The sequence below is a fragment of the Streptomyces sp. BF23-19 genome, from assembly GCF_041106355.1.
Classification (GTDB): domain Bacteria; phylum Actinomycetota; class Actinomycetes; order Streptomycetales; family Streptomycetaceae; genus Streptomyces; species Streptomyces virginiae_A.
Genome location: NZ_JBGBPT010000020.1, coordinates 1 through 56691, shown reverse-complemented (window position 1 = coordinate 56691; position 56691 = coordinate 1). Strand labels below are relative to the sequence as shown.

Genomic DNA, 56691 nt, shown 5'->3' with positions numbered 1-56691 from the left:
ATGATCACCTGCGCCAAGGGCATGACCTCGGGCTACTCCCCGATCGGCGCCTGCATCATCTCGGACCGCCTCGCGGAGCCGTTCTACAAGGGTGACAACACCTTCCTGCACGGCTACACCTTCGGCGGCCACCCGGTCTCCTCCGCCGTCGCGCTGGCCAACCTCGACATCTTCGACAAGGAAGGCCTCAACCAGCACGTGCTGGACAACGAGGGCGCCTTCTTCTCGACGCTGAAGAAGCTGCACGACCTGCCGATCGTCGGCGACGTCCGCGGCAACGGCTACTTCTACGGCATCGAGCTCGTCAAGGACAAGGTCACCAAGGAGTCCTTCACGGACGAGGAGACGGAGCGCGTGCTCTACGGCTTCCTCTCCAAGGCGCTCTTCGAGAACGGCCTCTACTGCCGGGCCGACGACCGCGGTGACCCGGTCATCCAGCTCGCGCCGCCGCTGATCGCCGACCAGGGCACCTTCGACGAGATCGAAGGCATCCTGCGCTCGGTGCTCACCGAGGCGTGGACCAAGCTGTAACCGGGACTTAGACCGCCCCGGCTCCAATGGTCCGACCACGCGGCCCGGATCCTCCGTTCGAGTGAGAACGTGGGGGTCCGGGCCGTGTGCTGTCACCATCCAAGACGTTCATCTCTTTACATCTCAGTGCGGCGCCAGTGACTTCGACCGGTTCCGCTTCGTTCCCTCGGACGGAGGTGTACGCCATGGTGGCTCCACCGGACAATGCCCCGCCTGACAATGACGTCCTGTGGGCTCGGTCCCTTCACTACTCCCACGACGGCTCCCCCGCCCTCGTCGACGTCTCCGTCGGTGTCCGCCAGGGCGAGATCCTCGCCCTGACCGGCCCCCGCGGCTGCGGCAAGACCACCCTGCTCCGCTGCCTGTCCGGGCAGCTGCGGCCCCAGCAGGGCGAGGTCTGGTTCAACAGCGTCCCCGTGCACACCATGGGCGCGCTCATCCGCGAACGGCTGCGCCGCGACCGGTTCGGCTGGATCGGCCACGAGCCCCAACTGCTGCCCGAGCTGAAGGCCTGGGAGAACGCGGCCCTGCCCCTGTTGCTCGCCGGGGCCTCCCACCGCAGCGCCCGCAAGGCCGCCTGCGAATGGCTGGACCGGCTCGACATCGCGGGTCTCGCCCGCAAGCGCCCCGGCGCGCTGACCCGTGCCGAATCGCAGAGGGTCGCGCTCGCCCGGGCCCTGGTCAACGAGCCCGCGGTGATCTTCGCCGACGAGCCCACCGCCCCGCTGCACCGCACCGAGCGGGCCCTGCTGCTGCGTACGCTGACCACCGCGGCCCGCTCCCACGACATCACCGTGCTGCTGGCCACCCACGACGAGGCCACCGCGGCCGTCGCGGACCGTCGGATCGCCCTGCTCGACGGCCGCCTCGCGGGGGCCGCGGCCGCCGCCTCCCCCGTCGCCGACACCACGGAGGACCAAGCCGCGTGCTCGCTCTCCGCCTAGCCCGCGGTTCCCGGCCGTTCGTCCAGCTGCGGCGGCTCCTCGTCGCCGCGGCCTCGGCCGGAACCGGTTTCCTGCTCCTCTATGTACTCGCCGGGGCCGTGGCCCGGCCCGCCGGATCGTTCCCTCGCCTGCTGTGGGCCCTGATCCCGCTGGCCGTCACCGTCCACTTCGCCGTCGTCGTGGCTCGGGCCGACCCCGCGACCCAGCCCCGCGAGGGACTCGACGCCGCCGGGCTGGGACCCGTTCGGCTCATGCTGGCCGCCGCGATCTCCACCGCCGTCGCCTGCGCCCTGGGCAGCGCCCTGGCCCTGGCCGTCTTCCTCCACCTGCGCGGGGAACTGGCGGGACTGCCGTTCGACGGAACCGGGGCCGCGCTGCTCCACGCGGACCAGCCGCTGCCGGTGGCCGCCGCCCTCACCCTGCTGGCCCTGATCCCGCTGGCCGCCTCGGCCGCCACCGCCCTCGCGCTGCGCCCGCACCCGCCGCTGGCCCCCCAGACCGGGCTGCCCTGGGGCATCGCGCTGACCGCCTGCGGGCTCGCGGCCTCGGCCTACGCCGGCCGGGGCGACGCCGGGATGCTCATCGGCTGGTCGCTGACCGCGGTCGGGCTCGCCCTCGCCGGACCGGGGCTCGCCTACGCCTGCGGGAGCCTCGTCCAGGCCGTGCGCCCGGGAGCGCTGCGGCTGCTGGCCGGGCGGACCCTCCAGGAGGAGGCCCCCCGGATCGGCCCTCCGCTGGGCGTGCTCTGCTCGGTAGCCGCGGGCACCCTGACCGCGTTCGCCCTGCGCGACCGGGGTGGTCTGCCCGTCCCGCTGGGCCCGCTGACCTGGCCGGCCGTCGGCCTGGTGGCCCTGTGCGCCGCCGCGACCCTTCTCACATCCGTGGTGGAGGCCCGCCGCGGCCGGGAGCCCGGACGCAGGGCCCTGCTCGACCTGGGCGCCCCGTCCAACGTGCTGCGCACCGCCGCGAGTCTGCGGGCCACCGCGCTCCTGGCCGTGTGCGTACCGCTCAGCTGGGGTGTGGCGCAGCTGACGTCGCTGGCATTGACCCGCTGACGCGAGCAGCCCTTAGGGTGGGCCGAATGGTCAACCCAGACATCGAGATCGAGACGCTCGCCGAATTCGACCAGGTCGTGGCGCGCGGCTCGCTCAGCGGCTACCGGATCCAGTCGGTCAACCTGCTGGATCGGACCTTCGCGCTGCTCGCAGCCGACACCTCGACGGCCGTGTTCCTGGGCTGCGCCATGGAGCCCGACGCGGCGGCGAAGGTCCGCGCCGACGGCGCGCTGGTCTTCCCTCCCGTACCGGACCTGCCGTTCAACCCGTACCGGGGTCTGCTCTACACGCCGGAGGAGCTCTTCACCGGGCTGCCCGACGGGTACGAGGCCACCCCGGACGCCGAGGCGTACGCCTGGTTCCAGGAGACCAAGTCCGACGGCGACGTCTTCGCCTCGATGCTCCGCTCCGTCCATGACGACGCCATCTCCGACGCCCTCGACGAGCACCTCGCCGGTGCCCGGGTCGTGGGCGTGATGGGCGGCCACGCGATGGCCCGCGGCGGTACGCACTACTGCGGCGCCGCCGAGCTGGGCAGGGCGCTGACCCGGTCCGGGTTGACGGTGGCCACCGGCGGCGGCCCCGGCGCGATGGAGGCCGCCAACCTCGGTGCCTACCTGGCGCCGGCCCCGGACGAGGCGCTCGCGGAGGCCCTGGAGGTGCTGGCCAAGGCCCCCTCCTTCGCGCCGTCGGTGTCCGAGTGGGCGGGCGCGGCCTTCGCCGTACGCGAGCGCTTCCCCGCCGGCGGGGACTCGGTGGGCATCCCGACCTGGTTCTACGGGCACGAGCCGCCGAACGCCTTCGCGGGACACATCGCGAAGTATTTCGCGAACGCCACCCGTGAGGACGGACTGCTGGCTCGCTCCGACGCGGGCGTGGTCTTCCTGCCCGGCGCGGCGGGCACGGTCCAGGAGATCTTCGACAACGCCACTCCGAACTACTACGAATCCCGGGGAGAGCCGGCCCCGATGATCCTGGTCGGCCGCACCCACTGGACCGAGCACCTCCCGGCCTGGCCGCTGCTCCAGGCACTGGCGCGCGGCCGGGCGATGGAGTCCCGGATCGCGCTCGTCGACTCGGTGGACGAGGTCCCGGACGTCCTCGCGTCGATGAGCTGAGCTCCGGAAGCAACTTTCCGGGCCGTTCTCACGTCTGGCAGAGGTACCGCAAAACCTGCCAGACGTGAACGGAGCCCTTGGTGCTCATAGGCCTGCTGACCGCTGTCGCGGCGTCCATCTGCTACGGCACGGGATCCGTGCTGCAAGCCGTCGGCTCCCGCCGCGCCGCACGCATGTCCCCGACCGCCGCCGGGGTGACCGCCCACGGCGGACCCAACCTGTCGTCCACCGCAAAAGCGGCGATGACCTGGGAATTCATCGTCGGCACCATCCTGGACTTCGTGGGCTTCGGACTCGGGGCCCTGGCCGCCCGGCTGCTGCCCCTCTTCCTCTCCCAGACGGTCATCAGCGCCAACCTGGTGATCACGGCCGTGCTGAGCGTGAAGATGCTCGGCATCCGGCTGAGCCGCAAGGAGTGGACCTCGATCGGGGTCGTCTGCACCGCGCTGGTGCTGCTGGCCACGGCCGCTGGCCACGAGGGCGGCCACCACGCGCCGATGTCCACCCACTGGTGGCTGCTGGGGATCACCCTGCTGCTGATGGTGGGCGGCACCGTGGCCGTACGCCTCCTCGGCGGCGGCGCCGCGATCCTGGCGGGCCTGCTGTCGGGTCTCGGCTTCGGCGCGCTCGGCGTCGGCGTCCGGATCCTGAACGGCGTGGACCCGTTCGACCTCACCACCCTCCTCACCGACCCGGCCCTCTACGCCATCCTGGTGGCCGGCATCGGCGGCATGTACCTGCACACGGTCGCCCTCCAGATCGGCTCGGTGAACGGCGCCACGGCGGCCCTGGTCGTCGGCGAGACGGTCCTGCCGGGCGCCATCGGCGTCCTGTGGCTCGGCGACGCCTCCCGCCCCGGCCTGGCCTGGCTCGCGGTACTCGGCTTCGTCATGGCCGTCGCCGGAGCGGTGGCGGTCGCCTGGTACGGCAAGCACGAGGGGGCCGACGAGGGAGCCGTCACCCCGGTGCCGGAGCCGGTCGGCTGACCCACCGGCCGGCCGGGTCCCCTCACCCGGTCGGCCGCCCCCGGTGGTGGCGCGGCGGTGTCTGCCGCTTGCTGGACCGGGGGAGAGAGTGAGGGTCCGTGAGTTCCACGACCGATCGGCTCGACACACCACGCGCGGCCGGGATGGCCGGAATCGCCTTCGCCCTGCTGCTCGGGGCCGCGATCGTCCTCATGCGGATCGCCATCCCGTCGGGCAACGTCGCCGACGCGCCCGTCGACCCGGACAAGCGTTGGGCGGTCCAAGTGGCACTGGAGATCGTGCCCTTCGCGGGCATCTTCTTCCTCTGGTTCATGGGCGCACTGCGCGCACACACGGGTCCGGCCGAGGACCGGTTCGTCGCCACCGTGTTCCTCGGCAGCGGATTCGTCTTCGTGGCCACCCTGTTCGCCTCCGCCGCGGCGGCGGGCACGGTGCTGGCCGAGGGCACGCCCTCCGAATTCGGCCGCCACTACGCCTACACGCTCCTCGCGACGTACGCCATGCGGATGGCGGCCGTCTTCGTCCTCGCGACCTCGACCATCGGGCGGATGCTCGGCGTCTTCCCGCGGCCACTGGCCCTGCTGGGCACCGTCGTCGGCCTGGTCCTGCTCGTGGTCGGTTCCGGAGTGCCCTGGTCCGAGCTGGTGTTCCCGGCCTGGGCGCTGATCCTCAGCCTGTACATCCTGTCCGTGGGGCGCGGCACCGCCCGCCGGCCTCCGACCCCCACGGAACCGCCCTGACCTGGGGGTCCTTACTCCGGCAGGCGGCCCGTGGGCGCCGCGTGCATGCTGGTGGGAAGGGGAGGACCCGGGGGCTCCGGGGGGTGACGGGGAGGAACGGCCGAGGGAAAGGCAGAACCGTCATGAGGCTTGTCGTCGACCTCAACCGCTGCCAGGGATACGCCCAGTGCGCTTTCCTCGCTCCCGATGTCTTCGCCATGCACGGCGACGAGTCGCTGCTCTACAACCCGGAGGCGGATCCGGCGCAGCGCGAGGACGTCCTGCGTGCCGTGGCCGCCTGCCCGGTGCAGGCCATCCTCCTGGAGATCACGGACGAGGACATGGCGAGCATGGTGACCCCGGATGCCGTGGCGGGCGCCGGATCCCGTTCCGGAGGCGCCCGGTGACCGGTGCAGGAACACACGACGGATCCCTGGAGCGGCTCAAGCGCGAGGGCCGCATCGTCGTCGTCGGCGCCTCTCTGGCCGGTCTGCGGGCCGCCGAGACCATGCGCGAGAAGGGCTTCGCCGGTTCGCTCACGATGATCGGCGACGAACCGTACGAGCCGTACGACCGGCCCCCGCTGTCCAAGCAGGTCCTGCTGGGCAACGCGGTCGCCGACCACACGGCCCTCCCCCGCCGCCGGGCGATCGACGCCGAATGGCGCCTCGGCGTCGCGGCCACCGGCCTGGACATGGCCGCCCATCGGGTCAAGCTCGGCAACGGCGACGAGGTCGAGTACGACCGGCTGCTGATCGCCACCGGCGTACGCGCCCGGCCGTGGCCCAACCCGGAGGAGGGCGCCCTCAAGGGTGTCTTCGTCCTGCGCACCCGCGACGACGCCGAAGGGCTGCAACGGGCCCTGGCCGCCGGTCCCCGCCGGGTGCTGGTCATCGGAGCCGGGTTCACCGGGTCCGAGATCGCCTCCGCGTGCCGGGAGCGCGGCCTGGAGGTCACCGTCGCCGAACGGGGCGACGCGCCGCTGGTCGGTGCGCTGGGCGGGGTGATCGGCGCGGTGGCCGCCGAGATGCACCGCGAGAACGGCGTCGACCTGCGGACCGGGGTCATGGTGACCTCGCTGGAGGGCGACCCCTCCGGGCGGGTCCGCGCCGCGCACCTCTCCGACGGGGCGACCATCGAGGCGGACGTGGTGGTCGTCTCGCTGGGCGCACAGCGCAACACCGAGTGGCTCGCCGGCTCGGGGCTGGGCGCGGGTCCGCGGGGCATCGCCTGCGACGCGGGCTGCCGGGCCTTCGACATCCGGGGCATCGTCACCGATGACATCTACGTGGCGGGTGACGTGGCACGTTCCCCGCACGCCCTGTTCGGCTACCAGTTCCTGTCGCTGGAGCACTGGGGCAACGCCGTCGCCCAGGCCGACACCGCCGCGCACAACATGCTCAGCGAGAGCGCCGACCGCCGCCCCCACCTGTGGGTTCCGGCGTTCTGGTCCTCCCAGTTCGGCGTGAACATCAAGTCGGTCGGGGTACCGCCGATGGGGACCGAGATCCTCATCACCCAGGGCTCGCTCGCCGAACGCCGGTTCGCGGCCGCCTACGGGTACCAGGGGCGTCTGATCGCCGCCGTCACCTTCGACAACTGCCGGTGGCTGCCGTTCTACGAGCAGCAGATCGAGGCCACCGCCCCGTTCCCGCCGCCGTTCTCCACGGTGGACCGCAGGCCCGACGGGGCCAAGCCGCTGCCGGCCGACTTCCCGGACCCGTCCGTCCCCACCCACGGGCCGACCATCACGCTGAGCGGCTATTCACCGGCCGACCGGAAGATGACCTTCACTCCCGGAAGATGACCTTCACCCCCGCCCCGCGCCACCGGCCGTGCCGCACCGCGCCCTCCCCCGAGGATCACGAGGACCTGTCATGACCCAAGCCCTGCTGCGGGAGATCATCGACTACGCGAACCGCGCGAATCCGTACCCGCTGTACGAGGAGCTCCGCAAGACCCCGGTGTCCCACGACGGGGACGGCCCGTACGTGGTCAGCACGTACTACGAGATCCACAGCCTGTTGCACGACCCTCGGATCAGCTCCGACGCCAAGAACCTGAAGGCGACCGGGGACGATCTGCTGGGCGACCAGTCCGACGAGGAGGGGGCGACGCTGCCCCCGTCCTTCCTCAAGCTCGACCCGCCCGACCACGACCGGCTGCGGCGGATGACGAACCGGCCGTTCGGCCCGCCGCACGCCCCCCACCGGGTGCACGACATGCGCGACGAACTCGGCGGCCTCGTCACCGGGCTGATCGACGGCATCGTGGAGACAGGGCAACTGGACCGGATCGACCTGGTCGACCAGTTCGCGTACCCCTTCCCGGTCACGGTCATCTGCCGGCTGCTCGGCGTGCCCCACGAGGACGAACCCCGCTTCCACGTCTGGGCGGAGACCCTGGCCGCCAGCCTGGACCCCGACCCGGACGCGGACCCCACCCAGCGCGGCAACGGCTCGACGGACGCCCGCATGGAGCTGGGCATGTACCTGGCCGGGCTGATCGAGGAACGCCGCAAGAAGCCCGGCGACGACATGCTGTCCCAGCTCGCGACGGCGGACGGCCCGGACGGCGCGATGACCACCATGGAGGCGCTCAGCACCTCCGCGCTGCTGCTGATCGCGGGTCACGAGACCACGGTCAACCTCATCACCAACGGGATGCTGACGCTGCTGCGCCACCCGGAGGCCCTGGAGCGGTTGCGCAACGACCCCGAACTGGCGGTCCCGATCGTCGAGGAACTGCTGCGCTACGAGCCGCCCGTACAGCTGCTGCCCCAGCGGACCACCCTCTCCGACGTCGAGGTCGCCGGAGTCACGATCCCCAAGGGCGCGTCGGTGTGGCTGATGCTGGCCTCCGGGAACCGGGACCCGAAGCGGTTCGAGAACCCGGACCGCTTCGACCCCGACCGCAAGGACATCCAGCACCTCGGCCTCGGCAGTGGCATCCACAGCTGCTTCGGGGCGCCGCTGGCCCGGCAGGAGGCCCAGCTGGCGCTGAGCGAGCTGGCCCGCCGACTGGAGAACCCCCGGCTGCTGGAGGACCCGCCGCAGTACCGTCAGAACTCGGTCCTGCGCGGCCCGCGCCACCTGCCGATCGCCTGCGACGGCATCCGTCCCTGACGGACGCCCCCGCTAGGGGGTGTCCGGCGGAAGGACGACCACCTCGGCGGAGGTGAAGGTCACCTCGACCCGGTCGCCCACGGCCGGCGCCCCCGCCAGGCCGCACTCGGCCTCCAGCACCGGCCCCGCCTCCGGCCGCAGCCGCAGGGCGACGTGCGTGCCGCGGAAGGTGCGGGACACCACCTCGCACCGCAGGCCCGCCGCGCGGAGCACGACCCCGGCCGGGCGGATCAGCAGCCGCTGCTCCCCCTCCGGGGAGCCGGCCGGTACCGGAACCTTGCCCCACGCGGTGGCGGCCGCGTCGCCCGAGACCACGGCCGGGACCACGTTCTCGAAGCCGAGGAAGCGCGCCACGAACTCCGACGCGGGCCGCTGCCACACCTCCAGGGGGGTGCCGGCCTGCGCGATCCGGCCGTCCCGCATGACCACCACCCGGTCGGCCAGGGCGAAGGCCTCGCCCTGGTCGTGCGTGACGGCCAGTACGGTCGTGCCCAGCCGGGAGAACAGCCCGCGCAGCTCCACCACCAGCCGCTCGCGCAGCCCCCGGTCCAGCTGCCCCAGCGGTTCGTCGAGCATCAGCAGCCTCGGTGACGGGGCCAGTGCCCGGGCCAGCGCGACGCGCTGCTGCTCGCCGCCGGACAGGGAGGCCACCGCCCGGGCCTGGGCCCCGGGGAGCCCGACCAGTTCCAGCAGTTGCGCGACCCGGTCCGCGGACGAGGCCCGTCCGGCTCCGCGCACCTTCAGCCCGAAGGAGACGTTCGCGCCGACGTCACGGTGCGGGAAGAGCTGGTGGTCCTGGAACATCAGGCCCACGCCCCGCCGGTGCACGGGGACGCCGGCCTGGTCGGCCCCGCCCAACAGCACCCGCCCGGCGGACATCTGCTGCAGTCCGGCGACGACCCGCAGCAGCGTGGACTTGCCGCTGCCGCTCGGTCCCAACACGCACACGACCTCGTGCTCGGCGACCGTGAGGTCCACGCCGTCCAGGGCGTACTGCGCCGCGCGCTCACCGAAGCGGACCGACACCCCCTCCAGCTGAAGCAGTGTCATCAGAATTCTCCGGAGGTCTTGTCGGGGCGCAGTCGCTCCAGTAGCAGCAGGGACACCGCGCACACCAGCATCAGAATCGTGCTCAGGGCCATCGCCTGCCCGTAGTTCAGCTCTCCGGCCCGCCCCAGCAGCCGCGCCACGGCCACCGGCAGCGTCGGCCGGTCCGCCCGCGCGATGAACACGGTCGCGCCGAACTCCCCCAGGGATACCGCGAAGGCGAACCCGGCCGCGATCAGCAGCGCCCGCCGCACCAGCGGAAGGTCCACCTCCCGCCAGGCCCGCAGCGGCGACGCGCCGAGCACCGCGGCGGCCTCGCGCAACCGCCCGTCCACCGCGCGCAGCACCGGCAGCATGGTGCGTACGACGAAGGGCACGCCCACCAGGGCCTGCGCCAGCGGCACCAGGATCCATGAGGTCCGCAGATCCAGCGGTGGCTCGTCCAGGGTGATCAGGAAGCCGAAGCCCACGGTCACGGCGGACACCCCGAGCGGCAGCATCAGCAGCGCGTCGAAGCCGCGTACGAAGCGGCCCTCGCGCCGGGTCAGCGCCGCGGCCGCGAGCCCCCCGATGACCAGGGCGATCGCGGTGGCGGCGAGCGCGTACTGCAGGGAGTTCCAGATCGCCTCCAGCGGGGCCACCAGGAAGGTCCCGCCGCCGGCGCCCGCGTCCTGCAGCGCCCGGTAGTAGCCGAGGCCGTAGCCGCCGGGGGTGTCGAAGGACCGCTCGACCAGCACGCCCAGCGGCGCCGCGATCAGCAGCGCGACGGTCAGCAGCACCCCTCCCAGCAGCGTGCGCTGCGCCCAGCCGCGCGGCCGGTGGGTGGTGCGTCCCGGGTCCACCAAGCTCAGGGCGGTCTCGCGCTTGCGCACGGTCCAGGCGTGCACGGCGAGGATCGCGCCGATCGCGGCGAACTGCACCATCGTCAGGACGGCCGCCGTCGGCAGGTCCAGGAGCTGCGCGGTCTGCCGGTAGACCTCCACCTCCAGGGTGGAGTACGCGGGTCCGCCGAGGATCAGTACGACGCCGAAGGAGCTGAAGGTGAACAGGAACACCATCAGGGAGGCGGCGGCCACCGCCGGGGCCAGCGCGGGCAGCGTCACCCGCCGCCAGGCGGTGAACCGGCCGGCGCCCAGCACGCGGGCGGCCTCCTCCTGGCGCGGATCGAGCTGGGCCCACAGCCCGCCGACCGTGCGGACGACGACGGCGTAGTTGAAGAAGACGTGCGCGAGCAGGATCGCCCAGACGGTGGTGTCGAGCCGGACTCCGACCAGGTCGTCCAACAGCCCGCCCCGCCCCAGCAGCGCGAGAAAAGCGGTGCCGACCACCACGGTCGGCAGCACGAAGGGCACGGTCACCACGGCGCGCAGCAGCTGCTTGCCCGGGAACTCGAAGCGCGCGAAGACGTACGCGGCGGGGAGGGCGATCAGCAGGGTGAGCAGGGTGGAGGCGAACGCCTGCCAGGTGGTGAACCACAGCACGTCGGCGATGTCGGGGCGGCCCAGCACCTCCGCGAACCGGCCGAACTGCCATCCCTCGTCGGTCTTCAGGCCGCGCCCGACGATCGCGGCGACGGGGTAGGCGAAGAACAGCCCGAAGAAGGCGAGGGGGACGGCCATCAGGGCGAACCGCACGGCGGTCGCCCGTGCCCCCTCGCGGGGGCCGGAGCCCGGCGTGGCGCCCCCCGACGCCACGCCCGGCTCCTTGGTACCGCTTACTTCACGACGAGCGCGGTCCATGCCTTGACCCACTGCTCACGGTTCTTGGCGATGGTCTCGGGAGCCACGTTCTCGGGCTTCTCGACCACCACACCGTGCTTGGTGAACAGCTCCGGCAGGGCGGCGTCCTTCGTCACCGGGTTCACGAACATCTGGAGCGGCATGTCCTCCTGGAACTTCTTGCTGACCAGGAAGTCCACGAGGGCCTTTCCGCCCTCCTCGTTCTTGGCGCCCTTGAGCAGACCCGCGAACTCGATCTGGCGGAAGCAGGTGCCGGTGGAGACGCCCGTGGGGGCCTCGGTCGGCTGGGGCTCGCCGTACAGGACCTCGACCGGCGGGCTGGAGGCGTACGAGACGACCAGCGGGCGGTCGCCCTTGGCCTTCTTGCCGCCCGCGGAGCCGGAGAAGCGCTCGTTGTAGGCCTGCTCCCAGCCGTCGACGACCTCGACGCCGTTGGCCTTGAGCTTGCTCCAGTAGTCCTTCCAGCCGTCCTCGCCGTACTTGCCGACGGAGGCGAGCAGGAAGCCGAGGCCGGGCGAGGAGGTCGCGGCGTTCTCGGTGACCAGCAGGTTCTTGTACTCCGGCTTGGTCAGGTCGTCCAGCGTCTGCGGCGGGGCGATCTTCTTCTCGGTGAAGTACGCCTTGTCGTAGTTGACGCAGATGTCGCCGGAGTCGATCGGGGTGACCCGGTGCTCCTTGTCGAGCACGTACTCGGGCTTGACCTCGGCGAGGCCCTTGGCCTCGTAGGGGGTGAAGATGCCGTTGTCGAGGGCGCGCGAGAGGAGGGTGTTGTCGACGCCGAAGAAGACGTCACCGCGCGGGGAGCCCTTGGTGAGGATCTCCTGGTTCAGGGCCGCGCCGGCGTCCCCGGACTTCAGGACCTTGACCGTGTAGCCGCTCTGCTGCTCGAACTCCTTGAGGACCGATTCGGTCACGTTGAAGGAGTCGTGGGAGACGAGCGTGACGGTCTTGGACTTCGGGGCGTCGCTCGCGCCGGCGGGCTTGTCCTTGGTGTCGCCGCCGCCGCAGGCGCTGAGCGTGGTGACGCCCAGCGCGGCCGCGAGCGCGACGCCCGCGATCTTCTTGGTGGTGCTCATCGGTGAATTCCTCCTGGGATGTCCAGGAGAAGACGCGGCCCTGCCCGGCGCTCTGCGAGAGCGGACGCCGGGCAGGGCGCAACAGCAAGAGTGGTGACCGAACTTCCTACCCCGAATGACCGGGGCGAGGTTCAGAGGGTCTGCGGATGACGGATACCGCACTCTCAGCGCTGTGGCGCTCCCCTGTCGGAATATGAAATTGGTTCGGCCACAGGGTACCCCGTGGCCGAATAGCGTCGAACAGAGGCGGAATCTAGCGTTCCGAGGCGGCCAGCTGGCCGCACGCTCCGTCGATCTCCTGGCCCCGGGTGTCCCGTACGGTCACCGGCACACCGTGGCGGGCGATGGCCTCCACGAAGGCCTTCTCGTCCTCGGGCCGCGAGGCGGTCCACTTGGAGCCCGGCGTCGGGTTGAGCGGGATCAGGTTGACGTGTACGCGCTTGCCCTTGAGCAGCTTGCCCAGGAGGTCACCGCGCCAGGCCTGGTCGTTGATGTCGCGGATCAGGGCGTACTCGATGGAGATCCGGCGGCCGGACTTCTCGGCGTACTCCCAGGCGGCGCCGAGCACCTCGCGAACGTTCCAGCGGGTGTTCACGGGGACGAGGGTGTCGCGCAGCTCGTCGTCGGGCGCGTGCAGCGAGACGGCGAGGCGGCACTTGAAGCCCTCGTCGGCGAAGCGCAGCATGGCCGGAACCAGGCCGACGGTGGAGACGGTGATGCCGCGCTGCGACAGACCGAGGCCGTCGGGCTCCGGGTCGGTGAGCCGGCGGATGGCGCCGACCACGCGGTTGTAGTTGGCGAGCGGCTCGCCCATGCCCATGAAGACGATGTTCGACAGCCGGGCCGGGCCACCGGGGACCTCGCCGTCGCGCAGTGCGCGCATGCCGTCGACGATCTGGTGCACGATCTCGGCGGTGGACAGGTTGCGGTCCAGGCCCGCCTGGCCGGTGGCGCAGAACGGACAGTTCATACCGCAGCCGGCCTGAGAGGAGATGCACATGGTGACCCGGTCGGGGTAGCGCATGAGCACGGACTCGACGAGCGTGCCGTCGTGCAGCTTCCACAGGGTCTTGCGGGTGGTGTCGTCGTCGCACGAGATGTGCCGGATGACGCTCATCAGGTCCGGCAGCAGCTCCTGCTGGAGCTTCTCCCGCGAGCCCGCCGGGATGTCGGTCCACTCGGCCGGGTCGTGCGCGTACCGGGCGAAGTAGTGCTGCGAGAGCTGCTTGGCCCGGAACGGCTTCTCGCCGATCGCGGCGACCGCCTCGCGGCGCTCGGCCGGGGTCAGGTCGGCAAGGTGCCGGGGCGGCTTCTTGACCCCGCGAGGGGCGACGAAGGTGAGCTCTCCCGGAACGGGGCGGGCCATGGCAGGTACTCCTTGTAAGACGAAAGGCGCGCCGCAGAAGCAGCGCGCCTTCCAAGAGTAACCGCCCGGCGTCCTGCGACGCCTTTTCGCAGGTCAGCCAGTACCTACGAAGGCTGCCAGCAGCAGCCACACCACGGGGGCCGTCGGAAGCAGGGAGTCCAGGCGGTCCATGATGCCGCCGTGTCCCGGCAGCAGGGTGCCCATGTCCTTGATGCCGAGGTCCCGCTTGATCATCGACTCGCCCAGGTCGCCCAGGGTGGCGCTGACCGCGACCGCGAGGCCCAGCAGCAGACCCTGCCACCAGGAGCCGCCGTCGATCAGGAACTCCATGCACAGCGCGCCGGCCACCATCGCGAAGGCCACCGCGCCGAACAGTCCCTCGCGGGTCTTGCCGGGGCTGATGCGCGGCGCGAGCTTCGTCTTGCCGAAGCGCCAGCCGACCGCGTAGGCCCCGGTGTCGCTGACCACGGTCAGGAGCAGGAAGGTGATCACGCGCTGGGGACCGTCGTCGGCGGTGAGCAGCATCGCGACGAAGGTGGCCAGGAAGGGCACGTAGAAGGCCGCGAAGGCGCCCGCCGTGACGTCCTTGAGGTAGTCCTCGGGCGGTTCGGTCATCCGCCACACCAGGACCGCCAGCACGGTCAGGGCCATCGCGACCCAGGCGCCCTCGGCCCCCCGGACGTATCCGGCGATGACCATGGCGGCGCCACCGACCGCGAGCGGGACCAGCGGGGCCTTGATGCCCTTCTGCTCCTGCAGTCGGGAGGTGAGCTCCCACAGGCCGACGACGACCGCGACGACGATGACGCCGACGAAGACGGCCTTGACGATCAGCAGCGAGGCGAAGATCACCGCGCCGAGACCCACGCCCACACCTATGGCGGCACGCAGATCCCGGCCCGCGCGCTTCTTCGGCGGCGGGGGCGAGGCGTCCTGCGGCTGCTGGGCGTGCGGAGGCGGGGGGCTGGGCATGGGCTCCTGCGACGGCGTATCGGCGCGGAAGAGGGGGCCGCTGTCGGCGGCGACCCCCCGATCGCGTGCTTCCCGGTCGTCGAAGTCACGGCCGGCGGCATCGGGCACGATGGGCATGGGCCGAGTGTGCGGGCCCACCTGCGCATCGTATGCGGGACCCGCCGGAACCGGCTCCGGCTGCCAGGAAGAGTCGTTCATCAGACTTCGAGGAGCTCGGCTTCCTTGTGCTTCAGGAGCTCGTCCACCTGCGCGACGTACTTCGCGGTGGTGTCGTCGAGCTCCTTCTCCGCGCGGCGCACCTCGTCCTCGCCGGCCTCCTTGTCCTTGACCAGCTTGTCAAGGGCGTCCTTGGCCTTGCGACGGACGGCGCGGAGCGAGATCTTCGAGTCCTCGGCCTTGGTGCGCGCGACCTTGATGTACTCCTTGCGGCGGTCCTGCGTCAGCTCGGGGAAGGTCACCCGGATGATGCTGCCGTCGTTGCTCGGGTTGACACCGAGGTCGGAGTCGCGGATGGCCTGCTCGATGTTACGCAGGGCGCTCTTGTCGAACGGGGTCACGATCGCCATGCGCGGCTCGGGCACCGAGAAGGAGGCGAGCTGGTTGATGGGCGTGATGGCGCCGTAGTACTCCGCCACGATCTTGTTGAACATCGCCGGGTGCGCACGGCCGGTGCGAATCGCGGCGAAGTCTTCCTTGGCGACGACGACGGCCTTTTCCATCTTCTCCTCGGCCTCGAGGAGGATCTCTTCGGTCACCACGTGCTCCTGCATGTCAGATATGGATGGTTCAGGCGGGCGGGCGGGGCCGGCGAGCCGCCCTGCGACTCGCTCGGTCCGGCAGCGGACTGCTAGGCCCGGGTTTCCTGGTCGCTCACGAGCGTGCCGATCTTCTCACCCTTGACGGCGCGGGCGATATTGCCCTCGGCCAGAAGCTCGAAAACGAGGATCGGAAGCTTGTTGTCGCGGCAGAGCGTGATCGCGGTGGCGTCGGCGACCTTGAGGTCGCGGGAGAGGACCTCGCTGTACTCCAGCGCGTCGAACTTCACCGCGTCCGGGTTCTTCTTCGGGTCGGAGTCGTAGACCCCGTCGACACCGTTCTTGCCCATGAGCAGGGCCTCGGCGTCGATCTCCAGGGCGCGCTGGGCGGCCGTGGTGTCGGTGGAGAAGTAGGGCATGCCCATGCCGGCGCCGAAGATGACGACGCGGCCCTTCTCCAGGTGCCGCACGGCACGCAGCGGGATGTACGGCTCCGCGACCTGGCCCATCGTGATGGCGGTCTGCACGCGGGAGTCGATGCCCTCCTTCTCCAGGAAGTCCTGGAGCGCGAGGCAGTTCATGACGGTACCGAGCATGCCCATGTAGTCGGACCGGGCCCGGTCCATGCCGCGCTGCTGGAGTTCGGCGCCGCGGAAGAAGTTGCCGCCGCCGATCACGACGGCGATCTCCGCGCCGTCGCGGACCACCGCGGCGATCTCGCGCGCGATGGCGTGGACGACGTCGGGATCGACGCCCAGTCCTCCGCCACCGGAGAAGGCCTCGCCCGACAGCTTCAGCATGAAGCGGCGGCCCTTCTGGTCCTGGTCGCTCTTGTCGTCGGATGCGGTGTGGGGGTCCACGCCCTGATTCATGGAGATCTCCTCGTGCACATACGAAGAAGGCCATTGCCGGTGGGTCCTTGCGGTTCCCTCTACGGCAATGGCCTCCTCGTCAGATCTGCGGTCGCCTCGCGCGAGCGCGGACGACTGCTTCAGACCCTACCGGGGTCCGGTGTCCGTCGCGTACGGACGGACTCAGATGCCGACCTTGATGCGGGTGAAGCGCTTCAGGGTGACACCGGCCTCGTCCAGAACCTTCTGGACGGACTTCTTGTTGTCCAGGGCGTAGGCCTGGCCGAGCAGCGTGGCGTCCTTGAAGAAGCCGTTGACGCGACCCTCGACGATCTTCGCGATGGCAGCCTCGGGCTTGCCCTCCGCGCGGGTGACCTCTTCGGCGATGCGGCGCTCGGACTCGACCTTCTCGGCCGGAACGTCCTCGGCGGACAGCCACTGCGGGGCGAACGCGGCGATGTGCTGCGCGACGCCGCGGGCGACCTCGGCGTTCTCCTTGTCGAGCTCGACCAGGACGCCGATCTGGAACGGCAGGTCGGGCATCGTGCGGTGCATGTACGCGGCCACGTAACCGCCGGTGAACTGCGCGAAGCGGTCCAGGACGATCTTCTCGCCGAGGTTGGCGTTGGCCTCGTCGACGAAAGCGGTGACGGTCTTGCCGGGCTCGATCTCGGACGCGAGCAGCGCCTCGATGTCGGCCGGGGAGGTGGCGGCCACGTGGGCGGCCAGCTGGTTGGCGACGGCCAGGAACTTCTCGCCCTTGGCGACGAAGTCGGTCTCGCACTTCAGCTCGACGATGACACCGGAGGTGTTGTCGTCGGCGATGAGGGAGACGACCGCACCGTTCTCGGCAGAACGGCCCTCGCGCTTGGCGACGCCCTTCTGACCCTTGATGCGGAGCGCTTCCTGGGCCTTCTCGACGTCACCGTCGGCGTCCACGAGCGCGTTCTTGCAGTCCAGCATGCCGGCGCCGGTGAGCTCGCGGAGCTTCTTGACGTCAGCGGCGGTGTAGTTCGCCATGAGTCTGTGATTCTCTCTCGAAGTCGTAGATCTACGGGTGAACGGCGGAGGCGCCGCGCCCTGGGCGCGGCTCCCCCGCCGTCATCGTCCGTGCTGCGAGTGCCCGGCGTGTGAACGCCGGGCACTCTCAGTGGGTCAGGCCTGCTCGGCGTCGGCGGCCGGGGCCTCGACAGCCTCGACAGCCTCGGCGGCCGGGGCGTCGGCGGCGGGGGCCTCGGCGGCGGGGGCCTCGGCAGCCGGAGCGGCCTCGGTCTCGTCGGCCTTCTTCTCGCCCTCGAGCAGGTCGCGCTCCCACTCGGCGAGCGGCTCGGCGGCGGCCTTCTCGCCCGGCTTCGAGTCGCCGGTCGCAGCGCCGGAGCGGGCGATGAGGCCCTCGGCGACGGCGTCGGCGATCACGCGGGTGAGCAGGGTGACGGAACGGATCGCGTCGTCGTTGCCCGGGATCTTGTAGTCGACCTCGTCGGGGTCGCAGTTGGTGTCGAGGATCGCGACGACCGGGATGTGGAGCTTGCGCGCCTCACCGACGGCGATGTGCTCCTTCTTGGTGTCGACGATCCAGACGGCGCTGGGAACCTTCGACATCTCGCGGATACCACCGAGGGTCTTCTCCAGCTTGATCTTCTCGCGGGAGAGGACCAGGAGCTCCTTCTTGGTGAGACCCGAGGCGGCGACGTCCTCGAAGTCGATCGCCTCAAGCTCCTTCAGACGCTGAAGGCGCTTGTAGACGGTGGAGAAGTTGGTGAGCATGCCACCCAGCCACCGCTGGTTGACGTACGGCATACCAACGCGCGTCGCCTGCTCGGCGATGGCCTCCTGGGCCTGCTTCTTGGTACCGACGAACATGATGGAGCCACCGTGCGCGACGGTCTCCTTCACGAACTCGTAGGCGCGGTCGATGTACGACAGCGACTGCAGCAGGTCGATGATGTAGATGCCGTTGCGCTCCGTGAAGATGAAGCGCTTCATCTTCGGGTTCCAACGGCGGGTCTGGTGACCGAAGTGGACGCCGCTTTCCAGCAGCTCCCGCATCGTGACGACGGCCATGGCCATCTCCTTGGTTTCTCGGTTTGGTTCCTGACGCCCCACCGCGCCCTGCCCCCATGAGGGACCGAGAGACGCTGCCACCTGGCTGTTTCAGCCTGGTGTTGGGGCGTGCGAAGTCGACCCGGTGACCCGGATCGCCACAAGAAGTGTACGGGACCCGGCGGTATGCCGGGTGACGGCGCTGTCCACAGTGCCCCGGCCGTCCACAGGCCCGGGCGGCGGTCCGAGTGCGCGCGGGACGCTGGGGCCCATGACGACCTTGCTGCTCAGCCTGCTCCTGGCCCTGGCCCAGTCGGCCCTTCCCGGGGTCCGCCCGCTGCCCGCCCCGCTGTCGGTGGCCCGCTGGTGGGACCCGCCGCCGACCCCCTACGCGGCCGGTCACCGCGGTGTGGACCTGTCCGCGCCGGTGGGCACGCGGCTCCGGGCGGTCGCGGCCGGCCGGGTCCACCACGCCGGGCCCGTCGCCGGGCGCGGAGTGCTCTCGCTGGCCCTGCCGAACGGGCTGCGCACCACCTACGAGCCGGTCCGGCCCCTGGTCACGGAGGGCGAGCAGGTCACGGCCGGCCAGGTGGTGGCGGTGCTGACGGAGGGCTCGCACTGCCCGGCGCCCTGCCTGCACTGGGGCCTGCTGGCGGGCGAGGTGTACCTCAATCCGCTCACGCTGCTCCCCGGCCCGACCCCGAGGCTGCTCCCGGCGGACCCCACCGGGGTGTGAGACGCGGGCGTGTCCCAGGGCGCGGCGGCCGGGGGCCTCAGCCCCGGACGCCCCGCAGGGCCATGGCGACGGCGGCCTCCGTCACGACGGTCGGGTCCTCCGCCGCGCCGAGCTCGATCCGCCGCACGGCCGCGTCCACGACGCCCTGGAGCAGCATCGCGGCCAGCCTCGGCTCCGCGTGCCCCAGGGCGCTCAGCGCCTCGACGATCATCGCGATGAGCCCGCCGTGCGCCGCACGGATCTTCTCCCGCGCGCCCGCGTCGAGCTCGCTGGCCGAGATGGCCACCACCGCGCGGTGGCGCCGGTCGCCCACGAGCCCCAACTGGCTGCGCACGTAGGCCTCGATCTTCGCCTCCGGCGACTCGGCCTGCTCCATCGCCGCTTCGATCTCGGCGGCCCACACGGGGAAGTCCACCGCGCACAGCTCTTCGACCACGGCGGCGCGGGAGCGGAAGTACTCGTACACGGAGGACCGGGCGAGCCCGGTCCGCTCCGCGAGGGCGGGGAAGGTCAGCGCCTCCGTCCCGCCTTCGGACAGCAGGGATCGCGCAGCGTCCAAGAGGGCGCCGCGCTGCATCGACCGGTGCTCGGCCACGGAGGCCGCTCGAATCCTGGGCACACGTCCACTGTACGGAGGTAGCGCAAGCTCACCTCCCTACATCTGCCAACTTCGCGCGCAGTTGCAGGACGGACTTGGTGTGGATCTGGCTGACCCGGCTCTCGGTGACGCCGAGGACGTTGCCGATCTCGGCCAGCGTGAGTCCCTCGTAGTAGTAGAGGGTCACCACGGTCTTCTCCCGCTCGGGCAGCGTGTTGATGGCCCGCGCCAGCAGGCGTCGCAGCTCGCGGTCCTCGGCCACCGCCACCGGGTTGTCGGCGGCGGTGTCCTCCAGGGTGTCCATCAGCGAGAGGCGGTCGCCGCCCTCCCCGCCGACGTGCAGCAGTTCCTCCAGGGCGACCACGTTGGCCAGCGACAACTGACTGAAGACGGTGTGGAGATCCTCCACACCGATCCCCATCTCCCCGGCGACCTCGATCTCCGTCGGGGTGCGCCGCAGCTGGGCCTCCAGCGTGGCGTAGGCCCGTTCCACGGCGCGTGCCTTCTGCCGGACCGAGCGCGGGATCCAGTCCAGGGCCCGTAGCTCGTCGATCATCGCGCCCCGGATCCGGGTGATCGCGTACGTCTCGAACTTGATCGACCGCTCGATGTCGAACTTCTCGATGGCGTCGATCAGCCCGAAGACCCCGGAGGAGACGAAGTCGGCCTGCTCCACGTTGGGCGGCAGACCCACACTGACGCGGCCGGCCACGTACTTCACCAGGGGCGAGTAGTGCAGGATCAGCTGCTCCCGCAACCGCTCGTCACCCGACTCCTTGTACGAGCGCCACAGCACCTCCAGGGACGAGGGCGCGGTGGACCGCACGCTGCCGCGGGCAGCGGGGGGCACCGCAGCGCGGTCGGACCCTGAGGTGTGCTGGGGCATGCTTCGCCTTTGCCGGAGCCGGATTCCTTGGGAGCGTAGCGTGACGAGATTGTCGCGGTGCGCGAAGAGTACGGGATGGCGCGAGGGCCGGGAGGCGCCCGGACTCGCGCGGGCGACCCGGGACCGGCGCCTGGCGCTCGGTCCCGGCGACCGCCACCGGGAAGACCGCGTCTCTCATCGGTTTCACTCTTTCACCGGAACGCCCCAGGTCAACGACCGCCTCGCCGGGCGGCGCCGGTTTGTGTGCCTCCTCCAGCCGTTTGTCTGCTCAACTGCCAGCCGTCGCCCTGCCGTTCGACGAACCCCAGAGAGTGAAGTTCGTACAGTCTGCCGATGACTTCATCGGCGCCGGTGCCGGAGGCAAGTGCCAGCTCGGCCACGTCCGCCGGGCGGCCGGCGGGCATCGCTTCGAGCACCCGCGCGGTGTCCGGGTCCAGCAGGTCCCGGGCGAGCACCGGGCCGCGCCGCTCGGGCGCCAGCTCGCCCATGGCCCCGACCAGCTCGATCACCTCGGCCGCGTCGGTGACGAGCGCCGCCTCGCCGCGCAGCAGTTCGTGCACGCCGGCGGAGAGCCCGCTGGTGGCAGGGCCGGGGACGCCCATGGTGAACCGCCCCAGGCGCTGCGCGCGTCGGGCCGTGACCAGGGAGCCGCTGCGGTGCGCGGCCTCCACGACGACCGTGCCCCGGGTGAGGGCGGCGATGACCCGGTTGCGCAGGACGAACCGGCTGGGGGTCGGGTGGCTGCCCGGGGGCAGCTCCCCGAGGATCAGCCCCTGCCCGGCGATCCAGCCGAGCAGCCCGGCGTGTCCGCGCGGGTAGGCGACGTCCACTCCGCAGGCGAGCACCGCGGCGGTCGCGCCGCCCGAGGCGAGGGCCCCTCGGTGCGCGGCTCCGTCGATCCCGAACGCGGCGCCGGACACCACGACCCAGCCCCGCTCGGCGAGTCCGGCGGCCAGGGTCTGGGCCATGTGCGCGCCGTACGGGGTGCAGGCGCGGGCCCCGACCACGGAGACCGAACGCAGCGCCCAGGTACGGAGGTTCGGCCTGCCCCGCAGCCACAGTCCGACGGGTCTCTCGTCGCCGAGGTCGTCGAGCTGGGTCGGCCACTCCGCCGATCCCGGGAAGACGAACCGGCCGCCCGCCTCGGCGGCGTCCGCGAGGTCCCGCCGGGGGTCGGCCAGCGCGGCCCGTCTGCGGTACCCGGCGAGCCGCTCGGGCCCCACCCCGGACGGAGCGTCCGGCTCCGCCCCGGGGGTGGTCAGCAGTCGTATCAGCCGCACCGCGCCGAACTCCCGCAGCCATCGCCCGCCGTGCGCGTCCCCGGGCTCCAGCACCCGGGTGAGCGCAGCCCGCGCCAGCAGTTCCGCGCCCTCGGAGCCGGTCATGTCCCGGCTCCCGGCAGCGACATCGCCCCGCGGGCGATCCCGGTCCGCAGCTCCAGCGCCACGGCCACGTCCAGCGCCTCAGGCCGATCCCGTTCCCGCAGGTCGGCCACGGTCCAGGCGACGCGTAGCACCCGGTCCAGCCCGCGGGCGGTGAGCAGGCCCCGTTCCAGATCGCGCTCGGCCGGGGCCAGCGCGCCGGGTCCCGCCCGCCAACGGCTACGCAGTTCCTGCCCGGGCACTTCGGAGTTGAGCCGCCACGGCGTGTCGGCGAGCCGGGCCGCGGCGCGCTCCCGGGCCTGCCGCACCCGCTCGGCGACGGCCGCGGTGGATTCCCCGCGGCCGCCCTGCCCCATCAGGTCACCACGGGTCACGGGCTCGACCTCCACCCGCAGGTCCACCCGGTCGAGCAACGGCCCGGACAGCCGCGCCTGGTAACGCCGGATCACCGAGGGCGGGCACTCGCACCCGGCACCGTGCAAGGTGTGGCGCCCGCACGGGCACGGGTTGGCGGCGAGCACCATCAGGAACCTGGCGGGCAGCCTTACCACTCCCGCGGCGCGGGCGATGACCACGTGCCCCGATTCCAGGGGTTGCCGCAGCGCGTCCAGCGCCCGGCTGTGGAACTCCGCGGCCTCGTCCAGGAAGAGCACGCCCCGGTGGGCGAGGGAGACCGCCCCGGGCCTGGGGATCCCGGTCCCCCCGCCCACCAGGGACTGCATGGTCGCCGAATGGTGCGGTGCGCAGTACGGCGGCCTGGCGACCAGGGGTTCGCCCGGCGGGAGGATTCCCGCGACCGAGTGGACGGCCGTGACCTCCAGGGAGTCCTGACGGGTGAGCGGCGGCAGCAGCCAGGGCAGCCGTTCGGCCAGCATGGTCTTGCCCGCTCCGGGCGGTCCGCTGAGGAAGAGGTGGTGTCCTCCGGCGGCGGCCACCTCCAGGGCGCGGCGCGCCGTGTGCTGCCCGGCGACGTCCGCGAGGTCGGGGAAGTCCGAGCCGTCCTCCCGGCCGGGCCGCCCCCGGGCGAGGCCGGTGCCCAGTCCCGCCCCTGGGACGAGGAGTCCGGCCAGCATCGGGTCCGGCCTGCCGGGGGGCTCGCACGGTTCCTCCTCGGGGACCTCACCACCGGTCAGGACGGCGATCAGCTGGCGGAGGCTGCGTACGCCGAGGACCGAGACGTCGGGGACGAGCGCGGCCTCGGCCGCGCACTGCCGCGGCACCACCACCTGTCGGTAGCCGGCGTCGGCCGCGGCGAGGACCGCGGGCAGGATCCCGCGGACCGGGCGTACCCGGCCGTCCAGCCCCAGCTCGCCGATCAGGACGAGGTCGGCGATCGCACCCGGGTCGACCACCTCGGCCGCGCCGAGCACCGCCGCCGCGACCGCCAGGTCGAAGCCGGCGCCGGATTTCGGTACGGAGGCCGGGCTCAGCCCGACCGTGAGTTTCTTCTGCGGCCAGGCCGCCCCCGAGTTGACCACGGCGGCCCGCACCCGGTCCCGGCTCTCGACCAGGGTCTTGTCCGGCAGCCCCACCAGGGTGAAGGCGGCCACGCCGGGCTCCAGGTCGGCCTGTACCTCGACCACCACGCCGTCGACGCCGACCAGGGCTACCGAGCAGGCTCGCGCGAAGCCCATCAGGCCACCCCCCGCACGTGTTCCACCGAGGGGGCGCCGCGCCGGGGCAGCAGCACCCCGACGAGGTCGATGCGTACTCCGCCCGGGGGTGGTCCGCCGTGGTCGGCGAGCCAGCGCCCGGCGAGCGTGCGTAAGCGCTCGGCCTTGGCGGGCCGCACGGCGGCCATGGGATGCTCGAACTCACCCGCCCGGCGGGTCTTGACCTCGCAGACGACGAGGGCGTCCCCGTCCCGGGCGACGATGTCGATCTCGCCGCCGCGGCACCGCCAGTTCCGTGCGATCACGGTCATCCCGGCTTCGGTCAGCCGCCGGGCCGCGAGGTCCTCGCCGTACCGCCCCAATGCCTGCTGTGCCACGCCCTTCGCGTTCATCCGGCACCACCTCCGGCACCGACGGTCCCGCACCTGCGCCCACCTTGTGGATCTTGGTGGACGGTCCGGCCGTTGTGGAGAACCGCCTCACCCGTGCGGGTGAGACGGTCCGGCCGGCGGCGGTCCTCAGCTGCCGGGCAGTTCGAGGTCGGTCTTGTTGAGCTCCTCGATGTTCACGTCCTTGAAGGTCAGTACGCGTACCTGCTTCACGAAGCGGGCCGGCCGGTACATGTCCCAGACCCAGGCGTCGGCCATGGAGACCTCGAAGAACACCTCTCCCTGAACCGAATGCACCTGCATCTCGTAGTCGTTCGTGAGGTAGAAACGGCGTTCCGTCTCGATCACATACTTGAACAGCCCGACGACGTCGCGGTACTCCCGATAGAGCTTCAGCTCCATCTCGGTCTCGTACTTTTCGAGGTCCTCGGCACTCATGGCATGTTCCCCTTCAGCCGTGCGTCCCCCTATTGTGCGCCAGGCCCCCGCGCCCCTAAACGATTTCCGGGGCCAGGACCACCGGCTCACCCGGAGGACCGTCGTCGAGCAGCGTACGGAGCAGCTCGGCGAGTCTGGTCGGGTACACCGTCTCATGGGCCGCCAGAAGTTCCTCGGAGGTCCACCACCTCGCTCCGGTGACGCTGCGCCGTTCCAACTCGGTGAGGCCGCTCATCTCGGTCTCGGTCCGGGTGGTCCGGGCGAGGAAGTACCACTCGTCCTGTTCCCAACGGCGCCCGTCGAACGGGAAGGAGCAGTGGCGGTGCCACAGCACCGGACCCAGCTCGACCTCGGTGATCCCGGTCTCCTCGGCCAGCTCGCGCAGCGCTGCCTGCTCCCGGCTCTCGGTCCCCTCCAGTCCGCCGCCGGGGGTGAACCACCAGTCGTCGCTCGGGTCGGCCGGTTCGAATCCGTGCAGCAGCAGGATCCGGTCCGCCGGGTCCAGCAGGATCACCCGTGACACCTTCCGGCGGCCGTGCCCGGCGGCCGGGTCAGCGGACACCGGCCGGCTCCCGCCGTCGGCCGCGCGCCAGGACCCGGGCGACCGGCCCGTACGCGCCCCCCGCAGCCACCAGGACGGCTCCGGCCAGCACCACCACCACCTGGAGCCGCAGCGGACCGGGCCGCGAGATCCCGCCGGGCAGGGCCCTGTACGTCGCCGGCCGCTCCAGCATCTTCATCTCGGGCCAGGCCAGGGCGTCGACACGGGCACTGACGGCCGACCGGGACACGGTCCCCTGCCCGGTCTCCTGCAGATGGGCCCGGGAGTCCAGGGAGGAGGCCCGCCGGTCGCCCAGCAGGAAGAGGTTGCCCTCGGGGACCGCCACCTCGAAGGGGGTCCCCGACGGCGCGGTCTGTCCGGGGGGCATCTCCAGGCCCGATTCCGGCTTGCTGGTGTCGGCGTAGGGCTCGTCCAGCGGGACGCCGTTGACGGTCACCTCGCCTGCCGCGCCGCAGCACTTGACGACGTCGCCGCCGATGCCGACGACCCGCTTGACCATGGGGGAGTCGCTCCACAGGGAGTCGGTGAAGATGACCACGTCCCCGCGGCGCACGTCGGCGCCGTCGATGCGCTCCGCCATCACCCGGTCCCCGGGCCGCACCGTGGGCATCATCGAATCGGTGGGGACCGTGTAGGGCCGGTAGACGACCGCGCCCCACACGAAGCCGCCCAGGAAGAGCGCAAAGCCGATGGCCACGGCGATACCCGACAGCACAGTGCCGAGACCGCCGCGGCCATCCTTGCCACCACGTATTGCTTCTGTACCGCCCATTGCAGCGCCCCCACACACTTCGGGATCGTCGACCTGGGCGGCACCCTACCCGTCGGTACGGCCGCTGGTCAGCTTCCGCCTGCGCCACATGACCAGCGGGACGGCTCCCGCGAGCCCCAGCGCGGTCGGGCCGAGCCCGACCGGGGCCAGCCCGGCGGCCCCGAGACCGAGCGCGGTCGCCGCGGCCTGGTTGCCGATGCCCGGCTGGTCGAAGGTGTCCGGGACCGGCAGGGTGGCCCAGCGGGTGACCGGCCACGCGACCACCACGGCCCGCCCGACGACCTTGTCCACGGGGACGAAGCCCTTGGTGGAGTCCTGCTGGTGGTACCGGGAGTCCTCGGAGTTCTGCCGGTGGTCACCCATGACCCAGATTTTGCCCTTGGGTACGGTGATCGGGCCGAACGGGAGGTCGTCGCACGGGGTGTTGCCGGGGTAGATGTACGGCTCGTCCAGCTCCTTGCCGTTGACGACGACCGGTCCCCCCTTCTTGCACTCGACCGTGTCCCCGCCGACCGCGATGACCCGCTTGATCAGGTCCTTCTCGGAGGCGTCCGGCATCAGGCCGATCTTGCTGAGCACCTGCTGGAAGATGTTCGGCTCGGGAGTGGGCTGCCCGGACAGCCAGTCCGCGGGGTCGTGGAAGACGACGACCTCGCCGCGCTCCGGCTCGGAGCCGAACCACGGGGTCAGCTTGTCCACCAGCACCCGGTCGCCCATCTGCAGGGTGTTCTGCATCGAGGCGGACGGGATCGAGAACGCCTGGAGCAGGAACGTCTTGATCAGCAGGGCCAGCAGCAGGGCGATACCGATGAGGAGCGGGAGCTCCTTCCAGAAGGACCGCTGCGCGTGCTCCTTGGCATCGCCGTCCTCCTCGGTCTCGCGCTCGACGGCGTCGTCCGGCCGCTCCTCGCCTTCGTCGCGTCCGGACCGTGCGCCTACCGCCACGTCCCCCACATCCACTCCTCACTCGCGATTGCCGCCCGCGCCGAATCCGGCACAGGCCCTCCCCTCCCTTAACGAGCGGGAGTTCCCTAAGGCGCGGGAGACCGAGGACACACTATGCGAACGGCGCGCCCCGACGACGCCGCCGTCGGCCGCGTCCCTCGCGCCGCGCCTGATCGGGCACCATCCGGAAGGTCGCCGGCTGCTCCAGCCGGGTCCAGTGCCCCTGGGGCCAGGCGATCACGACGGCCTCCCCGACCACCCCACTCATGGGGATCGTGCCCTGGAAGCCCTCGTCGAGATGGAACCGGGAATCGGACGAGTTCGCCCGGTGATCACCCATCACGAAGAGCCGACCCTCCGGCACCTGTACCTCGAACGGGATGTCCGAAGGGGTGTTGCCCGGGTTCACGTACGGCTCATCGAGGGGCGATCCGTTGACGGTGACCCGGCCCCGGCTGTCACAGCACTTGACGGTGTCCCCGCCGACCCCGATGACCCGCTTGATCAGGTCCTGCTCGTCGGCCGAGGGCAGCAGGCCGATGAAGGTCAGCGCCTGCTTGATCTGCTTGACCACGATCGGGTCCTCGGGCGCACGGGCCGCCTCGCCCTTGAGCCAGCCGCCGGGGTCCTTGAACACGACGATGTCGCCGCGCTCGATCTCGGAGCCGAACCACGGCGTCAGCTTGTCCACCAGGACCCGGTCGCCGATCCGGATCGTCTGCTCCATCGAGCCCGAAGGGATGAAGAAGGCCTGCACCAGGAAGGTCTTGAGGAGCAGGGCGATGCACAACGCCACGACCACCAGCAGCGGCACCTCGCCGGCCCGGCGCGTACGGCGGCGTCGGCGCACCTTGCGGGCCGTCCGGCGCCGTTCGGCCCGGCCGCCCTCCACCCTGCCGAGGGAGATCCGGGGTGGTGCGGGCTCCGGCTCGGGTTCGGGTTCGGGGTCGAAATCCCAGTCCCGTCCGCCCCTCGAACGCCCGCGGCTACCCATGGCCGCCACCTACGGAATCCCAGCGCGAGAGCGGCCAACCGATCCAGTCGGCCCGCCCGATCACCTTCTCCACCGGCACCATCCCCCCGCCCGGTTCCCCCAGGTGGTCCCGGGAGTCCCGGGACTGGGAACGATGATCACCCATGACCCAAAGGGTCCCAAGGGGTACGACGATCCGGAAGGGCACCGCCGAGGGCGCGTCTCCGGGATGGAGGTACGGCTCCGCCAGCGGCACGCCGTTGACCGCGACCCGCCCGCCGGCGTCGCAGCACACCACGTCGTCACCCCCGACCCCCACGACCCGCTTCACGAAGTCGGTGTCGGACGGCTCGGCCAGCCCGAGCGCCGAGGCCGCGCCGTGCAGCACCGTGCCGATCGGATTGCCCTCGGGGCGTTCGCGTACGAAGGAGCCCGTGCCGTCGAAGACCACCACGTCCCCGCGGCCCGGCTGTTCGCCGAACCGGTACGCCAGCTTGTTGACCAGCACCCGGTCCCCGACCTGGAGCGTCGGCTCCATCGAGCGGCTCGGGATCAGGAAGGGCTGGACCACGAAATTGCTGAACAGCAGCAGGAAGACGGTGCAGATCACCCCGAGCACCCCGACGCGGCGCCAGGTCAGAGGTCGCCCACCGGCCGTTCGCCCGCCACTTCGCCCCCGCCGGGAGAACGCAGAACGCGGCCGCCCGTCCCCCTCTACGGGGGACGAGTGGCCGCGCTGCGTGTGAGGTGCTTCGGTGTCCATCAAGGGCGAGCCTATCCGGCCGCCTCCGGACTCCGGGAGTTACCTCAGCGGTCGCGCTTCTCCTTGATCTTCGCGGCCTTGCCGCGGAGCTCACGGAGGTAGTACAGCTTGGCACGGCGAACGTCACCGCGGGTGACGAGCTCGATCTTCTCGAAGATCGGGGAGTGGACCGGGAAGGTACGCTCCACGCCGACGCTGAAGGAGACCTTGCGCACGGTGAAGGTCTCGGAGACACCGGCACCCTGGCGGCGGATGACGACGCCCTTGAACTGCTGGATACGGGAGCGGTTGCCCTCGATCACGCGGACGTGCACGTTGATCGTGTCACCCGGGCGGAAGGCCGGGACGTCCGAGCGGAGCGTGGCGGCGTTGACGCCGTCGAGCAGGTGAGACATGTTCTTCGTCTGCTTTCTTCGCATGACGCCACAGGTCGCCAGTGCGGGTTTCCGTAGAGAATTCGGGAGCTGCGGGACCCGGCGGACGACGGTCCCCCTGTGGCAGGGGCGCCCGCGAGCACACAGCAGCCGCCTATTCTTCCACGGCCTCGGCCCTGCGCCAAAATCGGCCGTCGGCGGACGGCCGCCAGCCCAGGACGGAGAGGATCTCCCGGTCCTTCTTGTCGAAGCCGGCGGCCTCGCAGCGCTCGATCAGGTCGGGGCGGTTCTGCGCGGTCCGGCGGAAGGCCTCGTCCCGGCGCCAGCGGGCGATCTTCCCGTGGTGCCCGCTGAGCAGCACCTCGGGGATGTCACGGCCGCGCCACACCGGGGGCTTGGTGTAGACGGGCCCCTCCAGCAGGTTCGCCATCTCGCCGGGCGCGAAAGAGTCGTCGCGGTGCGACTCGGCGTTGCCGAGGACCCCGGGCAGCAGCCGGGCCACGGCCTCGGTGACCACCAGTACGGCGGCCTCGCCGCCCGCCAGCACGTAGTCTCCGATGGAGACCTCGTACACCGGCATGCGCGTGGCGTACTCGTCCATGACCCGGCGGTCGATGCCCTCGTACCGGGCCGGCGTGAAGATGAGCCAGGGCCGCTCGGAGAGCTCGACGGCCAGTTCCTGGGTGAAGGGCCGGCCGCTGGGGGTGGGGACGACCATGACGGGGCCGTGCGCGCCCGCCTCGTAGCCGTCGGCCAGCGCGGAGTCCAGGGCCTCGCCCCACGGCTCGGTCTTCATGACCATGCCGGGACCGCCGCCGTACGGGGTGTCGTCCACCGTGTTGTGCCGGTCGTACGTCCACTCCCGCAGGTCGTGCACGTGTACGTCGAGCTGCCCGCGGGCGCGCGCCTTGCCGACGAGGGAGACGTTCAGCGGCTCCAGGTACTCGGGGAAGATCGTGACGACGTCGAGACGCATCAGGCGTCGTCCTCGGAGTCCGTGCTGTCCGCGGCGTCCTCGTCCCGGCTGGAGACGACGACGGCGTCACGCTCGTCGATCAGTCCCGGCGGCGGGGTGATGACGCACCGCTGCTCCTCCAGGTCGATCTCGGCGACGATCTCCTCCACGAAGGGGATCATCACCTCGGTGCCGTCCGGCCGCTCGACGATGAAGAGGTCCTGCGAGGGCAGGTGGGAGATCTCGGTGATCCGGCCGATCTCGGTGCCGTCCTCCAGCACCACGTCCAGGTCCATCAGCTGGTGGTCGTAGTACTCGTCGGGCTCCTCCGGGAGCTCCGTCGGGTCCACCTCGGCGATCAGGAGGATGTTGCGCAGCGCCTCGGCTCCGGTGCGGTCCTTGACGCCCGCGAAACGGAGCAGCAGCCGCCCGCTGTGCACGCGGCCCGTCTCGATCGTCAGCGGTCCCGCCGTCGCGGGCTCCGTCTTGAGCACGGCGCCGGGACTCAGTCGCAGCTCCGGCTCGTCGGTGCGCACCTCGACGGTGACCTCACCCTTGATGCCGTGGGCGCGGCCGATCCGCGCGACTACCAACTCCACTGTGCTCTTCCCTTACTGCGGCGTGGTTGCTCACATCAATGGTCGCTCCTGCCCGGGGGCAGAAACGACACGGGCCGGGGCGGGCAACCAACGCCCTCCCCGGCCCGTGCCGGTGAATCAACTGCTCAGCGGACCTGGTCCACGTCGACGAGGTCGACGCGGATCCCCCGGCCGCCGATGGCGCCCACGACGGTACGCAGGGCACGTGCGGTGCGGCCGTTGCGGCCGATCACCTTGCCGAGGTCATCCGGGTGAACCCGGACCTCGAGCACCTGCCCGCGGCGCAGGTCGCGCGAGGCGACCTGCACTTCGTCGGGGTTGTCCACAATGCCCTTCACGAGGTGCTCAAGAGCCTCCTCGAGCATGCTCAGGCCTCGGTCGACTCGGCGGTGGCCTCAGCCTCGTCCGCCTTCTTGTCGGCCTTCTTGGCCTTCTGCGTGATGGCCTCGCCCTTGCCCTCGCCGATGCCCTCGAGGGCCTTGGCGAACTCGTCGAAGGAGCGACGCTTACTCTCCTTCGTCGCCGGCTGCAGGAGCGGCGCGGGGGCGGGGAGACCCTTGTGGGCCTGCCAGTCACCGGTCAGCTTCAGGATGGCGAGCACAGCCTCGGTGGGCTGGGCGCCGACGGACAGCCAGTACTGCGCACGCTCGGCGTTGACCTCGATGCGCGACGGGTTGTAGGTCGGGTGGTAGATACCGATCTCTTCGATCGCGCGACCGTCCCGACGGGTACGGGCGTCGGCGACGACGATGCGGTAGTGCGGCTGGCGAATCTTGCCGAGGCGCTTGAGCTTGATCTTGACTGCCACTGGAGTGGTGTCTCCTGAACTTGACGTGGTTGGGCACATGAGATGCCACGTGGGGTTGCGGTACTCGGGTGCCCGATGGACGCGTCAGCCGGAGGAGAGAGGGGTCCTATGCGACTGTCGAGTACAGCTAGCCATTGTGCCATACGCCTGCGGCGCGCTCGGCCGGGCGGGCAGGACCGCTACCCGCCGGGGGTACGGCGGTACGGGTCGCCCACGCGCGCCGGCGGCGGCCGCCCCGGTGGGGGCGTCGGCCCGGCGCCCGGTTCGCCGTGGGGCGGTGGCCCCGGCGGCGACGGGGAAGGCGGTCAGGAGGCCGCCGCGATGGCCACGTCGGGGATCCGGAAGGGCTTCATGCAGCCGCCGCACACGATCGGCGCCTGGGCCAGCACGGAGGGGACGACCCGTACGTTGCGCCCGCAGTCGCAGACCGCCTTGACGCGCACGCCGCCGCCGGAGGAACCGTGCCGGGCGGCCGGTCCGCGGAAGCTGCGCTTGGTGTCGGCCGCGGTCGCGGCCGTGTGCGCCTTCAGCGCGCGCTGCAGCCGCTCCATGGTGGGCCGGTAGCGCCGCTTCGCCTCCGGATTGAGCGTGACCAAGGAGAAGCCGCTGCTCGCGTGTGGCTCCTCGGAGTGGTCCAGCCCCATTTCCTCGGCGATCGCGAGGAATCTGCGGTTGTGGTAGCGGCCGGCGCGCGAGGTGTCACGGACACCGCGGGCGGCGGCGATGCCGTGGACTGCCTCGTGCAGCAGTCGCTCGAAGGAGAGTTCGGCGCCGCAGGCGGACGAGGACTCTCCGATCAGGGACTCGGGCGCGGCAAGGTCAGGCAGCTCGGGGTGGTACCGCTGAATATCGGCCCACGCCTGCGCCAGCTCTGCGGCGAGAACAGGTGGTGTCGTGCTCACGTCGTGACAACGAGCCGAGGTGCCCGGGTGTTCCGATTCCGGGCCATTCCAAATTTTTTGCACGTACCAGTCAGTTCACACTCATGCGTCCTGACGAGGACGGGTGCGCCGATCTCAGGAGGAGTCGGTACGTAACGTCGACCAAGTCGACCAGGTGGACCCGGTCGGCCGACATGAACCGGCCCCGGCGCGCGGCACGAGCCGCACGCCGGGGCACACGAGCCGGTCGGCCCGATCAGTACGAGCGCGCGACGATCGCGAGCGTACCGGGGGCGTCGTCCGCCTCCGGGACCGACCCGTCCTCGGCGATCAGGCAGCGTACGGAGACGGCCTGCTCGGCCAGCTTCGCCTCGCCCTCGGGACCGAGGTCCGCCCACGGGATCCGCGCCCAGCCACCGGCGACGGCGGCCTCCGCGGCTTCCCCGATGGTCGCGACGTCGGACGTACGGGCCAGCCGGCGCTCGCGGGACTCGCGCAGCAGCTGCGCCTGGTCCTCGTCCAGCACCTTGGGCAGCAGGTCGGCCAGGGCGTCGATCTGCACGGGGGTCTTGCCGCCGGGGATCCGGCGGGCCAGCATCGCGGTGCCGGCCTCCAGGTCGCGGGGGCCGATCTCGATGCGGACCGGTACGCCCTTGAGCTCCCAGTCCACGGCGCGGCGGCCGAAGGGGGTGTCGACGCGGTCGTCGACCTGCACCCGCAGGCCGGCGGCCTTCAGCTGGGCACCCAGCTCGCGGACCTTGGCCACGGCCTCGTCGCCCTTGATCGCCATGACGACGACCTGGACGTGGGCGAGGCGCGGCGGGACCCGCAGGCCGTTGTCGTCGCCGTGGGACATGATCAGGCCGCCGACCATGCGGGTCGAGACGCCCCACGAGGTCTGCCAGACGAGCTCCTGCTTGCCTTCCTTCGACAGGTACTGGGTGTTGAAGGCCTTGGCGAAGTTGGTGCCGAGCTCGTGGCTCGTACCCAGCTGCAGGGCCTTGCCGTCGCCCATCATGCCCTCGAGGGTGAGGGTGTTGATGGCGCCGGCGAAGCGCTCCTTGGCGGTCTTGCGGCCGAGCACGACGTCGATGCCGAGCACGTTCGTCATGAAGTCGCCGTAGACGTCCGTGTGGATGCGGGCGGCGTAGTCGCGGGCTTCCTCGTAGGTGGCGTGGGCGGTGTGGCCCTCCTGCCAGAGGAACTCGCTCGTACGGAGGAACACGCGCGGGCGCATCTCCCAGCGGACCACGTTGGCCCACTGGTTGATCAGCAGGGGCAGGTCGCGGTAGCTCTGGACCCACTTGGAGAAGTAGTCGTTGATGATCGTCTCGGAGGTGGGCCGGACGACGACCGGCTCTTCCAGCTCCTTGCCGCCGCCGTGCGTGACGACCGCGAGCTCGGGGGCGAAGCCCTCGACGTGCTCGGCTTCCTTCGTCAGGTACGACTGCGGGATGAACAGCGGGAAGTACGCGTTCTGGGCGCCCGCGTCCTTGATGCGCGCGTCCATCTCCTGCTGCATCCGCTCCCACAGGCCGTAGCCGTACGGTCGGATGACCATGGTGCCTCGGACCGGACCGTTGTCGGCCAGCTCGGCCTTGTTGATCAGATCCTGGTACCAGCGGGGGAAATCCTCCGCCTGCGGGGTGAGAACGGGTGCCTTTGCCATGCCGCGAATCGTACGGCGCCCGGCACACGATGCGTGAATCGGGTGGCGCGCTCCTCTGGACGCGGGGGCGAATGGGGAGTTCTCTGGCAACGGGGGCAAGGGGGCGAGACGGAATCAGGAGCGCTCTTTCGATGACACCGACGCCGACGGCGACGCTCGCAGCCCGGGACTGGGCGGAGATCCAGGAACGGATGCTCGTACCGCTGTACGAAGCGGTCTACGACCGGTTGGAGGTCGGGCCGGGAGACCGGCTGCTCGGCCTGGACTGCGGGGCCGGCCTGGCCCTGCTGCTCGCGGCCGGGCGGGGAGCCGTGGCCACGGGCGTGGAGGCGGATCCGGCCCGGCGGGCCCTGGCCCGTGAGCGGCTGCTGGAGGTCCTGGCGGCCCCGCCGGGGCCGCAGTCCCCGCCGCGCCCCTACGACGCCCTGCTCGCCTTCTCCCCCACCCCGGCGGCTCTGTCGGCGGCCCTGCGCGCGGTCCGCCGCGGCGGGGCGGTGGTGCTGGCCGACTGGGGCCCCGCGGAGCGCTGCACGGTGCCCTCGGTCCTGGGCGGCGGGCCCGCGCCGCGGGACCTGGACGCGCTGGTGGAGGGGGCCGGGCTCCGGCCGGACGGTTCCGGGCGGGTGTTCTGCCCGTTCGGGTACGCGGATGTGGACAGCGCGGTACGCGGGCTGCTGTCGACCGGGCTCTACCCCGCTGCGGGCACCGGCCCCACCGGAGCGGCGTGCGCCGCACCCTTCGAGCCGGCCGATTCCGTGTTGGCGGAGAAGGAGCTGGCCGAGGCGCTTCACCCGTTCGAGCGATCGGACGGCGCCGTGTGGCTGCCGAACATCTTCCGGTACGTGATCGCCCGGGTGATCTGACGGCCGCCGCCGCTCCTCAGTCGGTGCCGGGCCCCTTCGTCAGTCGCGCGATGCCCGCGGCGGCGTAGGCGGCCGGTTCGTCCAGGGTCTCGTTGGCGAGGAGGGCCTCCGCCAGGGCGTCCAGCTGCGGCCGGTGGTCGCGCAGCAGACGGCAGGCCTCCAGGTAGCACTCGTCCACGATGCGCCGCATCTCGTGGTCGACCGCGTCGAGGGTGGCGGGGGCGGCGGAGAGTCCGTAGGGGCCCTGTCCGTCGGAGGGGATCGCGGTGAGGCGGCCGATCCGTTCGCTCATGCCCCAGCGGCCGACCATGCCGCGGACGATGTTGGTCACCTGCTCCAGGTCGTTCTCGGCGCCGGTGGTGATGACGTCGTAGACGACGTGCTCGGCCGCCATGCCGCCGAGCGCGCCGATGATGCGGCCGCGCAGGTACGGCTCGGTGTAGGCGTACCGGTCCGCGTCCGGGGTCGAGAGGGTGACGCCCAGCGCGCGGCCGCGGGGCACGATCGTGATCTTGCGGACCGGGTCGGCGCCCGGCTGGAGCATGCCCAGCAGGGCGTGGCCGCTCTCGTGGTAGGCGGTGCGGCGGCGCTCCTCCTCCGGCATGACCAGGGGGCGCTCGGCGCCCAGTTGGACCTTCTCCAGGGCGTCGGACAGGTCCGCCCCGGTCACCTGCGTCTGCCGGCGTTTGACCGCCAGCAGTGCGGCCTCGTTCGCCAGGTTGGCCAGGTCCGCTCCGGTCATCCCGGGGGTGGTGCGGGCCACGTGTCCCAGGTCGACGCCCTCGGCGAGCGGGATGTCGCGGGTGTGGATGCGCAGGATGGCCTCGCGGCCGACCCGGTCGGGCGGGGAGACGACCACCATGCGGTCGAAGCGGCCGGGGCGGGTGAGCGCCGGGTCCAGCACGTCCGCGCGGTTGGTGGCCGCGAGGACGATCACCCCCTCCGAGCCGGAGAAGCCGTCCATCTCGGTGAGGATCTGGTTGAGGGTCTGTTCGCGTTCGTCGTGGCCGCCCATGGCGTTGCCGCCGCCGCGGGCCCGCCCGATGGTGTCGATCTCGTCGATGAAGATGATGGCGGGGGCCACCTTGCGCGCCTCGGTGAACAGTTCGCGCACGCGGGAGGCGCCGACCCCGACGATCATCTCGATGAACTCGGAGGCGGAGGCGGAGAAGAAGGGCACCCCCGCCTCGCCCGCGACCGCCCGCGCCAGCAGGGTCTTGCCGGTGCCGGGCGGACCGGAGAGCAGGACTCCGCCGGGCATCCGGGCACCCATCTTCCGGTACTCCTGCGGGTTCTTGAGGAAGTCGACGACGTCGTTGAGCTCCCCCTCGACCTCGTCGATCCCCGCCACGTCCTCGAAGGTGGTGCGGCGGGCGCCGCTCTGGAGCTCCACCGGCTTGGGTGGGGCCTTGCGACCCAGTGCGCCCATGCCGCCGGCCCCGGATCCCATCCGGCGGGCGATGACCACCCACAGGAGGACCAGCAGCAGCATCGGGGCGAGGGAGAGCAGCAGGTTGGCGAGGAAGCTGCGCTGCACGACGACCGGGGAGGCGGTGACGGTGACGTTCTGCTTGGTGAGGTCGGCCCACAGCGCGTCGTCGGCGAAGGCCGGGCGCTGGGTGACGAACTTGGTGTAGTCGCCCTTGTCGCCGTCGGGCAGCGGCTGCTTCGCCTTGAGCTCGCCCTGGATGGCGTCGCCCTTGGAGTAGATCTTCGAGACGTTGCCGGCGGCGACCTGCCTGCTGAACTCGGTGTACGAGATCGTCGGCTCGTCCCCCTCGTTGAAGAAGGAGAGCACCAGGTTGGCCAGCAGGTAGACGATCAGCGCGGTGAGGATCAGCCCCCGCCAGCCGCCGGGCATCCGCCGCTTCGGCGGAGCGGCGGGCGGTGCGCCTTCCGAGCGCCACGGCGTGTCGGCCCTGTCGCGGGGAGGTACGGGGGTGGGGCTGGGCACGGGGCGCCTCCTTCTGCCATCCTCCCGGCCGACCATAAGGGATAAATCGGGTCGTCGCGCCGGCGGAGAACAGCAGGGCCCCGACCGTGCGAACACGGCCGGGGCCCTGATCACCCACGTGCGCGGGTGCTACTTCATGAACTTCTTGAACTCGTCCGGCAGGTCGAAGTCCCCGCCGTTCTGGCCGCCGGTCGGAAGGCCGAAGGGGTTGCCGCCGGCCGCGGGCTCGATCGCCTGCGGGCCCTGCTCCCGGCGGGCCGCGGCTGCGGCCTCCTCTTCCTTGCGCTTCATCGGGTTGCCGCTCTTGCGCTTGCCCTTGGCCTGCTTGACCTGCTTCTTCTGCCGGCCGGGGCCGCCGCCCATCCCGGGGATGCCGGGCATGCCCGGCATGCCGCCGCCCTGGGCCATGCGGGACATCATCTTGCGGGCGTCGAAGAACCGCTCGACCAGCGACTTGACCGCGCTGACCTCGGCACCGGAACCCTTGGCGATACGGGCACGGCGCGAGCCGTTGATGATCGTCGGGTCCTGGCGCTCGCCCGGGGTCATCGACTTGATGATCGCGGCCATGCGGTCGACGTCACGCTCGTCGATGTTGTTGATCTGGTCCTTGATCTGCCCCATGCCGGGCAGCATGCCGAGCAGCTTGGAGATGGAGCCCATCTTGCGGACCTGCTCCATCTGGGCCAGGAAGTCGTCGAGCGTGAACTCCTTGGGACCCTTGGCGAGCTTGGCCGCCATCTTCTCGGCCTCGGCCTGCGAGAAGGTCTTCTCGGCCTGCTCGATGAGGGTGAGCATGTCACCCATGTCGAGGATCCGGCCCGCCATGCGGTCGGGGTGGAACGCGTCGAACTCGTCGAGCTTCTCGCCGTTCGAGGCGAACATGATCTGCTTGCCGGTGACGTGCGCGATGGAGAGCGCGGCACCGCCTCGGGCGTCACCGTCGAGCTTGGAGAGCACGACGCCGTCGAAGCCGACGCCGTCGCGGAAGGCCTCCGCGGTGTTGACCGCGTCCTGGCCGATCATGGCGTCGACGACGAAGAGGATCTCGTCGGGGCTGACGGCGTCACGGATGTCCGCGGCCTGCTGCATCAGCTCGGAGTCGATGCCGAGGCGGCCGGCGGTGTCGACGATGACGATGTCGAACTGCTTGGTCCGCGCGTACTCGACGGAGTCCTTCGCGACCTGGACCGGGTCGCCCACGCCGTTGCCGGGCTGGGGCGCGTACACGGCCACGCCGGCGCGCTCGGCGACGACGCTGAGCTGGTTGACGGCGTTGGGGCGCTGGAGGTCGCACGCGACCAGCAGCGGGGCGTGGCCCTGCCCCTTCAGCCAGAGGCCGAGCTTTCCGGCGAGAGTGGTCTTACCGGCACCCTGGAGACCGGCCAGCATGATCACGGTGGGGGCGGTCTTGGCGAACCGCAGCCGCCGGGTCTCGCCGCCGAGGATCGTCACGAGCTCGTCGTTGACGATCTTCAGGACCTGCTGGCCCGGGTTCAGGGCCTTGCTGACCTCTTCACCGCGCGCGCGTTCCTTGACGTTCGCGATGAAGGAGCGGACGACCGGGAGGGCGACGTCGGCCTCGAGGAGCGCGATACGGATTTCCCGGGCCGCGGAGTCGATGTCAGCCTCGGACAGCCGGCCTTTGCCGCGCAGGCCCTTGAAGGTATTCGCCAAGCGGTCGGAGAGCGTATCGAACACGGTGGTCGCGATTCCTCGGGTCGGGGGCGTTGTGGTCGTCCCCCAGGGTATCGGGCCCTTCCCCCATCCGGGGACCTGCCTGCTCCTGGTGCGGGTCTGCCGCTGCGCGGAGCCTCTCCCCGCATGGCCCTTTCGCCGTTTCCCGGGGCCCCGCCCCGGACCCCGCGCCTCAAACGCCTGCGAGGCCGGAAGATACGGCCTGGCAGGCGCCCGCGCTACGACAGGGCCGCTGCCACCAGGCCGGCCAGGGATACCGCCTCCGCGGGGTCCAGGGGCTTGCCCTCGGGGGTGGTCACGTACAGCGTGTCCACCGCGTTCGCGCCCAGCGTGGAGACGTGCGCGCTGCGGACCCGGACGCCCCGGGACTCCAGCGCCCGGCCGATCCGGTGCAGCAGGCCCACGGCGTCCGGTGCGCGCACCTCCAGGACCGTGGCCAGGGCGGAGACGTCCGGGACCACGGTGACCCGGGGCGGCGGTGGGACCACCCCGCGCCGGCGCGGGTAGGCCGCCTCGCGGTCGGCCAGCTTCGCCGGGACGTCCAGCGAGCCGTCCAGGGCGCGGACCAGGTCGGTACGGAGCTGGGCGGCCTGCGGCAGCGCGCCGTACTCCGCGGCCACCCGCCAGCTCAGCACCAGGACCTCGCCGAGTCGGTCCGGGAGCTCCATGGAGCGCAGGTCGGCGGCCCGTACGGTGAGCCGGTGCAGGGCCAGCACCCCGGCCACCGCCGGGAGGACCCCCGGCTGGTCGGGGACGGCGACGACGAGGTCCACGCCGACCGCGTCCTCCTCCTGACGGGCCTGGAGCGCCAGGACCGGTTCCCCGGTGCGCAGGGCCTCCACGGCCAGGCGTTCCTGTTCGGTGGTCGGGATCTCCGGTTCACCGGCCGCCGGGGCCGTGCCGCGCAGTACGGCGGCGACCCGCGCGACGAGGTCCGCCACGAGGGATCCGCGCCAGGTGCTCCACGCGGCCGGCCCGGTGGCCAGGGCGTCCGCCTCGGTCAGCGCGTGCAGTATCTCCAGCGTGCCCACCGAGCCCACGGCCTCGGCGACCGCGCGGACCGTGGCCGGGTCGTCCAGGTCGCGCCGGGTGGCGGTGTCGATCAGCAGCAGGTGGTGCCGTACGAGCGCCCCCAGGACGGCGACGTCGTGCGGATCGAAACCGACACGGGCGGCGACGTCGCGGGCGATGGTCTCGCCGGCGACCGAGTGGTCGCCCGGCCAGCCCTTGCCGATGTCGTGCAGGAGCGCGGCCATCAGCAGCAGGTCGGGGCGACCGACCCGGCGGGTGAGGGCGGAGGCCCGTACCGCCGTCTCGATCAGGTGCCGGTCCACGGTCCAGGTGTGGACGGGATTGCGCTGGGGGCGGCAGCGCACCCGCTCCCAGTCCGGGAGCAGCCGGGTGATCAGGCCCTCCGCCTCCAGGGCCTCCCAGACGGCCACCGTCGGCTCCCCCGCTCCCAGCAGGGTCAGCAGCTGCTCGCGGGCCTCGGCCGGCCAGGGCACCGGCAGCGGTTTGCCCTGCGCCGCGAGTCTGCGTACGGCGTGCAGGGAGACGGGCAGACCCGCCTGCGCGGCGGCCGCGCCGAACCGCAGGGCGAGGACGGGGTCGCGGTCGGGGCGTGCTGCCAGGGCCAGGACGGCCTCGCCGTCGGACTCCACCACGCCCTCGGCCAGGGGTGCCCGCGCGGGCACCCGGTCGCCGCGGCTGCCCAGCAGCCCGCGGAGCCTGGGCCGGGCGGCGCGGGCCCGTAGGACGCGGCCCACCTCCCGCCAGGTCACGTCGCCGGCGTAGGCGATGACGCGTGCGGCCTCGTACACCTCGCGCAGCAGCGCGTCCGCGTCGAGGAGTCCGAGCTGGGCGGCGACCTGGTCCTGTTCCTGGAGGGAGAGCCGGTCGGTGGCCCGGCCGGTGACCAGGTGCAGGGCGTCCCGGGCGTCGAGGAGCCGCCGCCGGGCCTCGGCGAGGCCCTCGCGCGGGGCGTCGGCCAGCCAGGACGCGGCGACCGCCCGCAGCGCGGTGGCGTCGCGCAGTCCCCCGCGGGCCTCCTTGAGGTCGGGTTCGAGCAGGAAGCGCAGTTCCCCGGCCCGGTCGGCCCGCTCGCGGCACAGGGAGTGCAGTTCCGGGAGTCGTTCGGCCGCCTGGTTGCGCCAGTCGGCCAGGACGGAGGTGCGCAGGCCGGCGAGAAGTCCGGCGTCCCCGGCGACGGTGCGGGCGTCCAGCAGGCCGAGGTGCACCTTGAGGTCCTCGGCGGCGGTCCGGCGGGCCTCGCCGGGGGTCCGTACCGAGTGGTCCAGGGCGAGGCCGAGGTCCCACACCGGGTACCAGACGCGGTCGGCGAGCGCGCTCAGTGCCCGCGGCTCGGCCTTGCCGTCGTGCAGCAGCACCAGGTCGAGGTCGCTGCGCGGGGAGAGTTCGGCGCGCCCGTAGCCGCCGACGGCCACCAGCGTGGCACCGCGGACGCCCGTCTCCCGTACGGCGGCGGTGAACAGGGCGTTCAGCCATTGGTCGGTCAGCCCGGCCAGGGCGGAACGGCGCGAAGGCCCGGACCGCGACTCCTCCTGGAGGAGTCGCAGCCGGGCCGCGGCGTATCCGCTGGGTCCCGAGTCGGCCGTGTGGTCCGTGTTCTCTTCGACGCTCGTCACCCAGGGGCTCCTGTCAGCTAGAGCGCGTCAGCGCCGCGCTCGCCGGTGCGGACCCGTACGACCGAGTCCACGGGGACGCTCCACACCTTGCCGTCGCCGATCTTGCCGGTGGCCGCCGCGCTCACGATCACCCGGATCAGTTCCTCGGCGTCGGAGTCGTCGACCAGGACCTCGATGCGGATCTTGGGGACGAGGTCGACCTGGTACTCGGCACCGCGGTAGACCTCGGTGTGGCCGCGCTGACGGCCGTAGCCGCTGGCCTCGGTGACGGTGAGTCCCTGGACTCCGAAGGCCTGGAGGGCTTCCTTGATCTCGTCCAGCTTGTGCGGCTTGACGATCGCGGTGATCAGCTTCATGCGTCAACCTTCTTGCTCGCGGCGGAGGGGGCGGGGGCAGCGGTGCTCCGCGAGGCGGCTCCGCCGCCGGCTCCGCTGAAGTCGTAGGCCGTCTCGGCGTGCTCGACCTGGTCGATCCCGGCGACCTCGTCGTCCTCGGACACCCGCATCCCGATCGTCTTGTCGAGGAGGAAGGCGAGCAGCGCCGATGCCACCAGAGAGTAGGCGAGGACGGCGAAGACACCGATGGCCTGCTTGCCGAGCTGTTCCAGACCGCCGCCGTAGAAGAGGCCGGCCACGTCGGACTGGACCCCGCCGGTGGCGAAGAGGCCCACCAGCAGGGAGCCGACGACACCGCCGACGAGGTGGACGCCGATCACGTCGAGGGAGTCGTCGTAGCCGAACTTGTACTTCAGGCCCACGGCCATGGCGCACAGCACACCGGCGATCACGCCGACGGCGATCGCGCCGAGCGGGCTGACCGCACCGCCCGAGGGGGTGATCGCGACGAGGCCGGCGACCGCGCCGGAGGCGGCGCCCAGGGTGGTGAAGGAGCCGTGGCGCAGCTTCTCGTAGCCGAGCCAGGCGAGCATGGCGGCGGCGGTGGCGACCTGGGTGTTGACGAACATGACCGCGCCGACGCCGTCGTCGTTGCCGAGCCAGGAGCCCGCGTTGAAGCCGAACCAGCCGAACCACAGGAGACCGGCGCCGAGCATCACGAGCGGGAGGCTGTGCGGGCGCATCGGGTCCTTCTTGAAGCCGACGCGCTTGCCGATGACCAGGATCACGCCGAGGGCGGCGGCGCCCGCGTTGATGTGGACCGCGGTACCGCCCGCGAAGTCGATGACGCCGAGCTCGAAGAGCCAGCCGCCGGCGCCCCAGACCCAGTGGGCGACGGGGAAGTAGACGACGGTGACCCACAGGGCGGTGAACAGGACCCAGGCGCCGAATTTCACGCGGTCGGCGAGCGCACCGCTGATCAGGGCCGGGGTGATCACGGCGAACATCAGCTGGAAGACGGCGAAGACGTAGACCGGGATGGTGTAGCCGTCCCACAGCTCGGTGATCCCGATGCCGCTGAGGCCGACGTAGTCGGAGTTCCAGCCGATGAGGGAGCCGGAGTCGGTGCCGAAGGCGAGGCTGAAGCCGTAGAGGACCCACAGGATCGTGACGATCCCGAGGCTGATGAAGCTCATCATCAGCATGTTGAGGCTGCTCTTGACGCGGACCATGCCTCCGTAGAAGAAGGCGAGTCCCGGGGTCATCAGCATGACCAGGGCGGAGCAGATGAGCATGAACCCGGTGTTCGCGGCAGACAGCGTCGGGGCGTCTGCCGCGAGGGTCGTGATGGCTGATGCCATCGGCGTCTCCTCGTCGTCGGTACGTTCGCGTGCGGGCGATCGTGAAAACCTGAGCGGCGTAAAAGGGGTGTCCGGCCTGGCTGGGGAGGCCGGCCGGTTAATGACCCTGAGATTCGCGCAGGCCGGTTTCCGGCGGCGCCGCTCGGTGTTTCGCGCCGATGACGAAGGCATCCGTGGTGTTACGACGTGGTGAACGCGGCAGCCATCGATCGAGGAACCACGACGGCGAGCAACCACCTCCGCGAGAGCGGCGGCGGTTCAGCCACAAAGAACAGAAACCGGCCGCGGCAGTGACCCGGACGTCCTGGCTGGGGGAGCCTGATCGGGCTTCACGGGGTGACTGCCGCGGCCGGGGCCTTGGGGGCGGCCGCGTGGGCCGTCAGACGGCCTCCGCGGCTTCGGGGAGCCGGGAGGCGAGGTGGTCGGTGAGCCGGACCACCTCGGCGACGTCGCCGTACTCACGGGCGGCGGTGTCCACGGTCTTGCGCAGGCGGGTGTTCACCCGTTCGGACCGCACCTTTCCCGCCACGTCGAGGGCCCGGCCGACGAGGGCCGCGGCCTGCTCGGGCTCGCGCTGGAGCAGGTGGACGGTGGCCATGCCGATGAGGTTGAGGGCGTAGGAGCGCTGGTGCTCCTCGTCCTTCTCGAAGAGCTCGACGGCCCGCTCCATGACGGGCTCGGCGAGGGAGGCGTACATGGGGCTGCGCCCGGCCACGTAGGCCAGGTCCCGGTACGAGTGGGAGTTCTCGCCGTTCAGCTCGGCCTCGGAGAAGAAGCGGATCCAGTCGGGTTCGGGCTCGCCCGCGAAGCCGACGTCGGAGAAGGTGTCCTCGGCCATCCGCACGGCCCGCTTGCAGCGGCTGGGCTGGCCCATGTTGGCGTACGCGCGGGCCTCCATCGCATACAGCATGGCCTGGGTGCGCGGGCCGGCGCAGTCACGACTGCCGTACTGCGCGAGGTGGACCAGTTCCAGCGCGTCCTCGGGACGCCCCAGGTGGATCATCTGACGGCTCATGCCCGAGAGGATGTACGAGCCGAGGGGCTTGTCACCGGCCTCCTTGGCGGCGTGCAGCGCGAGCACGAAGTACTTCTGCGCGGTGGGGTGCAGGCCGATGTCGTAGCTCATCCAGCCGGCCAGTTCGGCGAGTTCGGCGGCGACCTTGAAGAGCCGCTTCATGACCGGGGCCGGGTGGTTCTCCTGGAGCAGGTCGGTGACCTCGTGGAGCTGGCCCACGACGGCCTTGCGGCGCAGTCCGCCGCCGCACTGGGCGTCCCACTGGCGGAACATGACGGTGGTGGCGTCGAGGAGGTCGAGTTCCGGTTCGGAGAGCCGGGGCGGGCGGTGACCGCCGAGGGCCCCCGTCGGCCCCGCCCCGCGCGGTCCCGGGTCGGCGGCCGGGGCCGGGACGAGCCAGCGCTGCATGGGCTCGATCAGGGCGGGGCCGGCGGAGAGGGCGAGCGAGGTCCCGAGGAAGCCGCGGCGCGCCAGCATCAGGTCGCTGCGGGAGAACTCGCCGAGGAGTTCGACGGTCTGCGGACCGGCCCAGGGAAGGTCGACCCCGGAGACGGAGGGGGTCTGGTGGGCGGTGCGCAGGCCGAGCTGCTCGATGGCGACGACGGAGCCGAAGCGCTCGGAGAACAGCTCGGACAGGATGCGCGGGACGGGCTCGCGGGGCTGTTCACCGTCGAGCCAGCGGCGCACCCGGGAGGTGTCCGTGCTGATGTGGTGGGCACCCATCTGGCGCGCCCGGCGGTTGACCTGCCGGGCGAGTTCACCCTTGGACCAACCGCTGCGGACGAACCACGAGGTCAGCTGGTCGTTGCGCGCAGCAGCATCCTCGATCGTTCCGCTTGCGCCGTTGCCGCTCACTGGAACGCCCCCATCCGCTCAGCATCTTCCACACGAAACCTTGGCCGGGACGCCGTGCGTCACCAGGGACCTTCACAGGTCCTTCACATATTGCCTCCGGCATACCCACGGATGGGTCGCCTTCGGTTTCGTGTACCGAAAGTAATCCTACGATCACCCCTGCGGCGAGGTCGATTCCAGAAACGCCACCATTCGCCACCCCTTCGAATGAACTAGCCACCCGCCAGGCGCGATTCACTTGACACCGAGGTGAAAGCGGATCGGTTGGACTGGAGTGCGCTCGGGGCGCGCGCGGCGAGGAGTGCGCCGGGCGGCGTCGGAGGACACCCCGCGGCGGGGCTGCCGGCAGAGGCCCCGCCGAGCTCGTCGCACCGGCTTCGTAACCACCGGCACGTCCGACCCGTTGGAGGGGGCATGGGCATGGGCTTCACGATCGGCGGCAGCCGCAGCACCAAGGAGTTCCGCTCCGGCACCCGGCGCCGCGGCCGGACCTCGGAGTGCACGGCGGTGGCGGAGTGCACCGGGCTGTGGGGCTGGGACGTGGTCCCCGGCGCCCGCGCCGCGGCGCCCGCCCGCGACTGCTCCTGCGGGGACACCCGGTGCCCCGAACCCGGGGCGCATCCCCTGGCGTTCGCCCCCACGGTCCCGGCCGGGGCCACCCTGGACGAGGTCACGCAGGCCTGGAGCGAGTACCCGGGCGCCGCCGTACTGCTCCCCGTGGGCCGCTTCTTCGACGTCATCGAGGTCTCCGAGGAGGCCGGGCGGCGCGCGCTGGTGCGGTTGGAGCGGATGGGGCTGCCGCTCGGCCCGGTCATCGTCACCGCCGACGGCCGGGCGCAGTTCTTCGTGGCCCCGGGGGCGGCGGCCGAACTGCCGCAGCTGCTGTACCGGATGGGCTGGGACGACGCCGATCTCGACCTGCGCGCCCTGGGCCACGGCGCCTTCGTGACGGCCCCGCCCTCCGACCGCGCCGGGCTCGGCCAGGTCGGCTGGCTGCGGCCGCCCGCGCTCGACTCCGCCGGCGGCCCGCCGCAGGCCAGGCTGCTGTTGGGGACCCTCGCCTACATCTGCCACCGCTTGCGCCGATAGCCGCGTACCGGAGGCGGACACGACGACGCACACGACGACATGACGATGCCCCCGCGTTCCGGCCGGAACGCGGGGGCATCGGTGTCCGTCAGGGCCGCTCTCAGTCGCCGATCAGGGCGTCCACGAACGCCTCCGGCACGAACGGCGCCAGGTCGTCCGGACCCTCACCGAGGCCGATGAGCTTGACCGGGACGCCCAGTTCGCGCTGGACGGCGATGACGATGCCGCCCTTGGCGGTGCCGTCGAGCTTGGTCAGCACGATGCCGGTGATGTCCACGACCTCGGCGAAGACGCGGGCCTGGGTCAGGCCGTTCTGCCCGGTGGTGGCGTCCAGGACCAGCAGGATCTCGTCCAGCGGACCGTGCTTCTCCACGACCCGCTTGACCTTGCCGAGCTCGTCCATCAGGCCGGTCTTGGTGTGCAGGCGACCGGCGGTGTCGATGAGCACCACGTCGGCGCCCTCGGCGATGCCCTCCTTGACCGCGTCGTAGGCGATCGAGGCCGGGTCGCCGCCCTCGGGGCCGCGTACGGTACGGGCGCCGACGCGCTCGCCCCAGGTCTGGAGCTGGTCGGCGGCGGCGGCACGGAAGGTGTCGGCCGCGCCGAGCACCACGCTGCGACCGTCGGCGACGAGCACCCGGGCCAGCTTGCCGGTGGTGGTGGTCTTACCGGTGCCGTTGACACCGACGACCATGATCACGCCGGGGGTGTCCTCGCCGCTCTCCGTCTTCACGACGCGGTCGAGGTCGGTGCCGACCAGGGTCAGCAGCTCCTCCTTGAGCAGGGCGCGCAGGTCCGCCGGGGTCCGGGTGCCGAGCACCTTGACCCGCTCGCGAAGCCGGTCGACGAGCTCCTGGGTCGGCACGACACCGACGTCGGCGACGAGGAGGGTCTCCTCGATCTCCTCCCAGGTGTCCTCGTCGAGGTGCTCCCGGGAGAGCAGCGTGAGCAGCCCCTTACCCAGGGAGTTCTGCGACCGGGCGAGGCGGGCACGCAGCCGGACCAGGCGCCCGGCGGTGGGCTCGGGCACCTCGATCTCGGGCGCGGCCGGGGCCTCCGGCTCGACCACCGGCGCCGGGGCGGGGGCCTCGGCCTCCGGGAGCCCGACCTCCTCGATCGTGCGGCGCGGCTCTTCCGCCGTCTCTACGGCGTCCTCCCCCACCTGCGGCTCGGCAGGCGGGGCAGTGATGGTCGGCGTGCTCGGCGGTGCCGGCGGCGGCAGCTGCTTCTTCTTGCGGCTGCTGACCACGAGCCCGCTGATCACACCGACCGCGACCAGGGCGATGACTACAGCAAGGATGAGGATGTCCATAACCCCCCCAGTATCGGCCACGGCCACGCCGGAGCCGGGAACCTGGGCGCGCGGACCAGGACGTAAGCCTCCGTTTGTGCTTTTAGCGGTACATCCAGGATGATGAACGACTTCCCCTCACAACCTCCCCGACGGAGCACCCGTATGCCTGCCGAGCCCGCCGACGGCGCAGCCGACACCGCGATCGAGACCCGCGGCCTGGAACCCGTCCCGGACGGCGAGCGCACCGGCCGGGTCCGCGAGCTCGTCCCCACCTGGGTCGCCGCCAACATCAGCGTGCTGCTGCTGACCATGGGTGCGGGGCTGGTGATCTTCAACAAGCTCAACATCTGGCAGGTGCTCGTCGTCGCGGTCGCCGCGCCGGTCGTCTCGTACGGGCTCGTCGGCCTGATATCCATCGCGGGCAAGCGCGGCGGCGCCCCCGGGATGGCCCTCTCCCGGGCGGTGTTCGGGCAGCGCGGCAACCTCTTCCCGGGCGCCCTGATCTGGGTGGCCCGCTGGGGCTGGGAGACCATCAACGCGGTCAGCGGCGCCTACGCCGTGCTGACCGTGCTCGACCTGCTGTTCGGGGTCCGCAGCAGCACCCCGCTCATCGTCGTCACCCTGCTCTTCTTCGTGGGCTGCACCTTCGTGGTCTCGGGTCTGGGCATCAACGCGCTGCGCGTCTGCTCCACGTGGTCCACGTACCTCTTCGGCGCCTTCAGCGTGCTCGTCCTCGGGTACCTGCTCTTCACCACCGACTGGTCCGCCGTCTTCGGCAAGCCGGCCGGCTCCAGCGCGATGATGATCGCGGGCATCGGCACGATCGCGGCCGGCGGGATCAGCTGGGTGCCCTCGGGCCCCGACTTCACCCGCTACCTGCCGCGCACCGCCTCCTCCAAGGGCATGGTCGGCGCGACGATCGGCGGCGCCGGCGTGGTCGTGCTCCCGATGGTCCTGATGGGCGCGGTCATGGCCGTCGGCACCCCGGACCTGGCCTCGGCCCAGGACCCGGTGTCCTTCATCGGTGAGCTGCTCCCGACCTGGATCGCGGTCCCGTACCTGCTCATCGCGGTCGTCGGCATGCTGCTGATCAACTCGATGTCCATGTACTCGGCCGGCTTCACCGCGCAGACCCTGGGGATCAAGGTCCCGCGGGCCGCCGCCGTGAGCGTCAACGCGCTCATCAGCCTGGTCTTCGGCTTCCTGCTGATGGTGGTCGCGACCAGCTTCTTCGGCTCGTTCATCTCCTTCCTCACCCTGCTGGCCGTGGCCTTCTCCGCGTGGATCGGTGTCTTCGGCGTGGACATGCTGCGCCGCACGACCTACGACGGCCCCGCGCTGCTGGACACCACGCGGACCAGCGCCTACTGGTACAAGGGCGGCTTCGCCTGGCAGGCGATGACCGCCTGGGCCCTGGCCCTGCTGGTGGGGCTGCTGTTCACCGAGGTCGACTGGTTCGCCGGGCCGCTCGCCGGGACCTGGATCGGCCGCAACGGCCTGGGCTGGGTGGCGGGCATCGTGACCTCCGGCGTGCTGTACGCCGTACTGCCGCGCACGGCGCCGGCGGCACCTGCCCCGGCCGGGGAGCGCGAGCCCGCCGGATCCCTGTCCAACTGACGCCGCGTCAGTTAACGTCCCCCTTCGCCCGCCCACCCACATCCGGCGAAGGGGGACTTCTCCATGCCCATCACCGTGGCCCGGTTCAATCTCGTCGACCCGAACGGCACCCCTGAGTCCCTCTCCGCCCGCTACAAGGCGGCCCTGGAGATGGCCCGGTACGCGGACGACCGCGGGATCGACACCATCCAGACCGAGGAGCACCACGGCACCGACAACAACTGGCTGCCCTCCCCCTTCGCCTTCGCGGGCGCGGTCTTCGGCGCGACCCGCCGGATCGCGGTCACCGTCTCGGCGATCATCGGCCCCCTGTACGACCCGCTGAAGGTCGCCGAGGACATCGCCGTCCTCGACCTGCTGAGCGGCGGCCGCCTGGTGACGGTCGCGGGCATCGGCTACCGGCCCGAGGAGTACGAGCAGCACGGTGTGGAGTGGGGCCGGCGCGGCCGACTCCAGGACGAGCTGCTGGAGACCCTGTTGAAGGCGTGGACCGGCGAGCCGTTCGAGTTCCGCGGCCGCACGGTACGGGTCACCCCGACGCCGTTCACCCGGCCGCACCCGCTGCTCCTGGTCGGTGGCAGTTCCGAGGCCGCGGCCCGCCGCGCCGCCCGGCTGGGGCTGCCCTTCTTCCCCAGCGCGCACCTGCCGGAGCTGGAGGCGTACTACACCGCGCGGCTGGCGGAGTACGGCACGGAGGGCTTCTGCATGATGCCCGCGGCCGAGACCCCGCTGCTGCACATCGCGGAGGACCCGGACCGGGTCTGGGCCGAGCACGGCGAGCGCTTCCTGCACGAGGCGGGCATGTACGCGTCCTGGCAGTCCAAGGACATCCGCAGCGCCGTACGGTCGGCCGCGCGCTCGGTCGCGGAGCTGCGGGCAGAGGGCGTGTACCGGATCCTCACCCCGGACGAGGCGGTCGCGTACGGCCGGGCCGCGGGCGAGGCGGGGAACCTGGTCCTGCACCCGCTGTGCGGCGGGATGCCGCTGGACGAGGGCTGGCGCAGCCTGCACCTGCTCTGCGAACAGGTACTGCCCCGGCTCAAGGACTGAGCCGGGGCAGTATCGAGGAGAAGGGGCGTTGGCGGGGGTGGTTACCCCATCTCCTCCAGCGCCTTGCCCTTGGTCTCCGGCACCCATTTGAGGATGAAGGGGATCGAGAGCAGGGCGAAGAACGTGTAGATCATGTAGGCGCCCGAGAGGTTCCAGTCGGAGAGCGACGGGAACGTGACGGTGATGACCCAGTTGGCGATCCACTGGGCCGAGGCAGCCACACCGAGGGCGGCGGCGCGGATGCGACCGGGGAACATCTCGCCCAGCAGCACCCAGACCACCACGCCCCAGGAGAGGGCGAAGAAGAGGACGAAGAGGTTGGCCGCGACCAAGGCGGTGATGCCCTGCGCGTGCGGCAGCGAGATGTCGTCGCCGGTTCCGGTCTTGAACGAGAACGCCCAGGCCGCCGTGCCCAGCGACAGCGCCATGCCCACGGAGCCGATGAGGGCGAGCGGCTTGCGGCCGAGCCGGTCCACGAAGATCATCGCGATGACCGTACCGATGATGTTCACGACCGAGGTCTCGAAGGAGTACAGGAACGAGGAGCTCGCGTCGATGCCGACCGACTGCCACAGCGAGGAGCTGTAGTAGAAGATCACGTTGATGCCGACCAGCTGCTGGAAGACCGAGAGGCCGATGCCGATCCAGACGATGGGCAGGAAGCCGAAGCGGCCGCCGAGCAGGTCCTTGAAGGTGGACTTCACCTCGGAGCGCATCGAGTGGTCGATCTCGCGGACGCGGGCGTCGGCGTCGATGCCGGAGCCCTCGACCTCGCGCAGGACCTTCTTGGCCTTCTCCGTGCGGCCGACCGAGACGAGGAAGCGCGGGGACTCCGGGATGGCGAAGGACAGCAGGCCGTAGAGCACGGCCGGGACGACCATCACGCCGAGCATCCACTGCCAGGCTTCGAGCCCGCCGATCTCACCGCGCTGGTCGCCGCCCGCGAGGTTGAGGATGGCCCAGTTGACCAGCTGTGAGACGGCGATGCCGATGACGATGGCCGCCTGCTGGAACGAGGCCAGCCGGCCGCGGTAGGCGGCCGGGGAGACCTCGGCGATGTAGGCGGGGCCGATGACGGAGGCCATGCCGATGCCGAAGCCGCCGATGACGCGCCACATGGCGAGGTCCCAGAGGGCGAACGGGAGGGCCGAACCGATGGCGCTCGCGGTGAACAGGACGGACGCGATCTGCATGCAGCGGATTCGGCCGATCCGGTCGGCGAGGCGGCCCGCGGTGGCGGCACCGATGGCGCAGCCGATCAGCGCCGCGGCGATCACCTGGGCGAGCGCTGCCGAGCCGACGTCGAAGCGGTCGCGGATGGCCTCGACCGCGCCGTTGATGACGGAGCTGTCGTAGCCGAAGAGGAAGCCACCCATCGCCGCGGCCGCGGCGATGAAGATGACGTGGCCGAGGTGGTCGGGGTGAGCCGGGTTTCCACCGCCTGACGCGGGTGCGTTCGCTGTGCTGGTCAAGGTGCGCTCCTGGGCCCGGCGGCGACGGCGGGCTGTGTGGGGGATTCGTCGTTGCGCGTGTTCCTCTAGTGGCGCACAGCAAACTGCGCACCACCACCTGAACGTCAACACGCCAGAGCAGAGCCTATGGCTTCACTTTCTGAAGTCAAGAGTCGGAGTGGTCGCAATCGCCCCGCAGGCTGCCTACCTATGCCTTCACTATCTGAATGATCGACCTAGCGGAGACGCTGGCTGATCACCTTGGAGACGCCGTCGCCCTGCATCGAGACGCCGTAGAGCGCGTCCGCGACCTCCATCGTCCGCTTCTGGTGCGTGATGACGATCAGCTGTGAGCTCTCCTGGAGCTCCTCCATGATCCGGATCAGGCGCTGCAGATTGGTGTCGTCGAGCGCGGCCTCGACCTCGTCCATCACGTAGAACGGGCTGGGGCGCGCCTTGAAGATGGACACCAGCATCGCCACGGCGGTCAGCGAGCGCTCGCCGCCGGAGAGCAGCGACAGCCGCTTGACCTTCTTGCCCGGCGGGCGGGCCTCCACGTCGATGCCGGTCGTCAGCATGTTGTCGGGATCGGTGAGGATCAGCCTGCCCTCGCCGCCGGGGAACAAGCGGGAGAACACGCCCTCGAACTCCCGGGCCGTGTCCCGGAAGGCCTCGGTGAAGACCTGCTCGACACGCTGGTCGACCTCCTTCACGACTTGAAGGAGATCGGCCCTCGTCTTACGGAGATCCTCCAGCTGCTCGCTGAGGAACTGGTGGCGCTCCTCCAGCGCGGCGAACTCCTCCAGGGCGAGCGGGTTGACCTTGCCGAGCTGCTGGTACGCGCGCTCGGCGACCTTGAGCCGCTTCTCCTGCTGGGCCCGGACGAAGGGACCGGGCCGGTTGCGCGGGTCCTGCGGGTCCTCCGGCAGCACCTCGCCGTCGGCGGGCGGGGACGGGGGCACCGGCTGGTCGGGGCCGTACTCGGCGACCAGCCCGGCGGCCTCCATGCCGAACTCCTCCAGCGACCTGGCCTCCAGCGCCTCGATGCGCAGCCGCTGCTCGGCGCCGAGCACCTCACCTCGGTGGACCGAGTCGGTGAGCTTGTCCAGCTCCCCCTTCAGTTCCCGGCCGCGGTTGCGTGCCTCGCCGAGCTCCCGCTCGCGCAGGCCCTTCGCCCGTTCGGCCGCCACCCGCTCCTCGTCGGCCCTGCCGAGCGACACCTCCACGTGCGCGAGGAGCTGCCGGGAGCCGTCGGCCACCGCCCGGGCCACCTCCGCCTCGTGGCGCAGCCGCGCCCGACGCCGCTCGGCGCGGGTCCGGGCCTCGCGTTCCGCACGGGCCCCGCGGTCCAGCGAGTCCGCGCGTCCGGCCAGCCCCTTGACCCGCTCCTCCAGGGTCCGCAGCTGCAGCCGGGCCTCCATCTCGGTCTGCCGGGCGTTGGCGCCGTCGGCGGCGAGCCGGTCCCGCCGGGAGCCGTCCGGCTCCTCGTCCGCCGGCATCTCCTCGGCGGTCGCGAGCCGCTCGGCGCACTCCTCCACCTCGGCCAGCGCCTGCTCCAGGGCGTCCTGGGCCCTGTCCGCGGCGGCGGCGCTGCGTTCGGCCTCGCCCGCGGCGCCCTTGGCCTGCCCGGCGAGCCGCCCGAGCTGCTGGGCGACCCCGGCCCGGGCCTGTTCCGCGGCGCGCCGCCGCTCGGCGAGCTCATCGACCAGGGCGGCCGCGTCCTGGCGGTGGCTCTGGGCTGCCGTCCGGGCCTCGGTGAGTTCCGCGCACCGTACGCCCAGCCGGTCCAACTCGGCCGCGGCCTCGTCGACGGCGGCCTGCACCTCGATCAGGCTGGGCGCCCCGGCGGAACCGCCGTGCGCGAGGTGGGCGCCGAGCACGTCGCCGTCGAGGGTCACGGCCACCGCGTCGGGCCGCTCCGCGACCAGCGTCTCGGCCGCGTCCAGGGTCGCGACCACGACATGGTCCCGCAGCACCCACTCCACGGCCCGCCGCACCTGCGCGTCCCCGCCGACCAGCTCGGCGGCCGGTACGGGAGCACCCATGGGTCCGCCGTCGGCCGCGACCGGTGCGGAGGCCGGAGCTTGGGCCTGGGCCTGGACCTGGGCCTGGGCGGACGTACCCACGCTCGCCGCCGGCCGCGGGGCCGGCGCGGGGAGATCTCCGTCCCGGGAGGGGGCCGGGTGGGGGAACGCTCCCCCGGCGACCGCTGCCCCGGCGACCGCTTCCTGTGCCCCGTCCGCCGGTCCGGCCGAGGCCTGCCCCGGGAGGGCGGGCGCCGCCGGGGCGATCAGCAGGGTGGCGCGGCCCGCGTCCGCCTCACGGAGGTGACGGATCGCCTCGGCCGCCGCTCCCGGGGAGGCCACCGCCAGCGCGTCCGCGGCCGAGCCCAGTGCGGCGGCCACGGCGACCTCGAACCCGGGGGTCACCGACAGCCGCTGCGCCGCCGGTCCCAGCAGCCCGGCCAGCCGCTCCCGCGCCGCGAGCAGTGCGCCCGTACCGTCCTTGCGGCGCAGCCCCAGCGCCAGCGCGTCGCGCCGCGCCGAGACGGCCGCCCGGGAGCGCTCCGCCTCGGACAGCTCCTCCCGGGCGGCGGACAGCTCCGCCTCCGCCCGTGCCAGCCGGTCCCGCGCGTTCTCGTGGTCCGTGTCGGCCGACGGGTCGTCGAGGCCGCCGACCTCCTGCGCCAGGGCCTCGTATTCCTCCTGCGCGGCGGCGGCCCGGGACCGGGCCGCGTCCCGCGCCGCGACGAGCCGGTCGATCTCGGCCTGCGCCGCCCCCGCGCGGGAGCGGGCCGCGCCGAGCCGCCCGGTCAGCCGGGCCAGTCCCTCGCGCCGGTCGGCGATGGCCCGCGCGGCGTCCCGCAGCCGGCGTTCCTCGGCGGCCAGCTCCTGCTCCAGCTCCGCCCGGTGCTCGGCGGTGTCCTCCAGCGCCCGTGAGGCCGCCTCCAGAGCCGCCGTCAGTTCCGCCTCCTGCTCGCGGATCCGCGCGGCCTCCCGTTCCATCTCCTCGGGATCGCGGCCGCGCCGCTCCTCCTCGGGCGGAGCCGAGGCACTCTTGACCCGGGCGTCCGCCAAGGAGGCGGTGCCCCGGACGCGTTCGGCGAGCTGCGACAGCTCGTACCAGGTCTGCTGGGCCCGCTGCAGCCGCGGCGCGAGCTCCCGTACCGCCTCCTCCAGCTCCGCCTCGCGCCGCACGGCGCCCGCGAGCTGGGCCTCGGCGGCCTCCTTGCGCTCCTTGAGCGCCGCCTCGTCCGCGATCTCCGTGTCGAGGGCGCGCCGCAGCACGACCAGGTCGTCGGCGAGCAGGCGCAGCCGCGCGTCGCGCAGGTCCGCCTGGATCACGGCCGCCCGTCGGGCGACCGCCGCCTGCCGTCCCAGGGGCTTGAGCTGGCGCCGCAGCTCGTCGCCCAGGTCCTGGACGCGGGCGAGGTTGGCCTGCATCGCGTCCAGCTTCCGCAGCGCCTTCTCCTTGCGCTTGCGGTGCTTGAGTACGCCTGCCGCTTCCTCGATGAAGGCGCGGCGGCCCATCGGATCGGCGTGCAGGACGGAGTCCAGCTGCCCCTGTCCGACGATGACGTGCATCTCGCGGCCGATGCCCGAGTCGGAGAGCAGCTCCTGGATGTCGAGCAGGCGGCAGGTGTCACCGTTGATCTGGTACTCGCTGCTGCCGCCGCGGAACATGATCCGGGTGATGGTGACTTCGGCGTAGTCGATGGGCAGCGCGCCGTCGGAGTTGTCGATCGTCAGGGACACCTCGGCGCGCCCGAGCGGCGGACGCCCCGTGGTCCCGGCGAAGATGACGTCTTCCATCTTCCCGCCACGCAGGGACTTGGCCCCCTGTTCACCCATGACCCAGGACAGCGCGTCCACCACATTGGACTTGCCGGATCCGTTCGGGCCCACGACACAGGTGATTCCGGGCTCGAAGCGCAGGGTGGTGGCGGACGCGAAGGATTTGAAGCCACGCAGGGTCAGGGACTTGAGGTGCACGCCGCCGGACTCTACCTTTCGCGTCCGGTTTCACCCATGAAGGTGCTGGGCACAACTGACGCCAATGGGATCAGGCCCCCCACCTGGCCCTGTGGTCCCTGGCACGGCCGTCGGGGGAAGGGGGCGCGGGAAGACGCGCGGAAGAGTCGGAGGACGCGAAGGACGCGGAAAGAAAGAAGGGACGCCGAAGCGTCCCTTGCAGATCATGCGGGGCTGGAGTCGAGCGTCGAGTGAAGCACGGGTCAGGTGAGCGCAGGCTCCGCCTGGGGTACGTCGATGTCGATGCTGCCGAGCAGCGAGTCTCCGTCGTGCTGAGCGGCGGCCGCGTTCAGCGCGTCATTTTCGGACTGAATCCGTACGAGCTCGGACTCGAGGTCCTGGACGCGCTGCTGAAGCCGTCGCATCTCGGCGAGGAGTCGCGGGTCGGAACCGCCGACGTAACCGAGAAGCGCCTTTGCCATGATGGATGGTCCTCCACACTGAGTGACCGACCGAAGCGGTGTGGGTCGTGAGGGAATCGCACCCGCGGATGTCCGGCAGCGACTGTCAGTCACTGCGCTTACTACTGCCAACACTGCCAAACAGCTCAGGTGCGCGGGGCTTCCAGCGTCTCACCAAAAAGTTTGACGGTCAACACGATCACGCCCCGTATCCGCGGGCGCCCCGGTCCCCGCAAGGGGTGTGGAGATCATCCTCATCTTCGAGCCTTCCACGGATCACCCTCGTCGGCAACGCGTCGACGACGAATGCGCAGTTCCGACCGTGTGCGGACGATCAGAGATGTGATGAGTGCATGATCAGCCGATCGGTCATCGCATCCCGAATCCGTCGTAGCCACCGCGCGGTGTGCCCCAGATCTCTGTCACTCCGTCCACCTGCCCGGGCGTGTCGGAGGAGCGCAACCAGTCGAGCAGCCGGTGGCAATTCTCACGTTGACCTTCGGCGACCACCTGTACTCGCCCGTCGTCGAGGTTGAGCGCGAAGCCGACCACCCCGCCGATCTCCAAGGCGTTCTCCCTGGTGAACCAGCGGAAGCCCACTCCCTGCACACGGCCGCGCACCCAGGCGGTCAGACGGACATCTTCATTCATGCGTGAACGCTAACCGGGCCGGCACTTTCGGGACACATCGCCCCCCTGGCCCCATGGCGTACAGTCGCGCACCAACGAACTCACCCATTTGGGTGGGTAAGGGATGATCTTGAACCGGCAAGGAAGGCACGCTCGATGGGCCGTCACCGTCTCCCCGCCGCACCGCACAGCGGCGGCAAGCGCGGCACCGCCCTGCGCACCGGCCTGCTGGGCGTCTCGGTGGCCGTCGCCCTCGGCACCGCGGCCGTCACCACCGGCATGGTGCCGGTCGCCGGATCCTTCCCCTATGTGGGGGTCAGCGCCACGGATTCCCCCACCCCGGCGGCCAAGGCCAAGGCCTCGAACGACCCCGGCACGGCGCTGCGGCAGCAGAACGGCCTCGTGAACCTGTCCGGCCGCGCCTCCACGGATACCGGCTCGGGCAGCGCGTCCCCGAAGCCTTCCGCCTCGGCCACCCCGTCGACGTCCGCCTCCCCGAGCCCCTCGGCCTCGCCGAGCGCTTCCGCGTCGCCGTCCGCCTCGCCGAGCGCCGCGCCCTCGTCCTCGGCCGCGCCGGCCCCGTCCACCAAGGCCCCGTCCCCCAAGGCCCCCCGGACGAGCTCCGCCGCACCGGTCGCGCCGGTCGCGCCGACCGCTCCGGCGCCCGCCACGAGCCAGGCCCCCGCCCCGGCCCCCTCGAAGGGCACCGGCCAGGGCGCGAACCCCACCAAA

The 56691-nt window shown here is 71.6% G+C and carries 52 protein-coding genes, 2 pseudogenes and 1 riboswitch (1 of these 55 only partly in view); of the genes and pseudogenes, 16 read left to right on the top strand and 38 right to left on the bottom strand.

From position 1 onward, the window contains the following. From AB8A24_RS14180 to AB8A24_RS14140, 9 genes are all read left to right on the top strand, one after another. A protein-coding gene (locus AB8A24_RS14180; RefSeq protein ID WP_030718578.1) for an aspartate aminotransferase family protein crosses the window boundary here: on the top strand, positions 1-531 show its 3' portion. It extends 831 nt beyond the left edge of the window; 531 of the gene's 1362 nt are visible here — the last part of the coding sequence; its start codon lies beyond the left edge, outside the window; its stop codon occupies positions 529-531. 185 nt (positions 532-716) lie between these two features. Then, positions 717-1475: an ATP-binding cassette domain-containing protein gene (locus AB8A24_RS14175; RefSeq protein WP_328961455.1), complete on the top strand. Its 759-nt coding sequence runs from the start codon at positions 717-719 to the stop codon at positions 1473-1475. Next, positions 1457-2530 (top strand): hypothetical protein, encoded by a 1074-nt coding sequence (locus AB8A24_RS14170; RefSeq protein ID WP_328961456.1) that lies wholly within the window; start codon positions 1457-1459, stop codon positions 2528-2530. Before AB8A24_RS14175 ends, AB8A24_RS14170 begins: the two co-directional genes overlap by 19 nt. 26 nt (positions 2531-2556) lie before the next feature. Further along, the gene (locus tag AB8A24_RS14165; protein WP_369475882.1) at positions 2557-3648 is read left to right on the top strand and encodes an LOG family protein; all 1092 of its coding nucleotides are present in this window, start codon (positions 2557-2559) and stop codon (positions 3646-3648) included. Between the two features lie 80 nt (positions 3649-3728). Continuing rightward, positions 3729-4634, top strand: a complete 906-nt coding sequence (locus AB8A24_RS14160) for a hypothetical protein (RefSeq protein WP_033222952.1) — start codon at positions 3729-3731, stop codon at positions 4632-4634. 98 nt (positions 4635-4732) lie between these two features. Then, the gene (locus AB8A24_RS14155; RefSeq protein WP_328961458.1) at positions 4733-5374 is read left to right on the top strand and encodes a hypothetical protein; all 642 of its coding nucleotides are present in this window, start codon (positions 4733-4735) and stop codon (positions 5372-5374) included. A gap of 122 nt (positions 5375-5496) precedes the next feature. Further along, the gene (locus AB8A24_RS14150) at positions 5497-5760 is read left to right on the top strand and encodes a ferredoxin (RefSeq protein WP_266379207.1); all 264 of its coding nucleotides are present in this window, start codon (positions 5497-5499) and stop codon (positions 5758-5760) included. Further along, on the top strand, positions 5757-7160 hold the full coding sequence (locus AB8A24_RS14145; RefSeq protein WP_328961459.1) for an FAD-dependent oxidoreductase: 1404 nt from the start codon (positions 5757-5759) through the stop codon (positions 7158-7160). The genes AB8A24_RS14150 and AB8A24_RS14145 overlap by 4 nt, the downstream gene beginning before the upstream one ends. Positions 7161-7230: 70 nt before the next feature. After that, positions 7231-8478 (top strand): cytochrome P450, encoded by a 1248-nt coding sequence (locus tag AB8A24_RS14140; protein WP_328961460.1) that lies wholly within the window; start codon positions 7231-7233, stop codon positions 8476-8478. A gap of 12 nt (positions 8479-8490) precedes the next feature. Here AB8A24_RS14140 and AB8A24_RS14135 read toward each other — a convergent pair whose 3' ends face one another. The 9 genes from AB8A24_RS14135 to rpsB form a co-directional block, all read right to left on the bottom strand. Beyond that, positions 8491-9528, bottom strand: coding sequence for an ABC transporter ATP-binding protein (locus tag AB8A24_RS14135; RefSeq protein WP_369475879.1), 1038 nt, complete (start codon positions 9526-9528; stop codon positions 8491-8493). After that, positions 9528-11144 (bottom strand): ABC transporter permease, encoded by a 1617-nt coding sequence (locus AB8A24_RS14130; RefSeq protein WP_369475925.1) that lies wholly within the window; start codon positions 11142-11144, stop codon positions 9528-9530. The genes AB8A24_RS14135 and AB8A24_RS14130 overlap by 1 nt, the downstream gene beginning before the upstream one ends. 95 nt (positions 11145-11239) lie before the next feature. Beyond that, a complete protein-coding gene (locus tag AB8A24_RS14125) occupies positions 11240-12340 on the bottom strand; it encodes a thiamine ABC transporter substrate-binding protein (RefSeq protein ID WP_328961462.1) in 1101 nt (366 codons plus the stop codon). An 85-nt stretch (positions 12341-12425) separates the two neighbouring features. Next, a riboswitch (TPP riboswitch) is annotated at positions 12426-12535 on the bottom strand. A gap of 58 nt (positions 12536-12593) precedes the next feature. Next, a complete protein-coding gene (gene rlmN / locus AB8A24_RS14120) occupies positions 12594-13706 on the bottom strand; it encodes a 23S rRNA (adenine(2503)-C(2))-methyltransferase RlmN (RefSeq protein WP_328961463.1) in 1113 nt (370 codons plus the stop codon). Between the two features lie 93 nt (positions 13707-13799). Further along, positions 13800-14876: a phosphatidate cytidylyltransferase gene (locus AB8A24_RS14115; RefSeq protein ID WP_328961464.1), complete on the bottom strand. Its 1077-nt coding sequence runs from the start codon at positions 14874-14876 to the stop codon at positions 13800-13802. Further along, the gene (gene frr / locus AB8A24_RS14110) at positions 14876-15433 is read right to left on the bottom strand and encodes a ribosome recycling factor (RefSeq protein ID WP_030016386.1); all 558 of its coding nucleotides are present in this window, start codon (positions 15431-15433) and stop codon (positions 14876-14878) included. The genes AB8A24_RS14115 and frr overlap by 1 nt, the downstream gene beginning before the upstream one ends. A 92-nt stretch (positions 15434-15525) precedes the next feature. Next, positions 15526-16305: a UMP kinase gene (pyrH, locus tag AB8A24_RS14105; protein WP_266379226.1), complete on the bottom strand. Its 780-nt coding sequence runs from the start codon at positions 16303-16305 to the stop codon at positions 15526-15528. 162 nt (positions 16306-16467) lie between these two features. Next, positions 16468-17304 (bottom strand): translation elongation factor Ts, encoded by an 837-nt coding sequence (gene tsf, locus AB8A24_RS14100; RefSeq protein ID WP_266379229.1) that lies wholly within the window; start codon positions 17302-17304, stop codon positions 16468-16470. A 135-nt stretch (positions 17305-17439) separates the two neighbouring features. After that, positions 17440-18348 carry a 30S ribosomal protein S2 gene (rpsB, locus tag AB8A24_RS14095; RefSeq protein WP_369475875.1) on the bottom strand — a complete coding sequence of 303 codons (909 nt, stop codon included), beginning with the start codon at positions 18346-18348 and terminating at the stop codon, positions 17440-17442. A gap of 250 nt (positions 18349-18598) precedes the next feature. On the opposite strand from rpsB, the gene AB8A24_RS14090 reads away from it, so the two are divergent. After that, positions 18599-19063 carry a M23 family metallopeptidase gene (locus AB8A24_RS14090; protein WP_328961467.1) on the top strand — a complete coding sequence of 155 codons (465 nt, stop codon included), beginning with the start codon at positions 18599-18601 and terminating at the stop codon, positions 19061-19063. Between the two features lie 37 nt (positions 19064-19100). Here the strand turns inward: AB8A24_RS14090 and AB8A24_RS14085 are convergent, their stop codons facing one another. The 18 genes and pseudogenes from AB8A24_RS14085 to proS all read right to left on the bottom strand — a co-directional run bounded on the left by AB8A24_RS14085 (position 19101) and on the right by proS (position 33670). Further along, entirely contained in the window at positions 19101-19658 is a 558-nt protein-coding gene (locus AB8A24_RS14085; protein WP_078909437.1) for a TetR/AcrR family transcriptional regulator, read from the bottom strand. Positions 19659-19710: 52 nt separating this feature from the next. After that, positions 19711-20547, bottom strand: a complete 837-nt coding sequence (gene whiG / locus AB8A24_RS14080) for an RNA polymerase sigma factor WhiG (RefSeq protein WP_030767140.1) — start codon at positions 20545-20547, stop codon at positions 19711-19713. A 209-nt stretch (positions 20548-20756) separates the two neighbouring features. Further along, the gene (gene dprA, locus AB8A24_RS14075; protein ID WP_369475872.1) at positions 20757-21932 is read right to left on the bottom strand and encodes a DNA-processing protein DprA; all 1176 of its coding nucleotides are present in this window, start codon (positions 21930-21932) and stop codon (positions 20757-20759) included. Further along, a complete protein-coding gene (locus AB8A24_RS14070; RefSeq protein WP_328961469.1) occupies positions 21929-23563 on the bottom strand; it encodes a YifB family Mg chelatase-like AAA ATPase in 1635 nt (544 codons plus the stop codon). Before AB8A24_RS14070 ends, dprA begins: the two co-directional genes overlap by 4 nt. Next, positions 23563-23934 carry a YraN family protein gene (locus AB8A24_RS14065; protein WP_030718517.1) on the bottom strand — a complete coding sequence of 124 codons (372 nt, stop codon included), beginning with the start codon at positions 23932-23934 and terminating at the stop codon, positions 23563-23565. Before AB8A24_RS14065 ends, AB8A24_RS14070 begins: the two co-directional genes overlap by 1 nt. A 126-nt stretch (positions 23935-24060) precedes the next feature. Next, positions 24061-24369, bottom strand: a complete 309-nt coding sequence (locus AB8A24_RS14060; RefSeq protein WP_008737534.1) for a DUF2469 domain-containing protein — start codon at positions 24367-24369, stop codon at positions 24061-24063. A gap of 55 nt (positions 24370-24424) precedes the next feature. Next, the gene (locus AB8A24_RS14055) at positions 24425-24931 is read right to left on the bottom strand and encodes an NUDIX hydrolase (RefSeq protein WP_328961470.1); all 507 of its coding nucleotides are present in this window, start codon (positions 24929-24931) and stop codon (positions 24425-24427) included. Further along, on the bottom strand, positions 24921-25703 hold the full coding sequence (lepB, locus tag AB8A24_RS14050; protein WP_369475868.1) for a signal peptidase I: 783 nt from the start codon (positions 25701-25703) through the stop codon (positions 24921-24923). Before lepB (AB8A24_RS14050) ends, AB8A24_RS14055 begins: the two co-directional genes overlap by 11 nt. Before the next feature lie 45 nt (positions 25704-25748). Further along, positions 25749-26648 carry a signal peptidase I gene (lepB, locus tag AB8A24_RS14045; RefSeq protein WP_369475866.1) on the bottom strand — a complete coding sequence of 300 codons (900 nt, stop codon included), beginning with the start codon at positions 26646-26648 and terminating at the stop codon, positions 25749-25751. Then, a pseudogene (gene lepB / locus AB8A24_RS14040) lies at positions 26602-27642 on the bottom strand (signal peptidase I); the annotation flags it as partial. The pseudogene lepB (AB8A24_RS14040) and the gene lepB (AB8A24_RS14045), both read right to left, overlap by 47 nt. Beyond that, positions 27635-28384, bottom strand: a complete 750-nt coding sequence (gene lepB / locus AB8A24_RS14035; RefSeq protein ID WP_369475864.1) for a signal peptidase I — start codon at positions 28382-28384, stop codon at positions 27635-27637. The gene lepB (AB8A24_RS14035) and the pseudogene lepB (AB8A24_RS14040), both read right to left, overlap by 8 nt. 44 nt (positions 28385-28428) lie before the next feature. Then, positions 28429-28779, bottom strand: a complete 351-nt coding sequence (gene rplS, locus AB8A24_RS14030; protein WP_030011886.1) for a 50S ribosomal protein L19 — start codon at positions 28777-28779, stop codon at positions 28429-28431. A 133-nt stretch (positions 28780-28912) separates the two neighbouring features. Then, positions 28913-29734, bottom strand: coding sequence for a tRNA (guanosine(37)-N1)-methyltransferase TrmD (gene trmD, locus AB8A24_RS14025; protein ID WP_369475863.1), 822 nt, complete (start codon positions 29732-29734; stop codon positions 28913-28915). Next, positions 29734-30312, bottom strand: a complete 579-nt coding sequence (gene rimM, locus AB8A24_RS14020; protein WP_328961474.1) for a ribosome maturation factor RimM — start codon at positions 30310-30312, stop codon at positions 29734-29736. The genes trmD and rimM overlap by 1 nt, the downstream gene beginning before the upstream one ends. Before the next feature lie 125 nt (positions 30313-30437). Then, positions 30438-30677 (bottom strand): RNA-binding protein, encoded by a 240-nt coding sequence (locus tag AB8A24_RS14015; RefSeq protein ID WP_030708535.1) that lies wholly within the window; start codon positions 30675-30677, stop codon positions 30438-30440. A gap of 2 nt (positions 30678-30679) precedes the next feature. After that, the gene (rpsP, locus tag AB8A24_RS14010; protein WP_030718491.1) at positions 30680-31120 is read right to left on the bottom strand and encodes a 30S ribosomal protein S16; all 441 of its coding nucleotides are present in this window, start codon (positions 31118-31120) and stop codon (positions 30680-30682) included. Positions 31121-31425: 305 nt separating this feature from the next. Continuing rightward, on the bottom strand, positions 31426-32022 hold the full coding sequence (locus AB8A24_RS14005; protein WP_030718489.1) for a hypothetical protein: 597 nt from the start codon (positions 32020-32022) through the stop codon (positions 31426-31428). Between the two features lie 235 nt (positions 32023-32257). Next, positions 32258-33670, bottom strand: coding sequence for a proline--tRNA ligase (proS, locus tag AB8A24_RS14000; RefSeq protein ID WP_266379274.1), 1413 nt, complete (start codon positions 33668-33670; stop codon positions 32258-32260). Between the two features lie 131 nt (positions 33671-33801). Here proS and AB8A24_RS13995 point away from each other — a divergent pair, with 131 nt between their 5' ends. Then, complete coding sequence (locus AB8A24_RS13995; protein ID WP_328961475.1) at positions 33802-34533, top strand: methyltransferase type 11; 732 nt, start codon at positions 33802-33804, stop codon at positions 34531-34533. Positions 34534-34549: 16 nt separating this feature from the next. Here the strand turns inward: AB8A24_RS13995 and ftsH are convergent, their stop codons facing one another. From ftsH to AB8A24_RS13970, 5 genes are all read right to left on the bottom strand, one after another. Beyond that, positions 34550-36487 carry an ATP-dependent zinc metalloprotease FtsH gene (gene ftsH / locus AB8A24_RS13990; protein WP_328961476.1) on the bottom strand — a complete coding sequence of 646 codons (1938 nt, stop codon included), beginning with the start codon at positions 36485-36487 and terminating at the stop codon, positions 34550-34552. Positions 36488-36616: 129 nt separating this feature from the next. Next, positions 36617-38188 (bottom strand): signal recognition particle protein, encoded by a 1572-nt coding sequence (ffh, locus tag AB8A24_RS13985; RefSeq protein WP_030718477.1) that lies wholly within the window; start codon positions 38186-38188, stop codon positions 36617-36619. Between the two features lie 215 nt (positions 38189-38403). Continuing rightward, entirely contained in the window at positions 38404-40830 is a 2427-nt protein-coding gene (locus tag AB8A24_RS13980; protein WP_369475860.1) for a [protein-PII] uridylyltransferase, read from the bottom strand. Between the two features lie 17 nt (positions 40831-40847). After that, a complete protein-coding gene (locus AB8A24_RS13975; protein WP_030009357.1) occupies positions 40848-41186 on the bottom strand; it encodes a P-II family nitrogen regulator in 339 nt (112 codons plus the stop codon). Further along, complete coding sequence (locus tag AB8A24_RS13970; RefSeq protein WP_328961478.1) at positions 41183-42526, bottom strand: ammonium transporter; 1344 nt, start codon at positions 42524-42526, stop codon at positions 41183-41185. Before AB8A24_RS13970 ends, AB8A24_RS13975 begins: the two co-directional genes overlap by 4 nt. On the opposite strand from AB8A24_RS13970, the gene AB8A24_RS13965 reads away from it, so the two are divergent. Further along, entirely contained in the window at positions 42513-42719 is a 207-nt protein-coding gene (locus tag AB8A24_RS13965; RefSeq protein ID WP_158780909.1) for a hypothetical protein, read from the top strand. The genes AB8A24_RS13970 and AB8A24_RS13965 overlap by 14 nt on opposite strands. A 186-nt stretch (positions 42720-42905) precedes the next feature. Here AB8A24_RS13965 and AB8A24_RS13960 read toward each other — a convergent pair whose 3' ends face one another. After that, positions 42906-44396: a hypothetical protein gene (locus AB8A24_RS13960; RefSeq protein ID WP_328961479.1), complete on the bottom strand. Its 1491-nt coding sequence runs from the start codon at positions 44394-44396 to the stop codon at positions 42906-42908. 420 nt (positions 44397-44816) lie between these two features. Here AB8A24_RS13960 and AB8A24_RS13955 point away from each other — a divergent pair, with 420 nt between their 5' ends. Beyond that, on the top strand, positions 44817-45485 hold the full coding sequence (locus tag AB8A24_RS13955; RefSeq protein ID WP_369475858.1) for a bifunctional DNA primase/polymerase: 669 nt from the start codon (positions 44817-44819) through the stop codon (positions 45483-45485). 100 nt (positions 45486-45585) lie between these two features. Here the strand turns inward: AB8A24_RS13955 and ftsY are convergent, their stop codons facing one another. Next, complete coding sequence (ftsY, locus tag AB8A24_RS13950; RefSeq protein WP_030718464.1) at positions 45586-46797, bottom strand: signal recognition particle-docking protein FtsY; 1212 nt, start codon at positions 46795-46797, stop codon at positions 45586-45588. Positions 46798-46941: 144 nt separating this feature from the next. On the opposite strand from ftsY, the gene AB8A24_RS13945 reads away from it, so the two are divergent. Together AB8A24_RS13945 and AB8A24_RS13940 are read left to right on the top strand one after the other, a co-directional pair. Then, a complete protein-coding gene (locus AB8A24_RS13945; protein WP_328961481.1) occupies positions 46942-48396 on the top strand; it encodes a cytosine permease in 1455 nt (484 codons plus the stop codon). A gap of 63 nt (positions 48397-48459) precedes the next feature. Further along, positions 48460-49446 (top strand): LLM class flavin-dependent oxidoreductase, encoded by a 987-nt coding sequence (locus tag AB8A24_RS13940; protein ID WP_030718460.1) that lies wholly within the window; start codon positions 48460-48462, stop codon positions 49444-49446. A 41-nt stretch (positions 49447-49487) separates the two neighbouring features. On the opposite strand, the gene AB8A24_RS13935 is transcribed toward AB8A24_RS13940, so the two are convergent. The 4 genes from AB8A24_RS13935 to AB8A24_RS13920 all read right to left on the bottom strand — a co-directional run bounded on the left by AB8A24_RS13935 (position 49488) and on the right by AB8A24_RS13920 (position 55980). Next, the gene (locus tag AB8A24_RS13935; RefSeq protein ID WP_328961483.1) at positions 49488-50918 is read right to left on the bottom strand and encodes a sugar porter family MFS transporter; all 1431 of its coding nucleotides are present in this window, start codon (positions 50916-50918) and stop codon (positions 49488-49490) included. Between the two features lie 215 nt (positions 50919-51133). Further along, complete coding sequence (locus AB8A24_RS13930) at positions 51134-54889, bottom strand: AAA family ATPase (RefSeq protein WP_369475856.1); 3756 nt, start codon at positions 54887-54889, stop codon at positions 51134-51136. 242 nt (positions 54890-55131) lie between these two features. After that, positions 55132-55350, bottom strand: a complete 219-nt coding sequence (locus tag AB8A24_RS13925; RefSeq protein WP_030012524.1) for a hypothetical protein — start codon at positions 55348-55350, stop codon at positions 55132-55134. A 348-nt stretch (positions 55351-55698) separates the two neighbouring features. After that, complete coding sequence (locus tag AB8A24_RS13920) at positions 55699-55980, bottom strand: acylphosphatase (RefSeq protein WP_369475854.1); 282 nt, start codon at positions 55978-55980, stop codon at positions 55699-55701. Positions 55981-56115: 135 nt separating this feature from the next. On the opposite strand from AB8A24_RS13920, the pseudogene AB8A24_RS13915 reads away from it, so the two are divergent. After that, a pseudogene (locus AB8A24_RS13915) lies at positions 56116-56691 on the top strand (CAP domain-containing protein); the annotation flags it as partial.

Excerpts from the sequence above, each read along its gene's own strand:
- AB8A24_RS14175 (WP_328961455.1), top strand. The coding sequence starts at position 717 with ATGGTGGCTCCACCGGACAATGCCCCGCCTGACAATGACGTCCTGTGG.
- AB8A24_RS14165 (WP_369475882.1), top strand. The coding sequence starts at position 2,557 with ATGGTCAACCCAGACATCGAGATCGAGACGCTCGCCGAATTCGACCAG.
- AB8A24_RS14150 (WP_266379207.1), top strand. The coding sequence starts at position 5,497 with ATGAGGCTTGTCGTCGACCTCAACCGCTGCCAGGGATACGCCCAGTGC.
- AB8A24_RS14140 (WP_328961460.1), top strand. The coding sequence starts at position 7,231 with ATGACCCAAGCCCTGCTGCGGGAGATCATCGACTACGCGAACCGCGCG.
- AB8A24_RS14135 (WP_369475879.1), bottom strand. The coding sequence starts at position 9,528 with ATGACACTGCTTCAGCTGGAGGGGGTGTCGGTCCGCTTCGGTGAGCGC.
- AB8A24_RS14130 (WP_369475925.1), bottom strand. The coding sequence starts at position 11,144 with ATGGCCGTCCCCCTCGCCTTCTTCGGGCTGTTCTTCGCCTACCCCGTC.
- AB8A24_RS14125 (WP_328961462.1), bottom strand. The coding sequence starts at position 12,340 with ATGAGCACCACCAAGAAGATCGCGGGCGTCGCGCTCGCGGCCGCGCTG.
- rlmN (WP_328961463.1), bottom strand. The coding sequence starts at position 13,706 with ATGGCCCGCCCCGTTCCGGGAGAGCTCACCTTCGTCGCCCCTCGCGGG.
- AB8A24_RS14115 (WP_328961464.1), bottom strand. The coding sequence starts at position 14,876 with ATGAACGACTCTTCCTGGCAGCCGGAGCCGGTTCCGGCGGGTCCCGCA.
- pyrH (WP_266379226.1), bottom strand. The coding sequence starts at position 16,305 with ATGAATCAGGGCGTGGACCCCCACACCGCATCCGACGACAAGAGCGAC.
- tsf (WP_266379229.1), bottom strand. The coding sequence starts at position 17,304 with ATGGCGAACTACACCGCCGCTGACGTCAAGAAGCTCCGCGAGCTCACC.
- rpsB (WP_369475875.1), bottom strand. The coding sequence starts at position 18,348 with ATGGCCGTCGTCACGATGCGGGAGCTGCTGGAAAGCGGCGTCCACTTC.
- AB8A24_RS14090 (WP_328961467.1), top strand. The coding sequence starts at position 18,599 with ATGACGACCTTGCTGCTCAGCCTGCTCCTGGCCCTGGCCCAGTCGGCC.
- whiG (WP_030767140.1), bottom strand. The coding sequence starts at position 20,547 with ATGCCCCAGCACACCTCAGGGTCCGACCGCGCTGCGGTGCCCCCCGCT.
- dprA (WP_369475872.1), bottom strand. The coding sequence starts at position 21,932 with ATGACCGGCTCCGAGGGCGCGGAACTGCTGGCGCGGGCTGCGCTCACC.
- AB8A24_RS14070 (WP_328961469.1), bottom strand. The coding sequence starts at position 23,563 with ATGGGCTTCGCGCGAGCCTGCTCGGTAGCCCTGGTCGGCGTCGACGGC.
- AB8A24_RS14065 (WP_030718517.1), bottom strand. The coding sequence starts at position 23,934 with ATGAACGCGAAGGGCGTGGCACAGCAGGCATTGGGGCGGTACGGCGAG.
- AB8A24_RS14060 (WP_008737534.1), bottom strand. The coding sequence starts at position 24,369 with ATGAGTGCCGAGGACCTCGAAAAGTACGAGACCGAGATGGAGCTGAAG.
- lepB (WP_369475868.1), bottom strand. The coding sequence starts at position 25,703 with ATGGGCGGTACAGAAGCAATACGTGGTGGCAAGGATGGCCGCGGCGGT.
- lepB (WP_369475864.1), bottom strand. The coding sequence starts at position 28,384 with ATGGACACCGAAGCACCTCACACGCAGCGCGGCCACTCGTCCCCCGTA.
- rplS (WP_030011886.1), bottom strand. The coding sequence starts at position 28,779 with ATGTCTCACCTGCTCGACGGCGTCAACGCCGCCACGCTCCGCTCGGAC.
- trmD (WP_369475863.1), bottom strand. The coding sequence starts at position 29,734 with ATGCGTCTCGACGTCGTCACGATCTTCCCCGAGTACCTGGAGCCGCTG.
- AB8A24_RS14015 (WP_030708535.1), bottom strand. The coding sequence starts at position 30,677 with ATGCTCGAGGAGGCTCTTGAGCACCTCGTGAAGGGCATTGTGGACAAC.
- proS (WP_266379274.1), bottom strand. The coding sequence starts at position 33,670 with ATGGCAAAGGCACCCGTTCTCACCCCGCAGGCGGAGGATTTCCCCCGC.
- AB8A24_RS13995 (WP_328961475.1), top strand. The coding sequence starts at position 33,802 with ATGACACCGACGCCGACGGCGACGCTCGCAGCCCGGGACTGGGCGGAG.
- AB8A24_RS13975 (WP_030009357.1), bottom strand. The coding sequence starts at position 41,186 with ATGAAGCTGATCACCGCGATCGTCAAGCCGCACAAGCTGGACGAGATC.
- AB8A24_RS13965 (WP_158780909.1), top strand. The coding sequence starts at position 42,513 with ATGGCTGATGCCATCGGCGTCTCCTCGTCGTCGGTACGTTCGCGTGCG.
- AB8A24_RS13970 (WP_328961478.1), bottom strand. The coding sequence starts at position 42,526 with ATGGCATCAGCCATCACGACCCTCGCGGCAGACGCCCCGACGCTGTCT.
- AB8A24_RS13955 (WP_369475858.1), top strand. The coding sequence starts at position 44,817 with ATGGGCTTCACGATCGGCGGCAGCCGCAGCACCAAGGAGTTCCGCTCC.
- ftsY (WP_030718464.1), bottom strand. The coding sequence starts at position 46,797 with ATGGACATCCTCATCCTTGCTGTAGTCATCGCCCTGGTCGCGGTCGGT.
- AB8A24_RS13945 (WP_328961481.1), top strand. The coding sequence starts at position 46,942 with ATGCCTGCCGAGCCCGCCGACGGCGCAGCCGACACCGCGATCGAGACC.
- AB8A24_RS13940 (WP_030718460.1), top strand. The coding sequence starts at position 48,460 with ATGCCCATCACCGTGGCCCGGTTCAATCTCGTCGACCCGAACGGCACC.
- AB8A24_RS13925 (WP_030012524.1), bottom strand. The coding sequence starts at position 55,350 with ATGGCAAAGGCGCTTCTCGGTTACGTCGGCGGTTCCGACCCGCGACTC.
- AB8A24_RS13920 (WP_369475854.1), bottom strand. The coding sequence starts at position 55,980 with ATGAATGAAGATGTCCGTCTGACCGCCTGGGTGCGCGGCCGTGTGCAG.